This window comes from Brevibacillus sp. B_LB10_24 (assembly GCF_046036945.1).
In the GTDB taxonomy this organism is placed as follows: Bacteria; Bacillota; Bacilli; order Brevibacillales; family Brevibacillaceae; genus Brevibacillus_C.
In genome coordinates this window covers 115,343-173,013 of record NZ_JBJQOQ010000007.1, presented here as the reverse complement: position 1 = coordinate 173,013, position 57,671 = coordinate 115,343, and the positions used below count along the sequence as shown (strand labels likewise).

Sequence of the window (57,671 nt, the reverse complement as noted above, 5' to 3'; positions counted from 1 at the left end):
GATACGGATCAGCAGCCGGCCACTGTGCAAGCAGTCGATTTTCGCGGCGAGCCGGTGATCGTCTCGTACGCTCCGCTCAAGATGGGGAAAGAGAGCTGGGCGATCCTGGCCGAGATGGACATGAGCGAGATCATGAGCGGGCCCAACAAAATTCGCAATGCCATCCTGCTGTTTAACGGCGGCGTGCTGGTCGTCGTGCTGGTGATTGCCGCTTGGACGGCCAGGCAGATCCGCCAACCGATGGGACGCATGGCGGAAGCGACCAAACGGATCGGAACCGGCGATTTCCTCGTCACCTTCGATGCAGCCGATCTGCGCCGCAAGGATGAGATTGGCGAAGTGGTTCGCTCTCTGAAGCAGATGCGGACCCAGCTGACGGAGATCCTGATGCAGGTCCAGGAAGTTGCCGTCTCCGTCTTTGGCTCTACCCGCGATATCAGCGGCAATGCGGCCGATATCTCTGCATCGACAGAGCAGATGGTGCGGATCGTGGAGTCCGTCGTGAAGACAGCCGACCAGCAGGTCGTCAAGATGGGGGAAACCCTGACATTGGCCGAAGACTTGTCGGCGGGAGTGCAGCAGGTCAATCAAAATTCTTCGGATGTCGCCCAGTCGGCGGCGAGCATGAAGCTGGATTCCCAGGCGGGCCGCACGGCGATTCAGGCCGTTGTCCAGGAAATGCAGGAAATTGACGATGCTGTCAAACAGACTGGCGACGTGATCCAAGCGTTGGCGAGCCGCTCTGACGATATCAGCTCGATTACCCAGGTGATCGCCCAGATCGCCTCACAGACCAATCTTTTGGCGCTCAATGCGGCTATCGAAGCGGCGCGTGCCGGTGAACAGGGCAGGGGGTTTGCCGTGGTCGCAGGAGAGGTGCGGAAGCTGTCAGAGCAGACGAATCAGGCTGTCGACCAGATCGCTGCGATGATCTCAGAAGTCCAGCAGGGAATGGTTCGGGCAGTGGAGCAGATGGAGCGGGGATGCTCCAAGGTCGCCGTCGGACTAAACACGGCGCGGCATTCCGGGGAGTTGTTTTCCCGCATTGAGGAGAGTATCGGCCTGGTCACAAACGGGATAGAAGGAGTCAGCATGGCGGTCGAACGAATGAACGCCAGCGCGCTGGAAGTGGTCTCCTTCGCCAAGGAGGTGTCGGCGGCTTCGGCAGAGGCTTCAGCCGGCATGCAGAACATTTCCGCGGCGATCGAAGAACAGAATGCGGCGATGGGCTTGATAGCCCGTTCAACGGAAGAGGTCGTCAGGCTGGCGGAGGCGCTGCGGGATTCCGTATCCCGATTCAGCCTGGAGGAGGGGATAAGCGAATAGGTGAGAGGTGAGGGACCGGATTGCCGGTCCTTTTTTAATTCTCCGAATAGGCGCAAAAAAGCCATTGACAGATCAAAAGGAATCTAGAATAATAATCCCTATAATTCCAACTTGATAACTTGGACTTAGATAAATATCGTAGGGGGAGACACTCATGCAAGTCGAACTCCAGCAGGTGAACAAGCTGTTTCAAAAAGATAATGGTCAATCCTTACAAGTTCTGGAGAATATCAATTTGACGATAAAGCGGGGGGAGTTTCTCTCGTTGATTGGTCCATCCGGCTGTGGAAAATCGACCATTCTGCACATTATTGCGGGTCTGGAGTTTCCCACCGAAGGGAAGCTGCTGGTCAATGGACAGCAGGTCAAGGGGCCAGGGCCGGATCGGATTGTCGTGTTTCAGGAATCCGGATTATTTCCGTGGATGAATGTCTTGGAAAACGTCATGTACGGCCTGTTGTTGAAAAAAATGAAGCGGAAAGAAGCAGAAGAAAAAGCCATGGATGCCCTGCGAATGGTTCATCTCGGCCGGTTTAGCAAGGCGTTTCCGCACGAATTGTCGGGCGGCATGAAACAGCGGGTGGCGATTGCCCGGGCTCTGGTGATGGATCCGGATATCCTGCTGATGGATGAACCCTTTGCGGCCCTGGATGAACAGACCCGCATGGTTCTCCATTACGAGTTGCAGGAAATTTGGCAAAAGACCAAAAAGACGATTATTTTTATTACCCACAATATCCGCGAAGCGGTGATGCTGTCACAGCGGATCGCGCTGATGGGCACCCGGCCGGGGATTTTGAAGAAAGAATTTTTGGTCGAGGCAGCGTTTCCGCGCAACCCGTCGGACAATGTGCTGGTCCATTTGGAAAGGCGAATTCTCGCCAGTCTGGAGCAGGAAATGGAGAAAGTGTTGAAGGAGGAAATGGGGGATGATTACCGTCTTCAGAAGGGTGCTCATGTCGGCGATCCTCTTTATCATCTGGGAAGCGATATCTAAATCAGGCCTGTTTCCCGCGATTATGTGGCCGCCGCTTCTGTTCTCAAGCCACGGGGAAGCAACCGTGCTGGGGACGTTGTTTCAAGGGATCGCCGACGGACGGATTCTGGAAGCTACCGGGAGAACGCTTTCGCGGCTGGCGCTCGGTTTTGTCATTGCGATCACCGTCGGGCTGACGCTTGGCTATCTGATCGCCCGTTTCAAGTGGGTAGATGACACCTTGGGGTTTCTCGTGTCGGCATTGCAATCCGTGCCAAGCATCGTCTGGCTGCCGCTTGCCATCGTGTGGTTTGGCTTGGGCGAAACAGCGATTCTGTTTATCGTCACGATCGGCGCGACCTGGACGATGACGGTATCCGCCAGCACGGGTTTTAAAAATGTGCCGGGACTGTTTTTGCGGGTCGCGAAAACGATGGGATCAAGCGGGTTTCACCTGCTGCGCACCGTGATTTTGCCGGCTTCCGTGCCGCATTTGATCTCCGGTTTGCGCGTAGCTTGGGCGTTTGCCTGGAGGGCGCTGATGGCAGGTGAATTGGTCGGCGCAAGCGGAGGTTTGGGGCACTTGCTCGAGATGGGGCGGGCGCTTCAGTCCATGGACCTCGTCTTGTCGGTCATGATCATCATCGGCGTCATCGGCACGATCATAGACAACCAAGTGTTTATGCGAATGGAACGATCCGTGATGAAAAAGTGGGGGATCTCCGCGCAGCTGTAAAGAGCAATAGATACAAAACAGGGGGAGAAATGGTGATGAAAAAGCATCTCGGCAAAGCACTTATAAGTCTGATCGCGACTGTCAGCTTGCTGGTCGCGGGCTGCGGAGGGGGGAAAGAGACCGCAGGAAAACCGGCAGATACCGTCAAATTGGGGTATTTTCCCAATTTGACCCACATGGCAGCAATTGTCGGATTGGAAAAGGGATTTTTTCAAGAGGAGTTAGGCGACCAAATCACCTTAAAGACGCAGACCTTTCCCAACGGCGGTCTGTTTATGGAGGCGATGTCAACCGGACAGATCGACTTTGGCTATGTCGGACCGGGACCTGCGATGAACAACTACTTGAAAAATCCGGCTCATCAGCTCCTGGCCGGGGCGGTAAACGGCGGTGCCGTCCTGGAAGTGCGGGGCGACGCAGGCATCGACAAGCTCACAGATCTCGACGGCAAACGGGTAGCGATTCCCGTGATCGGCTCCACGCAGGACATCATGCTGCGCAAGGCATTAAAAGACGTCGGCCTGAACGTGAAGGGCAGCGGCGGCACAGTTGAGATGCTGGCACAGGCGCCGGCTGACACCGCTACGCTGTTTTTGCAGAAGAACGTGGACGCCGCAGCGACGCAAGAGCCGTGGGGCGTCAACCTGGAGGAGAAGGCTGGCGCCAAGCTGCTGCTGAACTGGGATCAATTTGCCTGGGGCAAAGAATCGACAAACACTGTGGTAGTGGGGACCAAATCGTTTACCGAGGCCAACCCGGAACTAACCAAAAAATTGCTGAAGGCGCATGTGCGGGCGGTGGAATTTATCCAGCAGCATCCGGACGAGGCCGTGCAGCTGTTAATCAAACACATTAAGGACCTGACCGGGAAGGAATTGAAGGAGTCCGAAATCAAGGCGGCGATGGAGCGCAGCGAAGCCACATACGAGGTAAATGAACAGGTATTAAAAGAGATGGCTGCGATCAGCAAAGAAGCGGGTTACACAACCTCCGACAACATCGACGGATTCGTTCATTTGTCCTTCTTGCAGGAGGCCATCAAGTAAATCAGTCCATCCAGGCTGTAAGCTTATAGAGACAGTGCCAAATGGTACGGGCTCTATAAGCTTTTTTCTTGGGATCCTCCGATTGAAGCCGCGATGGAAGCAAAACACTTCGGCATTTGACAACGGGAGTGTGCTGGAGTATGTTGTTTTCAGAAATATCAAAATAACACTCGGAAGAACAAAGCTGTCTACACTACAGGAATGATCGGCGGTGCCAAGATGAACGATAAAGTCGTCATGCCCGTGTGGTCGATTGGGACGTTTTTGGTTCTGATGAACACGACTATGTTCAATGTTGCGATTCCCAGCATCATTCAGGAACTCCATCTAACAGCGGGACCTGGATCCTGGATTGTTTCGGGGTATTCGATCGTCTTCGCCATGTCAACGATGATATTCAGCCGTTTGTCTGACTATATTCCCATCCGAATGCTCTTATCCATCGGTCTTGGTCTCTTGGGAATTTCATCGATTCTCGGGTATCTTGCCCATCATTTTGACATACTCCTGGCGGCCCGACTGATGCAAGCCAGTGGAGCAGGTTCCGTACCAGGTCTTGGGATGGTTCTTGCCAGCCGTTACGTGCCGTATGAGCGCCGAGGCAGAGCCGTGTCCATGATTGCCTCCGCTGCTGCACTCGCGTTCGGACTGGGTCCGGTAGCGGGAGGGATGATCACAGAATTCTTCGGTTGGAACGGACTCTTTCTCGTCACGTGTCTGGTGTTTCCATTGGCTCCTATTCTGTGGAAGCTGCTTCCCCAAGAATCCGGAAAAGCGGTCCGATTTGATATCCTGGGGGCAGCTTTGACTGCGGTTGCGACGGGGAGCCTGCTAGTTGCTGTGCAGCAGAAGTCCGCATGGTTATTACTCATCAGCATGATTTCGCTCATGTGGAGTATACGTCATTTTCGCAGAGTAAAAGAACCGTTTTTGCAGCCTGTTTTATTTCGCAATTCGGGATATCGAAAATTACTGCTCATAGCATTTTGTGCGTTTGTGCTGAATATGTCGATGCTTTTTCTGATGCCTCTGGCATTGGCAGGGATTTTCCAGAAGGAAGCGGCGGCGATCGGCACTGTGCTTTTCCCCGGCGCGATGCTGTCTGCCCTTTTGTCCAGATTGTTTGGCCATTGGATTGACCGGTATGGAAATACCCTGTTCCTGTTGTGCGGGCACGTCTTGCTGGCAGTTGTCATGGTCGTTTTCAGCTTGTTTATTCACCTGTCTGCCTTCGTGATTTTAGCCGGGTATATGATCTTCGCACCGTCATTTTCCGCCGTTACCTCGGCACTTTCGAATGAAGTATCCCGTATATTGCCAAAGGAACTGATCGGATCCGGCATAGGGCTGACGCAGTTAAGTCAATTTATAGGCGGTTCTTTTGCAGTCGCTGTGTGTGGAATTTTACTTGTTGGGCAAAGCAATCAGCCGCTCATCAGCGTATTTCAGCACATCTTCCTGCTGCTTCTGCCAGTAGTACTGGGTTCGCTGCTCATGTACATCTGGTATTTGAAAAAAGAGGCTGGACGTCAAAAAAGGTTATCCTTATAAAGGACTGTCAGGCTGTTTTCCCTGACAGTTTTTCTTCTGTTCAGTTGTTTTCACAGGATATTGTCCAAAAGATGTATAATGATATAGATATAGTCTCTTCCGGAGGGAAAGGGTCGTGGAGAAAATCGACTGGGATTTGTACCTTCTGCCGTACGGGCAAGCGGTTGAAGAGTTAAAGGTAAAGCTGAAAAACATCCGCAATGAGTGGAAAAAAAGAAATGAGCATTCCCCGATCGAGTTTGTCATGGGCAGAGTCAAGTCCGTGAACAGCATATACAGCAAGGCGGCCCGCATGGGGGTTGCAATAGATGAAAACATCGGCTGGCAATTGCTCGATTTGGCCGGGATCCGCATCATGTGCCAGTTTCTTGACGATATCTCCAAGGTGGTCAAGATGCTGCGGGAGCGCCAGGATATGCGGATTCGGCAGGAGAAGGATTACGTCACACAGCCGAAAGCGAGCGGGTATCGCGGATACCATCTCGTGGTGGAATATCCGCTGATGACGTCGCGCGGTCAGGTCACCATACCGGTAGAAATCCAGATTCGCACCTTGGGCATGAACTTTTGGGCGACGATTGAACACTCGTTGAACTACAAATACGAAGGCATCATCCCGACGAACATCCGTCAGCGGCTCATCGAAGCTGCCAAAGCTTCCAATACATTGGATAATGAAATGAACAACATCCGGGAGGAGATCAAAGAGGCCCAGCTGATTTTCACCCGGAAAAAAGCCTTGCCGGCGGAGGCTGCCGGTCTGGTTGAGCTGGATCTGGATGAAGACGACGAATATGATGATTCTGTCGGCAGGGAAGACAGGAAAGGGGTTGAGGGGCGAGATGACAACGAATTCCATAAACTGGATGGATGAAGTACATAAGCGTAAAGAGGAGCTGATCACTGCCGCACAGGGATTCTTGCAGATTAAAAGCGTGCTTGATCCGGCGACGGCCCGCTCCGGCGCTCCGTTTGGCGAAGGGATCGCCCAAGCGTTGGATTATGCTGTCCAATTGTGTGCCGATGCCGGCATGGAGGTCAAAAACGTGGACGGTTACGCTGCGCATGCCCAGTTCGGACAGGGAGAGGAACTGATCGGCGTGCTGAGCCACGTGGATGTCGTACCCGAGGGAGACGGCTGGTCGACGCCGCCGTACGCGGCCGAGATCGTCGACGGAAAAATCGTCGCTCGCGGCGCCCTTGACGACAAGGGACCGACGGTGGCGGCAATCTTTGCCGCCAGGATCGTCAAAGAGTCGGGACTTGCGCTCGGCAAACGGGTCAGGCTGATCTTTGGCACAGATGAGGAGACCTCCTGGCGGTGTCTGGAGCGCTACTTTAAAACGGAAGAGATGCCGACGATGGGCTTTTCGCCGGATGCCGACTTCCCGTTGATCTACGCGGAAAAGGGCATGACCGATTTGATCTTCCGGCAGACGAAGCAGGCCTTTGAGGCGCAGGGGCTCTCCCGTTCAGCGGGGATCGATGCGACGCTGCTGACATTGGAAGCGGGGCTTCGGGTAAACATGGTGCCCGACCGCGGACAGGCGATTTTGCGGCCTGCGGGCAAAACGGCAGAAGAGCTGGCTGACGCTTACCGACGCTATCTTCAGAACGCAGGGCGGACGGGTGAGGTGACCATTGCGGCCGATCAGGTCGTGCTGACGATGCAAGGGGTCTCGGTACACGGAATGGATCCAGGGAAGGGGATCAACGCCGGAACGGAGCTGATCCGCTTTTTGGGGACGCTTCAGCTTGACGGCAGGGCCTCGCAGTTTGTAAGCTTTTCGGATACATACCTGTACCGGCAGCATGACGGCAAGGCCTTGGGCATTGACTATGACGATGCGGAGATGGGGCCCTTGACGCTCAATACCGGGGTGATCCGCTACGACTCTGTGGACGGCAGCGAGTTTCGCGTCAACATTCGCTATCCGCATTCCCACCCGTATGCAAGCTGGGAACCAAAGCTGCTGGCGCATCTGCAGGAAGCGGCACTAGAGCTGGAGGTCATAGAAAATATGCCGCCGCATCGGGTTGATCCCAAACATCCCCTGGTGACGACGCTGCAGCGCGTCTACACGCAGCAGACGGGTGAGGAAGCAGGGATCATCGCCATCGGCGGAGCTACCTACGCACGGGCCCTCGATGTGGGAGTGGCGTTTGGCCCGCTGTTCCCGGGCCGTGCCGACAGCGCCCATCAGCGGGATGAACACATCATGATCGACGATTTGCTGCGGGCGACCGCCATTTACGCGCAGGCGATCTACGAGCTGGCGAAATAGAGAATACCGGAGGGAAGTGGACAACATGCAAAAGACATTCGCATCACTGGGATTGCGTGCGGAGATCCTGCAGGGAATCAAAGACCTTTACTATAAACAGCCGACAGAAATTCAGGCCGAGACCATACCGCTGATCCTGTCCGGCAAGGACGTGATCGGACAGGCGCAGACAGGTACGGGAAAAACGGCGGCCTTTGTGCTGCCGATCCTTCAGCGACTGGATCAGCAAAAGCGGGACATTCAGGCGCTGATCCTCACCCCGACGCGGGAGCTCTCCATCCAGATCGAAGCGGAGATCGAAAAGCTGGGCAAGCACCTGGACGTCAGGGCGCTCTCGCTGCACGGCGGAACCGACATCGAACGGCAGATCAATAAGCTGGAGCGCTCCGTCCAGGTCGTGGTCGGGACGCCGGGCCGGGTGCTGGATCACTTGAGCCGCGGCACCCTCCACTTCGGCCGGATCTCCACACTGGTGCTGGACGAAGCGGACAAGATGCTGGAAATGGGCTTTCTGGAGGACGTGGACAGAATTATCGCGTCAACGCCGCAGAACAGGCAGATTCTGCTGTTTTCGGCGACGATGCCGGATCAGGTCAAACAGCTTGCCCACCGCTACATGGATCAGCCGCCCCACGTCAAGATCGAACAAAAACAGAAGACCGTGGCAACGATTGAACAGGAATACTACGTCGTCAACCAGACGGAAAAAATGGACGCCCTGCTGGATTTGATCGAGCAGACGAAGCCGTACCTGGCGATTATTTTTGCCAATACCCAGCAGCGCGTCAAGGTGCTGACTGCCCGTCTGCAAGAGCAGGGATACGATGCCGAGGCTCTGTACGGCGACCTGTCGCAAAACAAGCGGGAGCAGCTGATGGAGCGCTTTCGCCAGATCAAGTTCCAGTACCTGGTGGCGACGGACATAGCGGCGCGCGGCCTCGATGTGGAGGGAGTCACCCACGTGTTCAACTACGACATTCCGTCTGACGTGGAAAGCTACATCCACCGGGTCGGCCGCACCGGTCGGGCCGGACAGAGAGGGACAGCCATCTCGCTGGTCTCGCCGCGGCAGAAAAGCATCATGGCCCGCTTCGCCAAAGGGACCAAGGCGGAAATCGAGGAGAAGCTGTTGATTCCGGGACGCCACATGGATCAGGGGCGCAAACAGCGCGCTGCCGAACGGGAAGCTCACTTCGCGCAATTGCGTGAACAGAAGAAGCGGGAAGAGACGACAGCCAAACGGAAAGAAGCAGCTCCCCTGGAGCAGGCGTTAAAGAAAAACAAAAAGGTAAAGCCGGGATACAAAAAAAAGCTGGCGCACGAGATCGAACAGTTCCAGAAGCAGTATGATCAGAAAAAGAAACGGGCAGCCCTCAAAGCAGCCCGCAAGACAACTGGCGGCAGAAGCGGGCGGAAGTCGGGCCGGTAATGCAAGGCGGCTTTTGCCTAAAAGGGGATAGGAGTCATGCAAGCAAAGACAATCAAGGTGGTATCGCTTCGTACAGGCAAGCCGCGGGAGGCGATGTACAGAGGGAAAGAGGTGGCGACCGCTATCTTTAAAGAGCCGGTATCCGGGCCGGTTTTTCTCTCCTCACATAACCTTGCCGGTGACGAGCAGGCCGACAAGGTAAATCACGGCGGATTGGATAAAGCCGTCTGTGTTTACTCGCTGGATCGCTACCCGTACTTTGGAAAGGTGCTGGGACGCCGCTTGGACGGCGGCGCTTTCGGAGAGAATGTGACAGTCAGCGGGTTGGATGAGGAAGGCGTCTGCATCGGCGACGTGTTTCAATGGGGAGAGGCCCTCGTCCAGGTGAGCCAGCCCCGCAAGCCCTGTTTCAAGGTCGCGCTCAAATTGGATCTGCCCGACCTGCCGCTGCAGATGGAACAGACAGGGTACACCGGCTTTTATCTGCGCGTTTTGAAAGAAGGCTGGGTCGCCCCGGACAGCGAGCTGAAACTGCAGCAGCGCCATCCCAAAGCGGTGACAATCGCCTTTGTCAACCACGCCAGGTACCATGACAAGAAAAATGGCGAGGCGATCAGACGGATACTCGAGGTGGATGAGCTGGCGGAGAGCTGGCGTACGGTGTTTGAAAAGCGCTTGAGCCAATGGGAAGAAGAAGAAGCGTGAAGCAGGCGGGCATGGTCTTTGGGGCGGTTCTGCCGCCCCGGCTTGCCTGGGAATGCCTGTTGATAGAACGGCGAGAGGGGGGGAGTGTGGTATGACAGTAAAATGCAAGGTTTTTATCAGTTCGGTCGGCCAGGACAGCTTACACCCGGTGCGCCTCTCCCTGTATGATGCTTTAAACGAGCTGGGCCATGAACCGATCATGTACGAAAAGCCCAGTTTCGGGCCGAGCATACCGGGTGAATCCTCAGTCGACCACTGTTTGCGGCTGGTGAGGGAAAGCCATATGTACCTGCTGTTCATCCACAACAAATCAGGGAGATATCTGCCGGATGCCAAGCGGACCGTCACCCATCTGGAATACATAGAGGCCCTGTCGAACCGCAAATTTACGCAGATTTTTGTGGAAAAGACGGTGCTGCAATTTTACTTTCGCGATGTGCAGAGCCAATTGAACGACTATGTCGCGGATTACGAGCAGCAGCATGGATATCTGCCGGATATTGAGCAGATCTACCAATATGTTCAAAGCATTCAGGAGCAGGGCATACTGAAACCGGTCGGCGACGTCGATCCGTATGTCTGGGCTTTTCTGTACGATATTCTGAGTATTCACAAACATCTGGTGAAGGAATTGCAGTTAGGGGTTGCCACGGAGTGGAAGTCATTCTTCAGCGATATCCTGCGCCAGGGAATCGTCCTGATCCCCGGCCGGGAAAAAGCGGTGGAAAATGAGCGGCTGGCTGCTTCTTACCAGGATTTTTCGGAATTTGTATCGGCTGTCACAGGCATGTTAAAGATTGAACGGGTACGAAATCTGCGGAACTTTTTGGCGGAGATCCGCAGTAATCTAAAAGGAGGAGAGATTGCCCAGACGCTTGGCAGCTACACACATATCGTACAGGGGCGCTTTCGGGACTGTTCGGCTGTCGCGCTGTTCAAACGCCGCGAACAGTTCATGGTCTGCGAAGAAGCGGACGGGAGAACCTCCATCAGCAAGGGAGAGACCTTCGACCTGTCCAATCCGGATTCATATGTAGCGGTTACCTATCAGCTGAACGATCCGAATCCGCTGATTTTCTACAAGGAATCGAAGCAAATGCTGTACTTCACATTAAAAGAGGGAGAATATGTAATTTCCTTCCAATTCCCGTTGGATGGGGGCAGCAGGCTGCAAAAACTCAAAGGTTGTGAGGAGCATATTTTTGATGGTATAATGAGCGCAAATGGAAATACATTGGTCATCCGCTACGTACAATCGGTTCTAAGGGGGCTGCAATGATGTCGAATGTCTATGTTGTCCAAAACGGCAAAGTGGAGCCAGCGAACGGATATATCGCCAAAGACACCCTGCTGCTTTTTACCTCGAAAAAGAGCATCGATGACTTTATCAAGCAAAAACACGATACTTTCAAGGAAAATCAGGCGATCATTTTAAAAGCAATTGAAGAATCGAAACAGTAATAAAAAGCGCTTCTCTGTTAGAGAAGCCTTCTGCTCAGGGACCCTGTGAGAGGGTCCCTTTTACTTATACGCATGGATGAGCTGCCGAAGCGATTGCTTTACATCGCCGCGGAACAAGCCTCCATGATAACAAATGAGCTGCTCAATCTCATAGTCGAGCAACCGCTTGACGGAACGGACAGCCTCCTTTAGATCCCAGGCGTATTGGGGGTTGGCGATATCCAGCTTTCCGTCCTCAATGACCACGGCGTCTCCCGCAATCAGCGTCTTGCTGGCGGGAAGATACAACGAAATATGGCCAAGCGTATGACCCGGCGTATGGACGATGTCGATGCCGCCGCACCAAGGCAGCCGCTCATCACTTGCTGCCGTCCGATCGACGGAAGACGGCTCGATTGACTGCAAGAAGCGAATAAACTGCTGTGCATGCGGCTTTGCCTCTGCGGGCAATACGTCAAACGTCGATTCCGCCTGTTCAAGCCGCAACGCCTTCTTCGCCCCTTCGATGTAAGGAGCCTCCATCTCGTGCGCAATGATTTCGATGCCCGGGTACGCCCGCTTCAATGCAGCCAGCGAACCGATATGGTCCATATCGTGATGGGTCACAATCAATTTTGTCAGAGAATCCAACCTGATCCCGTGCCGACTAGCCGCATCCGCGAGGAGAGGCACAAAATCCGGATAGCCGCAATCGACGAGGATCGTATCGCGCTCATCTTGAAGCAGCACGGGAGTAATGACCTGTTTTTGTCCGCCATATTCAAACTCGATGTCGAGCAGATAAAAATTGTTCATATACGCCTCCTGCATCACTGACTTCACGTTACGTATCGTATCATGCAAATTGAACTGCTGTCTATTATCCAGAACGGGTGTATCTATATCGAACTCGAGTACAAACTCGCGAACGTTCTCCAGGTAAGGGAATAAAGCTGCGAGAAGCAGAAAAAAATGGAGCGAGCGCAAGCCTTGGCAAGCCTACCCAGTCGGAACGGAAAAAAACGGCACGCGCTTTTCGACCAAACGCTACGTTGAGCTGCCCCCAGTCCTTTTTGGTCGACGTGCCGTTTTTTGGAGTGGAGACGGATATCCCCCGCTTCCACGCCGGCGTGCCACGAACGAAGCGAGCCCATTTTTTTCTGCTTCCATGACCAATGTTCACCAACGCAAAAAAAGCGCGAGGCTTTGAGCCCCGCGCTATTCTTATCCCTGCGCCTGAAGACGGCACTTGCTAAAGGGAATACACATGGGAGTCCCATACAACGGGTCCCGAGTAATCTGGCATTCCATCTGAAACACCCTGCGCACCAATTCTTCCGTCATCACTTCTTCCGGCCGTCCTTCCGCATAAACGGTCTGACCGTGAACGGCCACGATGTGGTGAGCGTAACGGCAGGCCAGGTTCAGATCGTGCAGGACCATGACGATCGTTCGCTGTTCGGTCTGGTTCAGTTCATAGAGCAGGTCAAGAATCTCGATTTGATGCGACATGTCCAGATAGGTGGTCGGTTCGTCCAGCAGGATCGTATCCGTCCCCTGTGCCAGCGTCATCGCGATCCAGGCCCGCTGCCGCTGCCCGCCGGAGAGCGAGTCCACCGGATGGTCGGAGAGTGCGGTGAGCCGGGTCGCCTCCAGGGCTTTGGCCACCATCTCCTCGTCCTCCTTGGACCACTGCTTCAGCCAGCTTTGATACGGATAGCGTCCTTGTTTGACCAACTGCAGGACGGTGAGCCCCTCCGGCGCGCTCGGCCCCTGCGGCAGTATGGCCAGCCGTTTGGCCACTTCCTTGGTGGATTGCTTGGCGATCGCTTCTCCGTCCAACAGGATAGCGCCTTCCTTCGGCTTCAACAACCGGGCCAGCGAGCGCAGCAGCGTCGATTTTCCGCAGCCGTTGCTGCCGATAAATACGGTAATCTTGCCGTGGGGGATGTGCAGATCCAACTCCTCGATAATATTCCGTTCTCCGTAGGACAAGGTTAACTGCCGGGTTTCCAAGGCGTGCATGGGGACTGACTCCTTTCACTTACCGATTGCGGTTTTTGTATAAGAGGTAGATGAAAAACGGCGCTCCGACGGCAGATGTAAACACGCCGACAGGGACGTCAATCGGTGAAAACACCGTTCGTGCGATCAAGTCGGCCACCACCAGAATCAGCGCGCCGATACAGGCGGACAACGGCAGAGCCGAGCCGAAAGACGGCCCGACCAACTGCTTGGCGATGTGCGGCGCCAACAGGGCGACGAAGCTGATCTCGCCGCCCACGGCCACCGCCGTTCCGGTCAGCGCGGCACAGATGACGAGCAGGGCAAACCGGTCAAACTGAACGAGACTGCCTACGCTGGCAGCTACATCGTCCCCCAACTGCTGGACGTTGACCCGCCGGGCCATCAGCGCCGCCAAGGCGATCAGGAGAATCGTCCACGGCGAGATGAGCTTGACATCGTTCCAGTCCACTCCGTAAATGCTGCCTGTCAGCCAAAGCGTCGCTTTATTTTGTAACAGAAACGGACTGAACGTGATCAAAACGGTAATCAACGCGTTGGCCGCAATTTTAATGCCTACGCCGATCAGCACCAGCCGCAGCGGAGGGACACCCTTTTTCCAAGCCAGCGCGTACAGGACGAGTGTTGTCAGAGTCGCGCCCAAAAAGGCGATCGGAGGCAGCCATTGGATGCTGGCCGATTCAAAGTACAGCAAAAAGGCGACAGCGGCCGCGGAAGCGCCTCCTGTAATACCGAGAATGTCGGGAGCCGCCAAGGGATTTCCGACGATTCCTTGCAAGATGGCTCCTGCCGAAGCAAGGGCTGCTCCGACCAGGATGGCGACTATGACCCGGGGGAGGCGGAACTGCCCGACGATCAGGGCGTCCTGCTCCGTTCCCATCCCGAAAAACACCTTCAGGACGTTTAGCGGGTGTATTTTCATCTCGCCGATGCCCAGGCTGACGACTGCGGCAGCCAGGATCAGAAGGACGAACAGGACGAGGTACAGCAGGGTCTGTTTATGCAGGAGCAGCGAAAAGGTTCCTTTGTTGCTTTGCAGCGGCAGATATTTCTTCAATTCTTTCCAAGCCCCTTTCGTGCCACGTAGATGAAGAACGGGATGCCGACGAGTGCGGTCATCGCACCGATAGGCACTTCGGCGGGCTTGGCGATAAAGCGGGCGGCGATGTCCGCGGCAAGCAGGATGGCAGCGCCGAGTACACCGCTGTAGACGAATACCCAAGTCATCTCCCGACCGACCAGGTAACGGGCGAGGTGAGGCGTGATCAGCCCGACGAAGCCGATCGGTCCGGCTACAGCGACAGAACTGCCGGTGAGCAGGACGATGGCGGCGCCGGCTGCGAGTTTCACCAGCAGGGTACGCTGCCCCAGCCCTTTTGCCACATCATCGCCCATCAGCAGGGTCTGAATCGGCCTGGCGAGGAGAAAAGCGGCCGCCCAGGCGACGATCATATAAGGGAAGACAGCCTGTAAAAACTCCAGTTTTCTCCCCCCCACAGAGCCTGCTAGCCAGAACAGCACCTCATCCAGCGCTTTTTCGTTGAGGACGAGCATGCCGTGGCGAGCCGATCCGGAGAGCGCGGTGATGGCGGCACCGGCCAGGGTAAGTTTTACCGGGGTCAGGCCGTCTCTGCCGAGTGAGCCGAGCAGGTAGACGACCAGTCCGCTGACGGCTGCCCCCAAGAACGCGAGCCAGGTAAACGAAGTGAGCGAACTGATGCCAAAAAATGCCACGGCAATCACTACGAACAGGGCGGCGCCGGCGTTGAGGCCGAACAGTTCGGCGTCGGCCACCGGATTTCGCGTCAACGCTTGCAGGACGGCCCCGGCAAGCCCCAGACTGACGCCCACGGCCAAGGCGTTAAGCACCCTCGGCACGCGTACTTCCTTTATGACAATATGTTCATTGGAGCCGTTGTACTGTGTGTAAGCATCGATAACCGTCTGCCAGCTCGTGTCAATGATGCCGAAGACGAGGCTGGCGTAGCTTAAATATAGAAGCAGAAGAAGTGCGGCGACCAATCCTGCGGCTCTTAGCGGGTTGTTGTTGAGCAGACTTTTCATCATGATTTCATCCTTACAGATCATTCGACCACGTTGTTCCTACTTACCAAGTTTAGATGCTAAGTCAATTAATTGTCAATGAATTTGAGATTCATTATCATTTAATCGTTGACATTTGTCTGAATCTGATTGTAGGATAATGAGTGTTACTGAATATCATTCTCATTATCATCATGAAAGGGGACTGTGAGATCATGTTCTCACGTACATATCACCTGAAGGCATTTTTTGGCCTGGCAATGGCGCTTTTCCTATTCGTTGCCGGCTGCGGCGGCGGTCAGCAGACGGGGGGCCAGCCGACCGGGCAGACAGCGGAAAAACCTGCCGGCAGCGGAAGCGAAAGCGAGCAGTCATATACGATCAAACACGCGATGGGTGAGACTCCCATCCAAGGCACGCCTCAGCGCGTAGTCGTGCTGACAGCACAGGGAGTGGAAACAGTGGTTGCCCTGGGTGTCAAGCCGGTTGGCGCAGTCGGTTCCTGGACAGACCCGACCACTTTTTACGATATAGTAAAACCTGAGCTGGAAGGCACCCAGCTCCTCGGGACCGAGTCGCAGCCCAATCTGGAAGCGATCGCCGCACTAAAGCCGGACCTGATCCTGGGCATGAAATTCCGCCACGAAAAAGTGTACCAGCAGCTCTCCGCCATCGCTCCAACCGTCTTCGTCGAGGAGCCGCGCGGCGACTGGAAAGAAAACTTCATGCTGTACGCTGAAGCGTTGAACAAAAAGGCAGAGGGAGAAAAAATCCTCGCTGATTGGGACAAACGAATTGCCGAATTCAAGGAAAAAGTAGGCGAAAAGCTGGGTACACAGGTCTCCCTTGTCCGCTTTATGCCGGGAAAAGTGCGGATCTACTACCATGACACGTTTGCCGGCTCGATTTTGAACGAACTGGGCGTAGCGCGTCCAAAGGCGCAAGACCTGGACAAATTTGCTGATGACGTTACCAAGGAACGCATACCGGAGATGGACGGCGACATCATGTTCTACTTCTCCTATGAGACCGGGGACGGGGAAGCGACCAAACTGGAGCAGGAGTGGACCGGCGAATCGCTGTGGAAAAACCTCAACGTGGTAAAAAACAACAAGACATTTAAAGTGGATGACGCAGTCTGGAATACGTCGGGCGGGGTCCTCAGTGCGAACAAAATGGTAGACGAGTTGGAAAAATACCTCTTGGAAATGAAATAGACGAAATCAGAGACGAAAACACCTCTCTCATCCCCGGATGCAAAGAGGTGTTTTTGCTGTCTATTCACCACGGTTCCGATAGGGGATCCGGTAGATCTTTCGCGGTCTGCCCCGGTTTGTAGGCGCTTCTTCGCCGATCAGCTCGGCCAGGCCGTGTGCTGCCAGATCGGTAAGGATGCGGCGGGCATTCCGCTTGGTCATGCCCAGAAATTCGGCTACCTCCGGGGCGCTGAGCGAATGTTTCCCCAGGTGCTTCTGCACGGCCTGGAGCTTGGCATACGTGGTGATGGCCACTCCTGCTTTTTTTAGCAGCCCGCTCATCTCCATGTCGTCCGTGCGGTAGGTAAAGCTGATGCTGTCAGGCTGCTCCAGGGGGCCTTCAATTCTGCCCTCGTCGTCGACTAGGATCGCACAGGACCCCGTCTTCTGGGAGTGGAGCAAGGCGAGCTGGGCATTGCGCTCGGCAGCCAGTGCGGTCACCCCGTACCCGATTCCGATATTCGTCTCCAGATCGGTGAGAAAAGCGATTCGCTCCAGCAGCATCGAGGCGTGGGCATCGGGATTGCCTTCAATGGCTCCGCGCGTGGAAAAGATCAGGTACTTGCCGTTCCCAAGCGAGATAAACGACCCGGAGACCTCCTCCACGTAGTCGAGGATCGTGTCCTGCAGGCGCAAATGAAGCCGGCTGACGTCATAAGCGCTCTTGTTTTCCCCGATCAAGGTTTCCAGTCCGCTGAGTTCGATCAGCATCACGGCAATCTGCGACTTTTTAAAGTGGAGGGTTTCGCCGGCCGTACGGGCCAGATTCAGCATGCTGCGAATGGTCATCCGATTAGGCGTTATCCGGTAGACGGGGATGCCTTCCGCTTTTAACGCTTCATAGACAGAGCTGATACAGGTGGCACAGGCGTCGACCTTTTCATCGCGGTACAAGGCGGAGTGAAAAGCCGCCAGCTCCTGGCTGGGTTTGTAGCCCGGGTAGGACAGCAGGTGGATGTGCCCGTACGGCAAACCGAGCTCGGTACAGGTCTCCTGCAGGTGCTTCGGCAAAAACGTGTCAAAGCTGACGCGATCCAGCCTCCATCGGTCGCGGTAAACGAGCTCGAGCAGCACTTTGGTCAGGCTGGAGCCGTTCAATTGCGGATACAGCATCTTTTGCTTGTGGAGAAGATCCCGTGCGATGGCATAAGGAGCCTGTCCGGAGAAAACCCAGATGTCGATCTGGCCATCCGCTTGCTGAATGATGTTCGGCGTATCTTCAATCTTCTGATAAATCATGGGAATGATCGTCATCTCTTCCTGAAACTCTTTGCCGATCTCCGTGATCAATTCAATGGAGTCTTTTGGACCCACGGCTCCGACTCTCGCAATCATAGCGCATCCTGTCCCTTTCCTCTTGTACCATGTCATCTCGTAACAAGAATTCGTTCAGACACATAAAATTCCTTTTCGTGATGCAGGTTTGAACGTGATGCCAAGTCACATCTGGCGCAATCGAGTCCATCGCCGCAAAGAGAGAAAAGCTGTCCTGCTCGGATGAGCAAGACAGCTTTTTTACGTCCAGCGCAGCCCTTTCGGGTAGTGGTTTTTCAGCTGCCCGCCTGACTGCTTGCCCCAGCCGAGGGAAAAACCGTCTACCGTCGCCAGCGTCCAGCCAGCCTTGCCGTCACAGGCCAGGCTCTCCCCTTTCAGATAGCGGAGCACCTCGGTGGAATCACTGGGGAAATCTGCCGTACGAGCAGCATCAGCAGATTTGCAGGCCAGGGCCAGGGCGTGCGCAGGTTCAAAGCGCTGTTTTTTTACCGTCCCCAAGTGAAGGCCAGGCCGCAGTACTTTTAATCCGCCGAGGTCGATCCGCTCATCGGGGAGCGCATAGAGTTGATCACCAAAGAGGGTGAAGCCAGACAGGCGGTTGTTATTCGCATGATGGCCAGGGAGAGTCTCATCGGCAAAAGCCTGCCACAGTGCCAGCGCCTCCCGGCTGACGGCGGCTGCGGGCTGCGCGGCCTTGCCCTTCTTTTTGTGCTGGATGCGCCCTTCCTCCGGGTGGCCGTGCCCTGGGGCAGCATCTGTCTGTTTTTGCAGCCTTGCGATGAAATGCCCTTCTCCTGTCAGCAGATGGGGCCAGAGCCGCGCCGTGAGCCGCAGCTGCCTGTCTCCGCTTTCAGACCATTCCGGCCGCCCTGGGGCAAAATGTTCCCGGTGGGCGACAGGCTGCAGTTCAAACTCCGGGTGGGCCGCCAGAAATGTTTCGATCGTCTGTTCGTTTTCGAGCGGAGCGAACGTACAGGTGGAATAGACTAGAATTCCTCCCGGCTTCAGCATCTGGGCGGCAGCCTGAAGGATCTGGGTCTGCATCATGTGGCATTCGCTTACTTTTTCAGGCGACCAGTCTGCACACGCCTCCGGAAGCTTGCGAAACATGCCTTCGCCTGAGCAGGGAGCGTCGACCAGGATGCGGTCAAAATACTGGGGAAAGCGGGCGGCTAATCGCTCCGGCGTCTCGCTGACTACGAGCGCATTCGCGACCCCCATCCGTTCGATGTTTTCAGACAGGGCCTTCGCCCGGACCGGATGAATTTCATTGGCGATCAACAGGCCGTCGCCGGCTAGCGCTGCGGCGATCTGGGTGGATTTTCCACCCGGTGCCGCGCACAAGTCAAGCACCCGTTCACCCGGCTGCGCGTCCAGAGCGGCAGCCACCGCCATCGCACTTGGCTCTTGGATGTAGTACAAGCCCGCGGCGTGAAAGGGATGTTTGCCAGGGCGGGCCGTATGCGGATAGGTAAACCCGAAGCCGCACCAGGGAATCGGCCGGAGCGGGACAGGACTGATCTGGCGGAAGAGCTCAGGGTCCACTTTCAGCGAATTTACCCTTAAACCGTGCCAGGGTTGCTCTTGATAACTCTGGAAGAATGGGTCGGATTCACCCTGCAGCAGCTCTTTCATGCGTTGCTGAAACAGGGGCGGCAATGGTATAAGATTCATGGAGACCTCCGTGTCGAATATTTTCCCGCGAGGAATAGAGCGAACAGGAGAACCGCAAAATATGGCGAATTGTACTTGCAGTGAGGTGAACGTAGCTTTGAAAGAATCGCGTGTAGAGAAGCACCGCAGCCAACGGAAGGTAGACAGCGACGTGACGAGATTTTGGGTGTTGGGTTCCCTGTTCGTGCTGCTCGTTCTCGCCTTTGAATTTTTTATTGAGATTCCTGATCAGGCCCAGTGGCTGCAGGAGATGGAGATGGCTCTGTTCAGCGCCAGCTTTACGCTGCTCGCTTTTTATCTGCTGGGACTTACCTTCGTATTTTCCCGCCAGGAGCAGGCGGGCAAGATCAACCATCATGTCATTATCTATTCGTGGCTAGGTGCTATTTTATTTCACTTGTTTTTATTGATCAACAGCAATGTCAATACGCACATCTACAAAGCGGGCATCATTCTGTTTTTAGGTCCGCTGTTTTTGACTGTTTTCCATTTTATCACGTACTTGTCCGCTTTGCGCGATGCGCGGCGGGAGGCCCGGCTGGCGACGGAGGCTTCTTACGAACGGACAGTCTACCAGCTCGTCCTCGAGGGGACCAAGACGTACAATGAGATCAAACGGCTGAAGGAGCAGTACCCTGAAGTGGAGCAAATGCTTCGGGCGAACGATTTTTACATCAAAATGGAGCGGTTTATCCTGGAGATGCAGCAGTACCTGCAAGCAAGCAGGTTTGGCCGAAAAGACGTGGAGCTGTTGGAAGGGCATTACCTTTTTTTGGAAAACTTGCTGATCCAGGCCAAGCAGTACCCGGAAGTCAGGGAATCACGTTCGTTTCGCCACCGGGAAGAAGGGGAGGATTAGTGAACGGAAAGAGACGCCTACAAGGGCGTCTTTATTGTTTTAGCAGATCGTAGAGCAAACCGCCGCCATCTTTCGATTGAAAAAAACCGACACCGTAGTGTGACAGCACCGCAACGGCAATCGTCCAAGCAGCCAGACTGATCAGGATCCAGATCGTCATCTGCTTTTGTGTTGCCCCGAAAGACATTCCCATCACCGCGGTGATATGAGTGCCTACCAGGAGCGGACCAAGTATGGAAAAGCCGGGCAGCCCGTACTTGTTCCACAGATGTTTTGCCCGCTGCTGGCGCTTGGATGGGGCAGTCTCCCCCTTTTTCCTGGCCCGCCACCCTTTCAACCGGTCAATAAACAGGATGGCAAGCAGGAGCGTCACTACATTTCCCATAAAGGCAAGCAATGTAACCAGTGATGTCGATAATCCCGCGACGATGCCCACGGGAATCATCACAACCGCTTCGACCATCGGTACAGCGGAGAGCGCAAACACGAGAAAATACGGCCAAAATACAGTCATGGTCTTCCTCCAAAAAAGAAATTTAGTATTGGTTCAGTTTACGGATGGTCAACCAGTACACGATGTACTGTCCGACGCCCAGCACTCCGATTAGCGAGAGCGCCAGGTACGGAAAATCGGGAAACAAAATACAGAACGAAGTGGAAATCGGCAGGGCGAACGTATAGTAAATGTACACATTGCGGCAGGCGTTGAAGGTGATCCACCTTTCGCCTTCATCCATTTCGCGCAGTTCGGGAGGCAGCAGACTGTTCAGAGACACTTTCTGCCGGGGATGCTTCTTGTTGTGTTGCAGAACCAGGATAACCCACAGCAGGAAGACGGCGGCGAGCAGCAGTGCCGCGAAAAATACCAGCGAACTTTGTGCTCTGGCATCCTCAGCGACGGTAAACACAAACCCGATCAACCCCACAAACATGACCAACGGAATAAAAGGAGAGCGCACCAGACGGGGCAGCATAACCTATTCACCTTCCTCTCTCAGTGAAAATACTTCCTCAACCGGAACCCGAAATGCATGGGCAATTTTCAGCGCCAAGGCAACAGAGGGAGCGTAATCCCCCTTCTCGATGAGGCCGATTGTTTGCCGGGTAACCTGAACGGCATTGGCCAAGTCTTGCTGCGACCACTTCAACCGCGCGCGGTGTTCGCGAACTCTGTTTTCGAGCATGGCCTCACCCCCGAGATAAGAATGGATGTTGATCTGATTGTAAAAGATCATTTGCAAAATGTAAAGGATCATTTTCATAATGTAAAAAATTCATGACATTGCTACAGCTAGAAGCAGGCTGCGCTGTTTACCAAACCTTTTCCATTTCTTAACAGACGCTCCACTTGCCATTAACAAGCAGGTTTTATCCTGAAGTTGTTGCTGAGCATCACTGTCGGGTACACAGGTACTGCTTACGTAAAGGACAGGGGGGATTGGGATGGCGCAAGTCGTCTTACAGCAAGTAGCAAAGACATTTCACAATCAACCGGTAGTGAAAGGGCTTGACCTGGTCGTTCCTGACGGGTCATTTACCGTGTTGGTGGGACCCTCGGGCTGCGGCAAGTCGACTACGCTGCGCATGATTGCCGGTCTGGAGAGCGCATCTCAGGGAGATATTTGGATTGGCGGCCAACGGGTGAATGAGCTTCCCCCGGGAAAACGGAATGTGGCGATGGTGTTTCAAAACTATGCGCTGTATCCGACGATGACCGTGTTTGACAACATCGCCTTTGGCCTGCGCAACCGGGGAATCGCAAAAAGGGAATGTAAAAAAATGGTTGGAGAAATTGCCGCCGTGGTAGGGCTCGGCGAGTATCTGCAGCGGATGCCGTCCCAATTGTCGGGCGGTCAGCGCCAGCGCGTCGCATTGGGGCGGGCGATGGTGAAGCAGCCGAAGGTCTTTTTGATGGACGAACCGCTGTCCAATCTGGATGCCAAGCTGCGAAACCAGATGCGGGTGGAGCTGTCCAGTCTCCACCGTCAGCTTTCCAGCACGTTCATCTATGTGACGCACGATCAGGTGGAAGCGATGACGATGGGCGATCAGATCGTCGTGATGAACGAGGGGAGGATCATGCAGGTCGCTTCGCCGCTTGATTTGTACCACGATCCGGCCAACCTGTTCGTCGCGCAGTTTATCGGCTCGCCAGCAATGAACATCCTGCAGGCGGCAGAAGCGGGGAAACTGCTCGGCTTCCGGCCGGAGAAGGCGGTAATGATGCCGGCAGCCGTGCAGCCTCTAGTCCCGGAATCCTCTCTGGTCTTGCGCGGTACAATCGTCTCCAGGGAAGTGCTCGGTTCCGATGTCCTCTACCACGTGGAGGTGCCAAGCGGCAAGGTGATCGTCAAAAAGGACCCGGAGACGCTCTTGGAGACGGGTGCGGAGGTCCAGATTGCTGTGCCGGTCGAGTGCCTCTACCTGTTTGATCAGTCTACAGGGGAGCGGATTCCTGCTCGGGGCGAGCAGATGCGGAGACGCTTCCTGGTGGGGGGCATGGCATAATGCGGCAGGAGATGACACCGACGGCACCGGCTTCAGGGATCGGGGCGAGGTGGACGCTGAAGCGAATGGCGGATCTGGCCCAAACTCTACGGCCTTACGCCTACGTCGCACCGGCCATGATCTTCTTTGCCGCCTTCTTTTTCTTTCCCATCGCCTATATGATCTACCTCAGCTTTCAGGATTGGTCCCTGCTTTCACTGGATGAGATGGAATGGGCGGGGACGGCCAACTACGCGGCGCTGTTTGCAGAAGCTGATTTTTACCAGGTGCTGTTAAACACCTTGTTGTACACCGCAAGCACCGTTGCGCTCGGCATCGGGGCGGCCCTGCTGCTGGCGCTGTGGCTGAATCGGAAGGCGAAAATCTACGGCCTCGTCCAGGTGGCCGTGTTCAGTCCGCACATCATCTCGCTGGTCTCCGTTGCGATGCTCTGGATGTGGCTGATGGATCCCCAGTACGGGCTGTTAAACGCCATCCTAGAGTTCCTCGGATTGCCGGCCTACACCTGGCTGGCGGATACGAAAAGCGCCCTCGTCTCACTGATCCTCGTCAGCGTCTGGAAGGGGATCGGATACAACACGCTGGTTTTTATCGCCGGTCTGCAAAGCATCCCCAGGGAGATTTACGAAGCGGCTGCGTTGGATCGGTCGGCCGGCTGGAAAACCTTGTGGAAAATCACGATCCCGATGCTGTCGCCTACCCTGTTTTTCCTGCTGGTGATCAACACGATCTCTTCCTTCCAGGTCTTCGACACGATTTACATCATGACCCAGGGCGGGCCGGTCAACAGCACGAACATGCTTGTCTTTTACATTTACGAGCAGGGAATGGATTTCTACAACGGCGGAATCGCCTCTGCTGCGTCCGTCGTTCTGCTGGGCATAGTCGGTGCATTGACGCTGCTTCACTTCCGGTTCATGGAGAAGCGCGTTCACTATCGCTGAAGGAAGGGAGGGGGTAAAAGTGAGGCAACTGGGGTCAATCTCCTGGAAGACAGTCGAATGGGTACTGCTCGTCACCGTGTCGCTGATCTTCGTCTTTCCGTTCCTCTGGATGTTTCTGACCGCGTTCAAGACGATGCCGGAAGTCTACCGGTTTCCGCCTACCTTTTTGCCGGAGACATGGCAGTTTGAAAACTTTCGACTGGCCTGGAAGTCCGGACCGTTCTTGACGTACGCGGCGAACAGCGCGCTTGTGGCAGGAGGCATCCTCGCCCTGCAGCTTTTGACCGGCGTTCCGGCGGCTTACGCGTTTGCCCGCTACCGGTTTCCCGGCCGCAACCTGCTGTTCGCGCTGACGCTCATCGCCTTAATGATACCGCCACAGGTGATCTTTTTGCCGATTTATGTCGAGATGAGCAGCTGGGGATTGGTCGATACCCTTTGGGCACTTATCCTGCCGTACGGCGCCAGCGCCTTTGGTATCTTTTTGCTGCGTCAGTCGTTTCTGCAGGTTCCCGACGAAGTGATTGAGGCAGCCCGGCTCGACAACGCCTCGGAGTGGAAGATCATGTGGCGGGTGATGGTGCCGCTGGCCAAACCGGTGCTGGTCACGTTTGGCCTGTTCAGCTTCATCTACCACTGGAATGATTACTTCTGGCCGCTGATCATGACTAACAGCGACGAGGTCCGCACCCTGCCGATCGGGATTTCCATGCTGAAGGCGTCAGAGGGGGGCAAGCTCTGGAACGTCATCATGGCGGGCAATATGATTCTCGTCCTGCCGATTCTACTGATCTTCTTTATTGCTCAGCGGCAGATTATTCGGGCTTTTGTCTACCAGTCAAAATAATCCGGGGATACCCCGGTTGTAAACGGAGGAGGAGTTGGATCGTGAAAAAATGCAGCATCGGAATCATGGCTTTCCTGTTATGTCTGTCGAGCCTACTGGTCGGTTGCGGGAAACAGGAAGCCAGAAGCGAGCAGGGTTCGGGCAGCGTGCAGGCCGCCCGGCAGGAGGAGAACAAACCGGTCGAGATCGACTTCTGGTATGCGCTTGGCGGCAAGAACGGCGAGATGGTCAAAAAGCTCGTGGAGGAATTTAACAGCACCCATAAAAACATCGTCGTAAAACCGTCTTACCAGGGGGATTACTACGAGAATCACGCCAAGGTGCTGGCTGCCGTATCGGCCGGGAATCAGCCGGACGTGACCATGGTAGAGGTCGGTTCGATCGGCGCGTTTGCCGAAGCGAAAGTGCTGGAGGATCTCGGGCCGTACGCCGCTGAGGCGAAAGACAGATACATCCCCGGGCTGCTGGGCAACTCTTACTGGAAGGATAAACTCTACGCCATTCCGTTTAACCGATCCACGCCGCTCTTGTACGTAAACCGCGACATGCTGAAGGCGGCCGGACTTGATCCGAACGGTCCGAAAACCTGGGAAGAACTGCGGCAGTACGCTGCGAAACTGACCAAAAAAACGGACGGCAAGACCGTCACTTACGGTTTCTCTACGCCGATCGACATCTGGTTCTACGAAGCGCTCGTTTTCCAAAGCGGCGGCCAGATTTTAAGCGAAGACGGCAAGAACCTGATGATTGACAGCGAGGCGGGCAAAGCGCCCCTGGAGTTCTGGACCTCTATGCTGAAAGAAGGCGTCATGAAAGCGCCGCCGGGCGAAAAGTACAACGCCTGGGACGTAGCCAAACAAGACTTCATCAATGGACAGGTGGGCATGATCTTCACCTCGACCGGGGATTTGAAGGGGCTGCAGGACTCCGCTGCATTTGATGTGGGAACGGCCTTTATGCCGGCAAACAAAAGCTACGGCGCGCCTACGGGCGGAGCCAACCTGGTCATCCTCGCCAAATCTTCGGAGGCCGAGAAAAAGGCGGCATGGGAGTTTGTCTCGTGGATGACCGATACCAAGCAGACCATCCCGTGGTCGCTGGAAACCGGCTACATGCCTGTGACCAAGGAAGCGGTAGAGTCTGACGAGATGAAAAAGGCTTACGAGCAGACGCCCAATTTCCAGGTCGCCGTCAAACAGTTGGAGTACGCCAAGCCTCGTCCGATGGTACCGGGCTACAAGGAGCTGCAAGAGATCATCATGACGGAAATCGGGCGGGCCGTACTGGGACAGGCGACGCCGGATGAGGCGATCAGCAAGGCGGCAGAGAAAGCGCAAAAACTGTTGAAAAAGTAATGGAGGGGTGTCCATGAACATCTGTATGGCTCATCGCGGCTGGAGCGGCAAGGCGCCGGAAAATACGATGGCGGCAATCAAGCTTGCGCTTTCGGAACCGTCTGTTCGGGCGATTGAGGTGGATGTACAGTTCTCCGCGGACGGAGTGCCGGTGCTGTTTCACGACTTTACGCTGGAGCGGACGACTGATGGCAAAGGCTTGCTGACCGACCATACCTGCCGGCAATTGAAGGAATTGGACGCCGGCGGCTGGATGGACGCCCGCTTCAGCGGAGAACCCATCCCGACACTGGAAGAGGCGCTGACCGCGGTCAAGGGCAAATGTACGCTCAACATCGAGTTGAAACTGGCTGGCGAGTGGCATTTCGAGCAGGTGAAGAAAGTAGTCCAGTTGGTCGAACATTTCGACATGGCTTCAGAGGTGTACATCACTTCCTTTCAGCACGAGGCAATCAGGTGCGTGCACGCGCTTGCTCCGGGGATCAAAACCGGGCTGATCTTCTGCGGCAAACCCGTGCTGCTCTTTGAACAGCTGCAGGCTGCCGGCGCCTCTGTGATTTCCATGGCCTACCCGTACCTGACGGCCGACTTCGTCCAGCTTGCCATCGCCGATGGTTATACAGTGATCGCCTGGACAGTAGACAACCCGCAGGTGATGCGGACGATCATGGGCTGGCATCACGATATTCAGATTTGCACCAATCACCCCGACCTGATGCCCGAGGTCAAATACACGTAAGTCAAGCGAAGACGCGAAGGCAGCTGCCAATTGAGGTGTTCCGGCAGCTGCCTTCGTTTTGTTTATGTGCCAAAGACTTGGTCAGATGAATGGCTTCTGACTAAACAAAAAAAGATATAGACTGAACGAGAATCATCACGCTAACGGGCAGGAATCGTTAAACGCTGTAGATTGTTTGACTTGTATATGATAATATCGTGTTATATGGCGAATGGAGGGTTACGTGTGCTAATTTAATCCCGATTTTAAAAGCATTGCAAATATTTGCGACTGCTATTTCTGCCCTGTATTGTGCAGAGTAATCGGGATTGGTTTGCCTGCTGACGTGAGTTCGCCTTTCGTAATCATCACTCGTATTTGGAGTGGTTCTTTTCCGACCTTATGAGTTATGATAATTGCGGGCATAGGGCATTTCATATTTCGATTACGGCTGCACAGACGTTTCATTGTCTGTGTTTTTTATTTTGCCGATAAGGAGAGTGCCTTTATGAAAAGAGAAAATTCGAATGATTATCAGGATGTGAAGCGCGAGCTCTTAGCCTGCGCCGCACAAAACGGTTTGCAGCTGAATCCCGATCATTTTGATGTAAACGAATCAGGCTTGGATTTTTTCGTTGCATTTGCAAAGGATGACGATTGTTCCCTCAGAAATCACTCTCGGTTGAATTCTTTCATTCCCTAGCCACCACATTAGCGTCATTGCATACCATTGAACACGGAGAAGCGGTACGGGAAGGCGTACGTTACAAAACGCCGAAGGAGGCACGAGATGCTTTCGCCGCCAATATCGAGGAAATAAAACAAAGCTTTACCATCCCTGCTAAGTTGTATGACAGATGGATGGCATGGTTGTCCACGGACACGTATTGGCCGGAACATTCGGTTTTTAATCATGGGGATTTACACCCCCCACATATTCTCGTTGACGATAGTCAGCGCGTAACCGGATTGATTGACTGGACAGAAGCTGAGATTGCCGATCCAGGCAAGGATTTTGTGATCCTTTATGCCCTCTTTGGTGATAAGGGACTGCGGGATTTGTTAGGACGATATGAAAAAGCAGGGGGAAGAACATGGCCTCGCATGAATGAGCATATCGCGGAGCAATGGGCCGCGTATCCGGCTATGGTAGCCAAGTTCGCACTAACGACAGGGAAAGAAACCGATATGGAAATGGCTAGGGGGATGATTGCGAACTGGAACGTGAATTAAGTCACGGAGGTACCGCAATAGCATCTGTTTAGAACTGAAGAAATCGAAGTTCCCGCGCTTGTTATACATGGCACAGAAGACCCGGTGATTCCCTATGAACACGAAGTTGTTCTTACAAAAACAATTCTCGCGGCAAGTTTACTGACTTTGGAGGGAAGGGGCGGATATGATAGGTTCAATAAAAACAGCGGCAAGTCTAAGACCTTATTTTCAGGTCTTAGGTCGCCGCTGTTTCATGTATGAGGTTCAGTCTAAAGCGCTTCGGTTTCTTCTATACCCTATCTGACCAAATGTCCCCATAACATAGTATTTCGCTCTGCTTCAACCGGACGCTGCTGTTCCTTGCTTTCTCAGTCCGAACAGGGTCATGAAGCTGACAGCCTGCCGCAGTTCCACAGACAGACGGCCGGCGATGTCGGGTGTCACTCCTTCCTTGTAGACATGCTCTTCGGCAAGGAGGCGAAAACCGGTCTCCTCGGCCAGCCGGCATGCCTCCCACGGCATCATCGTGTTTTGAATCGCCGGCTTTCCGTACAGACGCGGAAAGCTGTAGCCGCGCGGTCCGGCAGTCGGGCCGAGAATCCCGAGCAGAAGGACGCCCCCCGGATGCAGCAGACGGTGAAATTCTTCCAGCGCGGCAAGCGGCCGCTCCGTCCACTCTACGACGTTGATTGAGAGGATCCCCGCAAAAGCGCCGTCGGCGAAAGGCAGCCCCGTCACGTCGCCGGTTTGAAAGGAGACGCCATTCACGCCGGCAGCCTGCTGGTTGGCCAGCCGGACCATGTCGTCAGAGATATCCACACCCTGCACGCGGTAGCCGCCGCGGGCCAGCTTCAGGCTGGCGTACCCGTCGCCGCAGCCGGCATCCAGGACCGGGCCGCTGTCTGCCGCGACCAGGCGGGTAAACAGCGGCAGCACCGTTTTGCGGCTCCCTGACTCCCACATCTCCTTGCTGCGCGAATGCCAGTTGGCTGCGTTTCGGTTCCACTCCTGTGTGACCTGGCTGTCCCAATGTGATTTGCCCATGCCCAATTCCCTTCCTTTCGCTGTTGCTCTCTTCCCTGTGTATACTTATCTGCCGGAAACCAGATTCCCTGCTGACGCTGCCAGTTTGTTCACTTGCGGTCCTGGTTGCGAATATGCTGGGTATCATATCAATCTATTGCTGCAACGTTTCAAAGCAGTTATGCGGCAATCCGTGTTCTTGCGGGGACGAGTACTTCCCAATTAATCTCAGAGTAAATCTATTTTGGAGGGAAGAGCAATGGCGACTGATTTTTTTCCGATCAAGGATTGGGATCACGTGGAGTTTTACGTGGGCAATGCCAAACAGGCCATGCATTACTTAACCAAGGCGTTCGGCTTCAAGGCGACAGCCTATTCGGGCCTGGAGACGGGATCGCGCGAGAAGGTGTCCTATGTGCTGAAACAAAATCACCTGACCTTTGTCGTGAGCGGGGCACTTGTGCCGGAACACCCGATCGCCGAGTTTGTCAGGGAGCATGGCGAAGGGGTTAAAGATATTGCTCTTACGGTGGAGGACTGCGACCAGGCTTTTCGGGAAGCGGTTTCACGCGGGGCTGTTCCGGTGATGGAACCGACTGAATTTTCCGATCTGGACGGGACGGTGAAAAAAGCGACGATTCGCACGTACGGCGACACGGTTCACTCGCTGATTGAGCGAAAGCAGTACAAAGGCCTCTTTTTCCCGGGATTTGTCCCATACGATTCCCCCGTCCAGGCTGACGGCACCGGCCTGATCGGGATCGACCACATCGTCGGCAATGTGGAAGTGATGGATGAGTGGGTGGGCTACTATGAAAAGGTGATGGGCTTTACTGCCGTGCAAAATTTCAAGGATGACGACATCTCGACGGAGTACTCCGCCCTGATGTCCAAAGTGATGCAGGGCGGTGGCGGACGGATCAAGTTCCCCATCAATGAGCCGGCGGAAGGCAAGCGCAAATCGCAAATTCAGGAGTTCCTGGAATTTTACCGGGGCCAGGGTGTGCAGCATATCGCTTTGCTCACCACAGATATCGTCAGCACCGTTGCAAAGCTGCGGGAGAACGGCGTCGATTTTCTGCACGTACCGGACACGTACTATGAGGACTTGAAGGACCGCGTTGGCAGCATTGACGAGGACCTGGAGGAGCTCCGCAAACTGCGGATTCTCGTAGACCGCGACGACGAAGGCTACCTGCTGCAGCTATTCAGCAAGCCGATCGTCGACCGCCCCACGCTGTTCATCGAAATCATCCAGCGCAAGGGAGCCCGCGGTTTTGGCAACGGCAATTTCAAGGCGCTGTTTGAAGCGTTGGAGCGTGAACAGGAGCGCCGCGGCAACCTTTGATACAGGCGAGTGGCAAAGTCTGCTTTCCCGATGGAGGGGAGGCGGGCTTTTTGTCGTTGATTTGGAAAAAAAAAGCAGAGAAAATATTGAATGAATATTTTGTTTATAGTAATATTTCAAGTATGTCTATCAAATTTGAATAATCAGATAGATTATCAGTCTTATTACTTTGTTCGCAGCATGTCATTTACATAGGGAAAAAGCCAAAAGGGGGAATTGTACATTGAACAGGAAAATCCTGACATTGCTCGCTCTGCTGCTGTCTCTGGCATTGGCATTGGCCGCTTGCGGAGGCGGAGGGACGGGGAGTTCCCAGCCAGCAGGTGAATCAGGCGGGCAAGGGGCACAGCAGCCGGCCCAAACACCGCAAGCCTCCGGCACCAAGCAAGAGCTGGTCCTCGGTACCGGGAGTACAGGCGGCACCTATTATCCGCTGGGCGGCGAAATGGCCAATGTATGGAACAAAAATATTGATAGCGTGAACATCACGGCTACGGCGACAGGAGCCTCCGTTGAAAACCTGGTCAAAATCGGCACGGGGGAACTGGATCTCGGAATGGCCGTTCACAAGACAGCCCTGGAGGCTTACAACGGAGAAGAAGATTTTAAAGACCATAAAGTGACCAACTTCGGTTTTATCGGCCACATCTACCCTGAAGTGGTGCAAATCCTCGTCAGGGAAAACAGCGGCATCAACTCGATTGCCGATCTGAAGGGAAAACGCATCGCAATCGGCCCGGGCGGAAGCACCACGAACACGATTTCCAAGGTGATTCTCGAAGCGTACGGCATCAAGGAAGGGGACTACACCTCGTTTTCCGAAGGGTTCGGCGCTGCCAAGGACCGTTTGCAGGACGGAACCATTGACGCTTCCTTCGGCATCTTGGGCGCTCCTGCCTCCAGCATCGCCGAACTGCAAGCCGCAACGAAGGATGCGAAGCTTCTGCAGATCACCGGTTCGGAGCTGGCTGCCATTACGCAAAAGACGGGGTATACCGAATACGCCATTCCGGCAGGGACGTATGAATGGATAAAAGAGGATATCCATACGATTTCGGCTTTTGCCATCCTGGTCGGCAGCACGGACAAAATCAGCGACGATCTGGCATATCAGCTGGCGAAGGTGATGATTGAAAAGGCAGACCAAAATACGCACGCACAGGCTGTCAGCATGACAAAGGAAAACGCCTTGAACGGTTCGCAGGGACTGCCCATGCACCCGGGGGCGGAAAAATACTATAAGGAAATCGGCGTATTGCAATAAATCCCGATGACATAGCAAGCATACAAGGCCACACACTCTGTGTCTGGCCTTTTTTCTGAAATGACAGAAGGCGGTGAAATGCTTGGCCAAAAACGCAAAACAAGAAAATCAACTATCTGTAGAAGAAATTTTGGAGAAGTACGACCGTGAGAGCACGTTCCGCAAAAATCTTGGCTTATGGGCTTGGGTCGTAACATTTTTAGGGGTTTCCTTGACTGTCTTCCACATGTACACGGCCTGGTTTGGCATCCTGCAGTCACAGATTCAGGGAGCTGTTCACCTCGGAACGGCGCTGGGCTTGATCTTTCTCTTGTACCCGATCAAAGCGGGGATGCACAGGAAACAGACAGGCGTGCCCTGGTACGACATCATTCTCGCTTTCGTGGCGATATTTGTCTGCTATTATAACGTGTTTGAATTTGATGCTCTGTTGAAAAGAACCTCTTTCGGTTATACAGCGATGGATATCGTCGTCGCATCGCTCGGCGTGCTGCTGGTGCTCGAGGCGACGCGGCGCTGCGTCGGATTGCCGATCGTTGTCGTCGCCATCGCCGCCATCGCCTACGCCCTGTGGGGAAATAAACTTCCGATGTTTTCCCATCGCGGTTTCAGCTGGTCTGTCTTGTCCTCTGATCTCTATTTTAAAACAGACGGCATTTTCGGGATTCCCATCCGCGTCTCATCCACTTTTATCTTCCTCTTTTTATTCTTCGGCGTGATGCTGACGAAAACCGGCATCGGAAAGTATTTTAACGATCTGGCCTTCGCGATGACGGGAAGGTTTACCGGCGGACCCGCCAAAGCGGCGGTCGCAGCCAGCGCCCTGCAGGGAATGATTACGGGCAGCTCCGTAGCCAACACGGTCGGCTCCGGGTCTTTTACCATTCCGATGATGAAAAAAACAGGGTACAAGCCGGAATTCGCTGCGGCGACGGAAGCTTCGGCCTCTACCGGCGGCCAGATAATGCCCCCTGTCATGGGTGCCGCTGCTTTCATCATGGCGGAGTATACCGGTGTCCCGTACAGTCAAATTATGATTTACGCTGCGATCCCTGCCGTACTTTACTTTACCGGCGTCTTTTTGGGCGTTCATTTTGAATCCAAAAAACAAGGCATATTGGGTTTGCCCGCAAGCCAACTGCCCAGGCTGAAGGAATTGCTGATCAAGCAAGGCTACCTTCTGCTGCCGTTGTTGATGATCATCTACACGCTGCTGAGCGGAAAGACACCGATCAGAGCCGCCTTGATCGGAATTGCCGTGGCGTTTGTCGTCAGCTTTTTCTCTAGAGAAACCCGGTTTACAGTAAGAGGCTTCATCGACGCTTTAGAGCAGGGGGCGAGAGCAGCGCTGCCCGTCATCGCCGCATGCGCCTGCGCCGGGATCATTGTCGGAGTCGTGGTGTTGACGGGCCTTGGTTCCAAAATCGCCGGGGGAATTATTATGCTGGCAGGCAATGTGCTGATCCTCACCCTGTTTTTCACGATGATCGCCTGCATCATTTTGGGAATGGGCCTTCCCACTACGGCAAACTACGTGGTGACGGCAACCGTGGCGGCCCCCGCCTTGATCGCCCTTGATGTCCCGGCCATGGCCGCCCACCTGTTTGTCTTTTACTTCGGGATTGTCGCCGATATCACCCCGCCAGTCTGTTTGGCGGCTTACGCGGGGGCGGGCATAGCCAGGGCCAATCCGTTCAAGACAGGGGTAATCGCCACGAAACTGGCCCTGGCGGCATTTCTCATTCCGTATATGTTCGTGTACAATCCGGTGCTCATTTTGGTGGACTATAAGCCTGTGACACTCTTTTTCGGACTGCTGTCCGCCTTGATCGGGATGATCGGGATCAGCAGTTCGGCAATGGGGTATTTCATACGCCGCACGCAAGTCTGGGAGCGCATTATCCTGTTCGTCGGCGGAGCGATGCTGATTGAGCCGCATATCATTTCCGACGTGATCGGGTACTGTCTGGTCGCTATTGTCCTGTTCATTCAATCGCGGCGGCCGCAGGATGCAAAGAAGCTTGTCCCTTCCGATACAAGTGTGAATTTATAAGCGATTCGCTATATTGAAATTGCTTTCTTGTTAATTGAAAGGATCCCCTTTTTCAACAGACGGTGGAAAGAAGCCCACAACTGTCGCCCCAAGAGGATCCTTTCATTTTTTTACGGCAGTTACTTTTGAAATACGGATTTATTTAACGTTACCTCAATTGGTCTTCTTTTAAGGAATTCAATATAACCCTGTTTTTTAAGGCTCTCAAATGTTTTTCGAACAACATATTCCGTTTTTCCGGTTATCTGGATTAACTCTTTTTTGGTGAGTCCCTTTCCTTCAATCCCAAAAATGTCATTTTGACCGATATTGAATAAAATGCTCTCACTAATTTCATCTCTTAGCGCAAGTTGTTGAACCCAGACCACTAATTGTTCCATCTGTTTTTGTTTTTCCGATAAATCTTTTAGGATATCATTTTGGGCAGTGTGAATAATTTCAAAGAATACTTTACAAAAGACGGTTAGTTCACCCTTATTCTGAGGGTTGTTGCACTCTGCGAATGCATCATAATAAAGATGTTTTAATTTATTCGTTGAATTAGAGAGAGTTAATGCTGTCAACCGATCCAGTTCATTTAACAAATACATGCTGCTGATATATCTTGATGTACGACCGTTGCCGTCATAAAAAGGATGAATGTAACCAAAATAATAGTGGGAAATGGCGATTTTATACAACATCGGGGAGTTGTGCTCATTAAGGTAACTGATCATATTCATGAGATGAGTGTTGATTGATTGCTCAGGGTAAACTCCTCTATGAACGACTTTATCAGTTGAGGTCACAACATCGACCGACTGTTTGCGAAAGAGTACACCATCTAGACGATCTTCTTTTTTTAATTCCTGTTCGACTAAATGATTGTAAATCTCTCTCACTTGCTCGACATTCTTTAAGGTGGGATGGGTTTCGGAAAGGAGGCTAAAGTAGGAATTCATTAAGCTAAGGTGACGAACATTTTTTTTAGTGCTTTCTTTCCGGACGACTATTTCCATGACAGTTTCCATCTCGGCTTTTGTACTTCGAACACCTTCAATTTCATTTGTGCTTAAAAGTTCATCGACAAGTTTTGCTCGAATATACTGGTTAACAGCAATTGCAGGCAAGTTGTTAACTATAGACTGAATCATTTTACTTTGTTTGATGATTTGATCGTGAAGTAAGTCAAGTTCGGCATGATTCACGTAAAAACAGGCAAATTCCTCATTGCTTTTATAGGGTCGAATATAAAACGGCAACTTTACTGTTCCATAAGAATGAATACGTTTTTCATACTCTAATAAATATTTGTTTAAATCTTTATAATACAGTTTCGATAGATATTCGTACATATTTTAACACCTCTTAAAGTAAAGTATGGGCTATGAATAACCATTTTATAATACAAATATGGTGCATTTTATAGTTATTAGAGAAATTCTACTACCCTAAAATCTAAATCCCAAGTATTTTTAAAAATATAATGAAGATATCTATGGATTGTTTTATTTTTTTGGGCTTTCTTGCGGGAACCAGTTGGTCTCTTGACCCGGGCAGCTTCACACGGTGATAATAGTGGTAAAATCCTACAATTCGCAAGATTCGTCCAGAAAGAAGGAGTGCTCGTGTACCCCTTGTTTGACCCTTTGATGATCTCCATGGCTGAACGTACGGCTGTGCTGGTGGTAGCCGCCTTTTTGCTGACCAGGGTAAAGGCGTTTCGCAGCACGCTTCACCGGCAGGCGACCCTGAAAGAGAAGGCGCTGATGGTTGCGATCTTTTCCGGCATATCGATCATGGGGACCTACATGGGGGTCCCTTACCAGGACGCGATCGCCAATTCGCGGGTGATCGGGACAGTCGTCGCCGGGCTGTTGGCGGGACCTTGGGTTGGTTTGGGAACAGGATTGATCGCAGGAGCTCATCGCTATAGTCTGGGCGGCTTTACCGATCTGGCCTGCGCCGTCTCGACGATCGTGGAAGGAATTTTGGCGGGGTTGATTTTCCGCTGGCGCAGGCACCGGGAGATGACGTGGAGCATCGGGCTTGGCGTCGGGTTTGTCGCCGAATGGATCCAAATGGGCATTATTCTGCTGCTGGCCCGGCCGTGGGAACAGGCGCTGGAGCTGGTCAAGGCGATCAGCGTGCCGATGTCGGTCGTCAACTCGCTGGGCATCGCCGTCTTCATGATTATTATCGACCTGGTCAAAAACGAAGAAGATCGGATTGGAGCGCTGCAAGCCCAGCGGACGCTGCGGGTGGCGGACAAGACTTTGTCGTTTTTGCGGGAAGGTCTGACGCCCGGCTCCGCAGATAAACTGGCCAGAGAGATCATGCGCACCACCCGTGTGGCTGCGGTGGCGATTACCGATCGGGAGCGCATTTTGGCCCACGTGGGCAAAGGCAGCACACACCACGTACCCGGGCAGGAGATCAGCACCAAAGCGACACGGGAAGTTTTGTCGAATAAAGTGATGAAGCTGGCTTCGAACAAGGCGGAGATCGGCTGCAACGAGCCGCATTGCCAACTGCGCAGCGCGATTCTCGTTCCGCTGATGCTGAAACACGAAGCGGTCGGGGTGTTGAAGCTGTATCAGGATCGAAACAGCAAGCTGTCGGCGGTCGACCTCGAGCTGGTGCGCGGCTTGGGAACCTTGATCTCCACACAGCTGGAGCTGGCGGCTCTGGAGCAGCAGGCCCGGCTGCTCGCCGACGCCGAGATCAAGGCGCTGCAGGCGCAAATCAATCCGCACTTTTTGTTTAACGCCTTGAATACCATCGTCTCGTTCATTCGCTTCCGTCCGGAGAAAGCGCGGGAGCTGCTGCTTCATCTGGGTGAATACTTCCGCCGCAACCTTCATCACAGCGGTGAATTCGTCACCCTGGAAGAGGAACTGGAGCATGTCGAAGCCTATCTGGCCATTGAAAGGGCGCGCTTCGACGAGAAACTCCAGGTGGAGTATGTCATCGAGCCTGGTGCCCGGAAGTGTCTGATCCCTTCGCTGCTGCTGCAGCCGTTGGTCGAAAACGCGGTAAAGCACGGATTGCTGCCCAAGCGGGAGGGCGGACTGGTAACGATTCAGGCCCGTATGAACGGAGCCGGCACGCTGGAGCTGACCGTGGAGGACAACGGGGTAGGCTTCAGCGGCGATCCTTTCTTGCCGCATCTGGCACATGCGGAGGAGAAGCGCCGAATGTCCGGGATCGGGCTTGGAAATGTGCGGGCCCGCATCCAGACGATTTACGGCTCCCCCTACGGAATCGCGATCAAGACCGAAGCGGGCAGGGGGACGACCTGTACGATTACGCTGCCAGCTGGAGTGAAGACTTATGTTAAAAGTATTTCTCGTTGACGATGAAATGCCTGCGCGCGCCGAACTGAGGTACTTGCTGGAACAGTTTTCCGATGTCGCAGTGGTCGGGGAAGCGGCCAGCGGCGTGGAAGCATTGGAGCGCATTCCCGAAGCCTCTCCGGATGCCGTTTTTCTTGACATTCATCTGCACGACCGGGACGGATTGGACGTGGCGGAGGAGATCATGGAGACGTGTGATCCGCCGCCGATCGTCATCTTTGCCAGCGCGTACCAGGTGCATGCCGTTCGGGCATTTGAAACGGAGGCAGTCGATTACATCGTCAAGCCGTTTAGCGAGCAGCGGCTGGAGAAAACGGTGAACCGCCTGCGGAAACTGCTGAACAAACAAGCTTCTGCCGCTGTCGAACAGCGGATCGCTTCCCTGTTGCAAAACGTACTGGGCGAATCTGGGCAGCAGCCCAAGCGCATTCCCGTCGAGCGAAACGGCAAAATTCTGCTGATCTCTCCGGACGAAATATACTTCGCGACAGTCGAGGGACGGTACGCGATGATCTACACGGAATCGGACAACTTTGCCACCTCGTTTACCCTGCAGGAATTGGAGTGCAAGCTGCCAGTGCATCAGTTTTACCGGACGCATCGGGCCTATCTGGTCAACTTGACGAAAACGGCTGAGCTGGTTCCCTGGTTTCACGGCTGTGTGCACCTGATCATGCAGGATCATCGGAGGAGTGAAATTCCCGTAAGCCGCAGTTCCGTCAAGGAAGTAAAGCGGCTGCTGGGGTTTTAATTGTCTTTAATTTTTACCTACTCTTCCGTACAATGGAAGGGATTACCTTTTAAAGGGGGAGAGGAATGAACCAGATCAAGTTCTCAAAGAGCAAGGCCGTACTGCAGTGTGCGATAGCCGCATCGCTGGTGCTGGGAGCGGTGCCTTCGGCGGGAGCGGCGGCGGCAGGTTCGCAAACGAGCAAGCTGTTGTCGCAGGCAGATGCGAAGGTCACCCGGGAGGAAGCGATTGCCATCGCTGAAAAAGTGGTGACGCCGCCGTCCGGCTTCGAAGGTCCGGAAGCGACGTTTCAACGGTCTTGGCGAGGCTTCAATGAAAATCCTTCCTGGGAAGTAAGCTGGAGATCAAACGGGGGAAGTTTTCAGAGCATGTCGGTCCTAATCGACACGATGACTGGTGAACTGCTGGAGATCAACCGGTGGAATCTGTCGAACGAAAACGCCTCTGCCTTTCCGCCTAAAGTAACTTATGAGGAAGCGGTCAAAATTGCCCAGGACCAGGTGGGCAAGCTGTTCGGCTCCAAGGCAGCGTTCCAGTATGAGGATGATGGCGACGAATGGGGCAAAGTGGTACGGGGTCCGGAGGACAGCTATCGCGTCTCTTTCCGGCGGCTGGTAAACGGGGTGCCCGTCATGTCCCAGGGATTGCAGATCCAGATTAACGGGAATGGCGAGCTCGTCTACCTGTACAACCATTCCGGACAAAACATCCAGTACCAGGATCCCTCCGGTGTGATTCCACAGAACGATTTTCATCAAAAGGCAGACGAGCAGATGAAGATGAAGCTGGCCTACATCACGATCAGACCGAATAATCCGAGTTTCGCCCCCGCACCTGGTGAAAAACAGAAAGAAGAAATCCGCCTGGGATATCTTCCGGCCATTTCGAATAACCTCTTTGATGCGAAAACGGGTGAGGCGGTCGATTTTCTGGGACGAACGGTGACGCTGGCAGAGCCGTCCGACCAGCCTTTGGGAGAGAAGCAGGCTGGCACACCGGCCAGGCGAAATGCGCCGGTGACAGAAAAAGAAGTACTGGACATCCTCAAACGGGACTATTCCATTCCTCAGGAGGTAGATGTATCGGACATCAAAAAATCAGAGGGCTGGTGGAATACGGACAAACCCGTCTGGCAGGTTCAGATGGAGTACGGCACAGCCAATTCCAGCGTCGGCTGGACCGGCGCGGTGATCGAAGCGGAGACGGGCAAGGTGCTGGAGTTCAGAGTTTCCACCTACTTGTACGACAAATACCGCAGTGACATGAAGGAAGGGAAGGAGCCCCCAAAGTTTCCGGTGAGTGAAGAAAAAGCGAAGGAGATTGCCCTTGCCTTTGCCAAGAAGCAAAGTGCAGACAAGCTGGACCAACTCTTCTGGTCATCCGAGCCGCGTGAAAGTCGAAGTGCCGATGAGCCTGTCTACAGCTTCCGCTTTGAGCGCAGGGTAAACGGGGTGCCTGCAGCCGATCAATACGTTCAGGTTGGCGTATCCGCCGAAGACGGGTCGATAGTCGAATACGGGCTGCTCTGGAATGAGACGGCGGCATTCCCTGAGGTAGATGGGACGATCGATGCGCTCCAGGCAAAAGAAACGTACCTGAAAGAGGCCGAGTACCAACTGAGGTATATTCTTACAAGCGATCCATACCAAATGCCGTCCGGCAGCCAGCCGCTTGAGGCAAAGCTGGTCTACCAAATGCAGCTGCCCTGGACTGGACTGGCGTACATCGACGCCAAGACAGGCCAGATGAAGGATTGGACGGGAGCGGACGCAAAGCCGAAGCAGACCGAGTCTGATAGCCAACCGTCCGACATAAAAGGACACGATGCGGAAAACGAATTATCTTACATGGTAAAACTAAAGGTGATCAAGCCGCAGGACGGCCTTGTTCTTCCCGACCAGGTTGTCAGCCGCGGCGAGTTTTTGAATATGTTTCTGACGGCAGCCGGCACGTATGGCGATCCCACTTTATACAGAGGCAGCTTTGACGATGCCAAACCCAGCTTTGGCGATGTCGACAAAGATAGTCCTTATTTTGGTGCGGTAGAACTGGCTGTCAGGGATAACCTGCTTGATTCGGCCGAAAAGACCTTTGAACCTGAGCGTCCCATCACTCGCGAAGAAGCGGCCAAGCTGCTCGTTACCGCGCTGGGGTACCAAAAGCTGGCAGAGCGTGACAAGCTCTATCAACTGCCGTTTGCCGACCGGGATGAGATCCGGTACAAAGGATTTGTGGCGATCGCAGGCGACATCGGTTTGATCACCGGAGAAGGGCAACGGTACAACCCGAAAGCGAAACTGACCAGGGCCGAGACGGCTGTCATCCTGTACCGCTATTTGCAAAAGCGGGCAGAATACAGGGTCTCGACCCGATTTTAGGGAATGGAAAAGCAATCAGCGGACTCGCTCGGAAGACGAGCGGGCCCGCTTTTTTGTTCACTCCTTCGCGTTCTTCCAATAGTCGTAGGCGTGGACCACGTTTCCACCGTACGAGGGCTGCTTTCCGAGCTGTTCGGTGACGATCGCAAGCTGGCGCTCCATCTCCGCCTTGCCGTGTTCGTAAAACGAGACGAATTCGCCTTCGTGGCTCTGCTTCATCTCCACGGCAACGATCAGTTCTTTGCCCAATTCATTGGCATAGCCGATCTCTTCCTCGACGAGGTGGACAATGCCGCCGCGCCCCCCTGCGTAATTCCGGAAGGCCATGATCGTGATATGGTCCAGCTGCTGGATCATCCACTTGGAAAAGGACGTGTCCGGATCTCCAGGAACGCTTGTTCCGTCCAGCCAAAAGGCGAGATCGCAGCTTACCTCCAGATCAGCCGCTTGCTTTGCTTCGGCGACAAAGGCTTTGATGTTGTCCATCCACTGGCGCAGGACGGAGTCGGTATCTTCGTACCAGTCGGGCAGAACGTACGGTTCGATGTCCAGATGGATGCCGCGGAACTGCTGGTTTTTTTCCACGCTGTTGTTATAAGCCTGGACGTAGTGGACCAGCTTCATCATACGGTCCCGATTTTGCTCCAGCGCCCAGCCGGGGTGGCCGCCGAGAGCATGGACTTCGATCCCTGCCGCGGCCGCCTTGCCGACAAACTCCGCGTATGCTTCGTACGGCTGCTGCAGATCGAGCCGTACATAGAGCAGATTGATTTTATGGCTTTTGGCAAAGGCAAGGATTTTCTCCGGTTCCGAAATAACCAGCTCGGCCTGCCAGATGTAGGTGCCTCTTTTGAGTTTCTTTTTAACCGGTGCCCGCTTGCTCCAATTGACGTAGTCGTGGACGGCATTGCCCGCGTAGGACGGGTGGCTGCTGCCCAGGCGCTCAGGCAAAAGGGCGAGCTGGCGCTCCATCTCTTCTGCGCCAGCGTCAAAAAACGACGTGTGCTCCTCCCCCGGGATTTCCTTTATGTTGACAGCGATGATCACCGGCTTTGCCAGCTCGTCCGCTTCCCGGAGTTCGTTTTCGACCAGCGCTGCGATGCCGTTGGAACCGTCAATGGCATTCCGGTAGGCCAGCAAGGTAATGTGGTCCAATTTGCTAATCATCCATTTGCTGATCGTCATCTCCGGATCGTCCGGGACAAAAGTATCATCGAGCCATACGGGAAGATCGGCGCTTACTTCCAGCTGCACGTCCTTGCGGGCCGCTGACGTGACGGCCTCGATGTTGCCCATCCACTGTGACAAGACAGAGGGCTTGTCCTCGTTCCACTCCGGCAGCAGATAGGGTTTGATATCCAGATGAACGCCTTTTATCTGCTCATCGCTGCCAGCGGCCCTGTTGTAGTTTTTGACCCAGTCAAGCAGGTGGAGAATGCGCTCCCGATGCTCTTTTAAAGCCCAGAGGGGATGGCCGCCAAGGGCGTGAACCTCGATGCCCGCCGCATTGGCCTCCCGGATGAAGGGCCGATAGTAGCTGTACGTTTTTTGCGGATCGATTCGCAGGTAGATCAAGTTCACCCCGTGTTCTTCGGCAAACGTCAAAATCTCCGCCGTCTTTGTTTCGATCAACTCCGTCTGCCAGATCCATGTGGCCTTCTTCGGGGTCTCCTGCGAGGAAAAGCCGACGAGAAATCCTGCTGTCAAGCAGAAAAGCAACAGGTAGCAACGAAGATCTTTCATACACTCCCCCTAAAGACAATGTAGTGTTGATAAACAAAACCAATCTTGTCCATATTATTACAAGGAAAATCTTGCAACAAGTTCGGAAATGCCTACTTTTCATTCATGCAGACATATTGCCGTTCGTGCCTGTTTTTTTGCTCTTTAGACAATTTGAATTTTCTTTCTAGTCCTTTTGTCATATCGTTATGGGTAAGTTTGTTTTACTCAAAAAGGAAGCAAAGGAGGAAAATGAATGAAGAGAGGCATTTTGTCGGTGCTGATTTGGACAGCCGTCTCGATTCTGGGAGCGCTTGGCTTCGGCGTGCTGGCACTCTCCCGCGGTGAGTCGGTGAACTCGTTCTGGTTGTTGACAGCGGCGATCTGCACTTATGCTGTTGCTTATCGCTTTTACAGCCGCTACATCTCCCGAAAAATCATGGGACTGGACAACAAGCGGGCCACTCCGGCAGAAGTGAACAACGACGGCAAGGACTTCGTTCCGACGAATAAATGGGTGCTGTTCGGACACCATTTTGCGGCAATTGCCGGCGCCGGGCCGCTCGTCGGGCCGACCTTGGCAGCGCAGATGGGCTACCTGCCGGGGACGCTGTGGATCATCGTCGGGGTCGTCCTGGGCGGGGCGGTGCAGGATTTCATCATCCTGTTTGGCTCGATGCGGCGAAACGGAAAAAGCTTGGGGCAGATCGCGAAAGAGGAGATCGGCCCGGTGGGCGGGGTATTGGCGCTATTCGGGATCCTTGCTATCATGATTATTTTAATCGCCGTGCTCGCGCTTGTTGTTGTAAACGCTCTCACCGGCTCGCCGTGGGGGACGTTCACCATCTTCATGACACTGCCTATCGCGCTGTTAATGGGCATCTACATGCGCTTCATCCGTCCGGGACGCGTCCTGGAAGCGTCGCTGATCGGGCTGGTGCTGCTCTTGCTCTCGCTCGTCTGGGGGCAAGCGGTAGCCGCTTCACCGACCTGGGGCCCGGCCTTTACCTTTACCGGAACGCAATTGGCCTGGATGATCATCATCTACGGGTTTGTCGCTTCCGTGCTCCCTGTCTGGCTGCTGCTGGCGCCGCGGGACTACCTTAGTTCATTTTTAAAGATCGGGACGATCGCCATTCTGGCGGTAGGCATCATCTTGACGCTGCCGCCGATGCACATGCCGGCGATTACGCGGTTTGTCGACGGATCCGGACCTGTCTTTACGGGAAAACTGTTCCCTTTCCTGTTTATTACCATCGCGTGCGGCGCGGTATCCGGGTTCCACGCACTGGTATCTTCCGGCACGACACCGAAGATGATCGCCAAGGAATCTCACGCCCCGCTGATCGGCTACGGCGGCATGCTGATGGAGTCGGCCGTGGCGATCATGGCGATGATCGCCGCTTGCGTGCTGACGCCCGGGATGTACTTTGCCATTAACGCGCCGGCGTCCGCCATCGGCGTAGACGCGGCTGCGGCGGCCAAGACGATCTCGGAGTGGGGCTTTGTGATCACACCTGACGCGATTACCGGGATGGCCAATGACGTCGGCGAAAAGACGATCCTGTCGCGGACAGGCGGAGCTCCTTCGCTGGCGATCGGGATGGCGACGATTTTTGCCACTATCTTTGGCGGAAAAGCGATGATGGCCTTCTGGTACCACTTCGCGATCCTGTTTGAAGCCGTTTTCATTCTGACGACGATTGACGCCGGGACCCGCGTTGGCCGCTTCATGGTGCAGGATTTGCTCGGGAACGTGTTCCCCAAGATGAAGCAGGTCGACTGGCTGCCGGGCAACCTGATCGGTTCGGCGATTATTACGGCCGGATGGGGATACTTCCTCTATCAGGGGGTTGTCGATCCGCTGGGCGGGATCAAGACGCTCTGGCCATTGTTCGGGATCGCCAATCAGATGCTGGCCGCTATCGCATTCGCCGTCGGTACGACGATTATCTTCAAGATGGGCAAAGCCCGCTACGCCTGGGTAACGCTGGTGCCGATGGCATGGCTGACTTCCGCTACGCTGGTGGCGGGATGGCAGAAGATCTTCTCGTCGGACATTACGATCGGCTTCTGGTCACACGCAGTGAAGTTCAAGGAAATCCTGGCTTCCGGCAGCCTGCCCGCCGGAGTGAAGTCGATCGAAGACGCGCAGAAGATGATTTTTAACGACCAGGTCGACACGATCGTCTGTGCCATATTCATGGTGGTGACGATCGGCATTATCATCGACGCTCTGCGCGTATGGATCAACGTCCTGCGCGGACGGAAGTACCAGCTGTACGAATCTCCTTACGTCCAATCCAAAGGGGATAACCTCTACGATTCGGGAGGCCATGTGATCGCATGAGACAGAGGATACGATCGATTCGTCTGTTCCTGCGCAAGGTTGAATCGACAATCAAGACGGTGTTCGGAATGCCGGATTACGATCGCTATCTGAAGCACTGGATGGAGAATCACGCGAAGCCGGGCGTCTTTCCCATGACGGAAAAGGAGTACTATCTATACGCACTGCGCAATCGCTACGAAAAGGGCGGCGTCACCCGCTGCTGTTGACGGAAGGGAAGAGGAGGCTCATGCAAAGCCTCCTTTTCTTTTCTTAAAACAAGAACCAGCTTCTTCGAGACGGCTTCGATAGAAGCTTTTTTGAGGTGTGTAGAGCCAGCGCAAGTATGGTACACTAAAGAAAAAAATGGGATGGGTGGCGATGACATTGCAACCGTTTCCGCTAGAGAGGGTAAAACAACTTGCGATCCAGTGTGCGCGGGCGGCGGGCGAGCTCAGTTTGGAACGCTTACAACAACCTTTTCAGGTTGAGTATAAAACCTCGCCGTCCGACCTGGTGACGGCAGTGGATAGGGAAGTAGAGCGCCAAGTCGTGCAGACGATTCTGGAACATTTCCCTGAACACGGGATTCTTGGCGAGGAGAGCACGTTTAAAGGCAGAGTGGAAGACTATGAGACGCTGTGGGTGATCGATCCGATCGACGGCACCACCAATTTCGTCCACCAGCAAATTAACTTCGCCGTCTCGATCGCAGTGTATCAGCAAGGCATCGGACAAGTGGGGGTCGTGTACGATCCGTCGCGCGACGAGCTGTTTTATGCAGTAAAGGACGGCGGCGCCTTTCTGGGTGATCGACAGCTGCGCCTGGAGCGGCAGGTCAAGCTGGAGGAGGCGCTCCTTTGCACCAGTGTGTTTTGGAACAAGCGGGCCGAACAGATGGGGATCGACCAGATCGTCAAAAAGCTGGCGGGAAAAGTCCGCGGCATGCGCCTGTTGGGGAGTGCGGCGCTGGAGATGGCGTACGTGGCGGCTGGACGTCTCGACGGCTACGTCAGTCTGTCGCTCAACCCTTGGGATTTTGGCGCGGGCAGGATTATTGTCGAGGAAGCGGGCGGCATCGTCAACCAGATGACCGGAGAGCCGCTGCCGTTTGACCGAAAAAGCAGTGTCATGGCTTGCAATCCCACTTTTTACGAAGAACTTCGCCACTATTTGCGTGAGGGCGTCGAGATACCGCCTTCACCTGCGGAAGGGTAAACCGCGAAAGATAGCTTCTCCGATCCGAACGGGCCAGCGGGAACGCTGTCTTTTTTTTGTCTGCAAACAACGCCTATTTTCCTAGGGATAAACCATCGTCCAAACGGCAAGCAGGTTGGCTCCATACAGTAATAGTGATATCGGTAGAGGATGATGCAGGGCGATAGGCTGTGCCACTTTGCGCGAAAGGGGGAAGAGAAGTGAGTTTCTTTTTTGATGACAACCCTTTTCTGATCATCATCATTATCATCGTCATATTCTTGCTCTTCTTCGACAACTAGGCGGCAAAACGAAAAAAGTTCCGCCTTGAATGGCGGAACCCAAGGGTTGTTGAGTCGATCAACAACCTTTTTTCTGTTTTGGCTAAAGCACGTATTGGACGATTTCGCTTACTTCCTTGCGCGGCAGTTTTTTCGGCTGCTCCTGCGGGTAGCCGAGAGAGATGACCATATTGATTTGCTTTTCCGGTTCGATCTGCAGAAGTTCGCGCAGCTTGTCCGCAGCCAGAAGCACGGGGCCTGTCATGGGGCAGGTTCCCAATCCCTTGGCATGTGCCGCCAGCATCAGATTCTGGGCAGCGAGACAGCTGCTTTTGATCCCTTCTTCCTCCCAGACGGATTCCGGTACCAGCTGGATCGGTTCAAATATCTTCTCCCGAAACTTGGACTGATAAGGGGTCGCCAGGCAGACGATCAACACAGGCGCGTCGGAAAACGCCGTAGCATAGGGGCCGAAGGAACGGGTAAGCAGCCGCGCTTCTTTGCCGAATCCCCGGCTCTCTGCCTCGGCTGCTTTTTCGTGCAGCGCATCCCAGGTCAGCTGTTCGATTTTTTTGATCGTCTCTTTGTTTTTGATTACAATAAACTCCCACGTTTGGGAATTAGTGTCGCTTGGAGCGTATCGTGCACAATCGAAAATCTCATGAATTTCCTCAATCGGGACGTCTTGCTCGGTAAATTTGCGAACGCTTCGCCGTCCGTGTACGATCTCTTTGAAAGCTTGATAGTCCATATCAAATAAAGCTCCTTTTTCTCAATCTGATCCGGTGAATTCGAATTTGCAAACATATTTATGTTATCGTCAAATACGGAACAAGTCCAGTTTTTTCAGGAAAAGAAAAGAACCTGCTGCCGGCCGCTCCGGCAACAGGCTCTTCATAGGATCGGATATGGCGGCGCGTCGGGCAGTCCCAGGCCGAAACTGCGCTGTCAAAAGTCTAGGCGACATAGCGGTCGAAGTACCGTTCAAGCCGATCCTGGAAGAATGACAGCACCATGCAGATGACCCAGTAGACCAGGGCTGCTTCCGAGTACACGAGCAGCGGCTCAAACGTAGCGGCAGCGATTTCCTGCGCCTTGCGAAACATCTCCGGCACAAGGATCGTTGCGGCTAGCGAGGTGTCTTTCACCAGGCTGATAAACGAATTGGCCAGCGGCGGCACGGAGACCCTGGCCGCTTGCGGGAGGATGATCCAGCGCAGGGCCTGGCGGTAGGAAAAGCCGATGGAGAACGCGGCTTCCCATTGCCCTTTGGAAATGGACAGGATGGCCGCCCGGACGATTTCCGAACCGTAGGCTCCGACGTTCAGGGAGAATCCGATGATCGCGGAAGGGAACGGGTCAATCGTAATCCCGATGCTCGGCAGACCGAAAAAGATGATGAACAGCTGGACGAGCAGCGGCGTTCCGCGGATGATCGACACGTAAAAACGGGCGATTCCACGGAGAATGTTGTTTTTGGACAAACGGGCAATCGCAGTAAATATAGCGAGAACAAGCCCGATCACAAAAGAGATCAAGGCCAGGCTCAATGAAAACGTCAAAGCCGCTTTCACCAGCGGAAAGAAGGAGCTCTGGGCGATATCTGTCAATCGGGCCATTCTTTCGGGGTTTGCAAACATACTAATTAGAGACATCTGTACCAAACCATTTCTCGGAGATTTTTAGATACGTTCCATCTTGCTTGATCTCATCCAGCGCCTTGTTGACGGCTTCCACCAGCTCTTCGTTGCCTTTGCGGAACACAAAGCCGTTATGGGCAGCATCAGGATATTTCGCCACGATCTTGATCGGTGTCTCCGGTTTCTCTTTCAAAAAGACAAGCATGGAGAGACCATCGTTTATCGTCACGTCAACGCGCTTGGTGGCGAGTACGTCTATCGCCTGGTACAACCCGTCTACCGGGACGATCTCGGCGCCGTTTTCCCGGGCGATGTCGGTCAGGTTGCTGGTCATCGTCTGAGCCGCTTTCAGGCCCTTGATATCGGCGAAATCCTTTACGGTCGTATTGTCCTTGTGGACGGCCAGCATCGCCGGAGAGGTGATGTACGGGTCAGAGAAATCGTATTTTTCCTGCCGGTCAGGACGGATGCCCACTTCGTTGGCGATCAAGTCAAAGCGTTCCGAGTCGAGTCCGGCGAACATGGCATCCCACTGCGTTTCCATAAATACCGGTTCGACACCCATCCGCTTGGCAACCTCGGTGGCCAATTCGACGTCAAAACCGGTCAGCTTGCCGGACGGGTCGTGGAAGGTAAACGGCGAGTAGGTACCCTCGGTGCCAATCTTGATTTTGCCTTCTGCCTTGATTTTATCCAGCAGGCTTTCCGCTTTTTGTACCTGTTGATCTGTCGCCTGTTCACCTGCAGGCGGGGCCCCGTTGCCGGTAGTATTTTTCGTGCCGCATCCGGCCAATGCCAGAGCCAGTACGGAAGCGACAACAGTGGCGGCGAATAGTTTTCGCATGTTGAAATCCCCCAGTAACCCGATATGATTTTTATTAGGTAACTGTACAAGTGTTTGATCTTTTTGTCAACTGGAGCAGATGCCAAGTTCCCCTTCTCAATAGGGTGCCCATCTGATAAACTGGGCAAAGCGGGAAGCTGACAAGCCGAGAGTTCGGAACCCCCGCCTCTCGCAAATCAAAACTAGGGGAAGGAAGATAGAAGATGGCGCAAGTAGAGCACAATCACAGCAAGTACAACAACATCCGTTTTGACACCCAGGATGAATCGGCTATTATGGTAGACATACTGGAGACGATCCCGTACGAATACGTGGGAAAACGTACGGAAGTCATGCTGCCGACAAACGAGTTCACCTCGGTCTGCCCGTGGTCGGGACTGCCCGATTTTGCCGATCTCAAAATTTACATCGTACCGAATGAAAAACTGATCGAAATGAAGTCGTTAAAATACTACCTCACCTCCTACCGGAATGTGGGGATCTATCAGGAACACGCGACCAATCGCATCTTAAACGATCTGGTTGCCTGCTGCGACCCGCTGTACATGCGGATCGAGGCCAATTGGAACGCACGCGGCGGATTGGGCACAGAAGTGGTCGTGGAGTATACGAAAGAGTAATCAAGGAGCGAACGACATTGAACGATTGGCGCATGTACACCGATGCGGCAGGGGAGGAGCGGACCCATGTCGCCTGGCACGAGGTGCTGTGGGAGATAGCAGCCCTGAACGGAACGACCCATACACTGGTGCACGCCGCCTACGGTGATCACGTCGACCTTGTCGCGGCCGGAGGCGACGACGGATTCGTATTGGTACAGTGGAAGGAGTACGAGCCGTCTTTGCGGCATTTTGTACTGCAGACGCAGACTCCTGCTGCGGCTGGAGGCACGCTGACCGTGGAAGGCGAACTGACGCTGCTCCCCGACGTTTGGCGTGTCCCGCTGGAACAAGCCGTTCCCGTCTGCGGAGACATCCTGCGGACGTGTGACAAAGGGGAGCCGGAAGGTCTCGTCTGGTTTGAAATCGAACAACAGCCGATGTCGTAGACGAAGATAACAATGCTGACGATCCCGGCAGTGGTCACAATGGGGTCGGATCTTCTGCAGCAGCATCCATAGCAAGCCCGTTGCCGGACCTAGAACTGCCGGTTGAAAGAAAAGCTGTTTCTCCAGCCTTGGAGACAGCTTTTTTACCTTTTTCAGAAAAATCGAAATTGGGGTATTGAAAAGTCAAAAGCTTCTGTTATATAATAACAATCAACTGATACAATTGTTTTAAAACAGATCGTCAACCCATTTGAAAAGAATCTGACTGGAGGGAAACGGAGATGAATTGCTATCGGTGTGAAGGAAACGGGGAAAATTGCTGTCCGGAGTGTCTAGGAGCGGGCAGCGACGAATTCGGCCAGGCATGCCGCAGCTGCTTAGGCCGGGGCGACGTCTGCTGCAGTACGTGCGGGGGGCGTGGTACAGTCGAATAACCAGGGGGATTTCCTTTTTTTTGCACCTGCTGTATTACAATAGATGAAAATTCGTTTCGTTGTATCATATCAGAATTCTGTGTTTCTTGCCCTTTTCGGGGGTATGAACATATCACATCATTTTCATGGAGAGGACTGATACTGAATGAAAAACAGGGAAGAGGAACAAATGTTGGAGCAGGGCTGGCAAGAGGAGCGCTGGCGGGGAGTGGAGCGGCCGTATTCGGCAGCAGACGTGCTGCGGCTGCGCGGTTCCGTGCGAATCGAGCATACGCTCGCAGATAGGGGAGCCCGGCGGCTGTGGAATTTGCTCCATGAGGAACCGTATATCCATGCACTGGGCGCCTTGACCGGCAACCAGGCGGTTCAGCAGGTGAAAGCAGGGCTCAAGGCGATCTACCTGAGCGGCTGGCAGGTAGCGGCGGACGCCAATCTGTCCGGGCAGATGTACCCCGACCAAAGCCTGTACCCGGTCAACAGCGTGCCAAATGTCGTGAAGCGGATCAACCAGGCGCTGCAGCGCGCCGATCAGATCCAGCACGCGGAGGGAGAAGGGGAGGTCAACTGGTTTGCTCCGATCGTCGCCGATGCCGAAGCCGGGTTTGGCGGACCGCTCAACGTGTTCGAGCTGATGAAGGCGATGATCGAAGCAGGTGCTGCCGGCGTGCACTTTGAAGACCAGCTGGCTTCGGAGAAAAAATGCGGCCACATGGGCGGGAAGGTGCTGATCCCCACCCAGTCTGCCGTGCGCAATCTGGTCGCGGCCCGGCTGGCTGCCGACGTGATGGGCGTTCCGACCGTGCTGATTGCCCGTACAGACGCCAATGGCGCCCATCTGATCACCAGCGACATCGACGGGCGGGATCGCGAATTCCTGACGGGCGAGCGGACGGTAGAAGGCTTTTACCGGATGCGGGGCGGCCTTGACGCGGCGATCGCCAGGGGGCTCGCCTACGCCCCGTATGCCGATCTCATCTGGTGTGAAACCTCTGAGCCCAACCTCGAGGAAGCCCGACGCTTTGCCGAAGCCATCCATGAAAAATATCCCGGGAAGCTGCTCGCTTACAACTGCTCGCCTTCCTTTAACTGGAAGAAAAAACTGGATGAACAGACCATTGCCAACTTCCAGCGGGAGCTGGGGAAGATGGGCTACAAATTCCAGTTCGTCACCCTGGCAGGGTTCCACGCGCTGAATCACAGCATGTTTACGCTGGCGCACGGCTACAAGGACCGCGGGATGGCCGCTTACTCGGAACTGCAGCAGGCTGAATTCGCCAGTGAAGCCTGCGGCTATACAGCCACCCGGCATCAGCGCGAAGTAGGAACAGGCTACTTTGACCAGGTGGCACAGGTGATATCCGGAGGGACTTCCTCGACGACCGCGCTCACGGGTTCCACAGAAGAGGAGCAGTTTTCCGTCCTGCAGGAAAAATAAATGCGGCTTTCTCCGTTTGGATTATTTACAAAATAAATACCATTCTGCTAAAATAGGCATACGTAATATGTATAGTGTTATACTGGGATTCGGGAGTTTTGCGGCTCACTCGCGAAACAGACCGGATTGCCGCTTCGTATGATACTTTGGCAGGGAGAGGTTACCCGTTTTGTACGATCAGGACACGATTTACATTATCGGCGACGCGCAGTCTCCGAGCAACAATCCGATTACACAGCAGTTCGCCTCCTTCTTTGTCGCTTTGGTCGTCGATCCTACCAATGACAAGATCGTCGACGCCGGTTGTTCCGCGACAATCCAGCTTACTTCCGATTTCGTCAAGTCGATCTTTGTCGGACGCTCCATTCTGGCGACGGAAGAATTGGAGACACTGATCCGCATGCGCTACTTCGGCTCGTCGCAGAAGGCGCTGATCGTCGCATTAAAGGACGCACAAAAAAAATATAAGCTTGCACTGAAGACGAGAAAGGAGTTTCTCGCTTCGCCTGCGAATTAGCTGCTTTATTTATTCGTATGGAAGACATACACGTAAATAAAACCCAGCAAATGATATCATTGCAACTTGGTGTCATTTTCTGGGTTCTTTTTTATATCGTTTGTTCAGGCAATTGCAAAGAGTTGGGCAAGAGAATCCATGCGATTGAAACCGCATACATAAAGGGGTGAGTCATGTGTTGTCATTTATTCTGCGCCGCTTTGTTGCAATGATTGTTACTCTTTGGCTCATTATCACCGTTACGTTTTTTCTGATGCACTACGTCCCTGGTTCGCCGTTTGACCGCGACGGGCAGGCGATGAATGAAACCGTCCAAAAGAATCTGATGGCCCTCTACCATCTGGATAAGCCATTGCTCGTACAGTACGGCAGCTACTTGAAATCTCTGGCTGAGTTTGACCTTGGGCCGTCGATCAAGCGGCCGCAGGACACGGTCAACAACATATTGTCGCGGGGCTTTCCCGTCTCCTTCCAACTGGGCATCGTCTCCCTGCTCTTTGCCATTGTCGGCGGCATCGCGCTTGGCGTCGTGGCGGCTCTGCACCATAACAGACTGATAGACTACGCAGCGACCGTGTTTGCCGTCATCGGTATCGCCGTACCCAATTTTGTCGTTGCGACGCTGTTGATCAAGTACTTCGCAGTAAAGTGGGGACTCTTGCCTACGGCGACGTGGGGCACGTGGAAGCACGTCATCCTTCCGGCAGCGGCATTGAGTGCCGGCCCCCTGGCGATCATCACCCGGATGACCCGGTCCAACATGCTGGAGGTGCTGAATCAGGACTACATCGAAACGGCACGGGCGAAGGGGCTGTCACCCGCGTCCATCGTCGTCAAGCACGCGCTGCGGAACGCGATACTGCCCGTGGTCACGCTCCTGGGGGCGATGGTGGCCAACGTGCTTACCGGCAGCTTCGTCATCGAAAAAATCTTCGCCATCCCCGGCATGGGCAAGTACTTCGTGGACAGCATCAACAACCGCGATTACGCCGTGATTATGGGAACCACCGTTTTTTACAGCGCACTTTTAATTTTTATGATGTTCCTCGTCGATATCGTCTACGGAATCATCGATCCGCGAATCAAGTTCCACGCCAAGGAGGGATAGCCGCATGAGCAGTGTGCCAAACGAACTATTTATCCCGATGAAAAAAGAAGGGCTAAACAGCGAAGAGATCGTCAGGCCCAGGCTCTCCTTTTGGCAGGAAGCCTGGATCCGGCTGCGCAAAAACAAGCTGGCGATGGCGGGACTGATCATCATTCTCCTGATGATGGTCATGGCGATCCTCGGCTCGGTCATCTCTCCTTACAACTACTCTGATCAATCGCTCATCAACAGCAATCAGCCGCCCTCAGGGGAGCATTGGTTCGGAACCGACGAGCTGGGCCGGGACGTGTTTTCGCGGATCTGGTATGGGGCCCGCATCTCGCTCTTCATCGGCGTGACGGCGGCGCTGATCGACTTCGGGATCGGGGTCGTCTACGGCGGTTTCTCCGGCTACCTCGGCGGCCGGGCCGACAATATCATGATGCGGATTGTCGACATCCTCTACGGGGTTCCCTACCTGTTGGTCGTCATTCTGCTGATGGTGGTGATGGGGCCGGGGCTCTTGACGATCATCGTAGCGCTCAGCGCGACAGGCTGGCTCGGCATGGCGCGAATCGTACGGGGCCAGGTGCTGCAGTTGAAGAACTCCGAGTACGTCCTGGCGGCGCGGATCATGGGGGCGAAGGCGGGCTACATCATCAGGCGCCACCTGCTGCCCAACACGCTCAGCATCATCATCGTGCAGATTACGTTTACCGTTCCCACCGCGATTTTTGCCGAGGCCTTCCTGAGCTTTCTGGGCCTTGGCGTTCAGGCGCCGCTGGCCAGTTGGGGGGTCATGGCCAATGACGGACTGCCGACGATCCTCTCTGGACACTGGTGGCGGCTGTTTTTCCCGGCTTTCTTTATCTCGATTACGATGCTGGCCTTCAACGTGCTAGGTGACGGACTGCAAGACGCATTTGATCCGAAGCAAAGGAGGTAGCGAAGGATGCAGAAACTGCTCGAAGTAGAAGATTTGCACGTGACCTTCCAAACCCACGGCGGCGAGGTAAAGGCGGTGCGGGGCGTGAGCCTTTCCTTAGGCGAGGGGGAGACGCTGGCGATCGTCGGCGAGTCCGGCTGCGGCAAGAGCGTGACGGCGAAGAGCATCATGCGGCTCGTACCGGAACACATCGGCAAGATCAAATCGGGAATTATCCGTCTGAAGGGACGGGAGTTGACCTCTCTCACCGAACCGGAGATGCGCAAGATCAGGGGAAAAGAGATTTCGATGATCTTTCAGGACGCCATGACCGCGCTCAATCCGACGATCACAATCGGCGAGCAGATCATGGAAGGCATCATCCGGCATCAGGGCATATCCCGCAGAGAGGCGCGGGCACAGGCGATCGAGATCCTCACGCTCGTAGGCATCGCCAACCCGGAGAGCCGGTTGAAGCAGTACCTGCACCAATTTAGCGGCGGGATGAGGCAGCGCATCATGATTGCGATTGCCCTGGTCTGCAAACCGGCGATTCTGATCGCCGACGAGCCGACGACCGCGCTGGATGTGACCATACAGGCGCAAATCGTCGATTTGTTTAAACAGATTCAAAAAAAGACGGGCGTATCGATCATCATCATCACGCATGATCTCGGCGTGGTCGCCAAAATCGCCGACCGGGTAAATGTGATGTACGCCGGCAAAGTGGTGGAGTCCGGTCCGGTTCGCGAGATTTTTTACAATCCCCAGCATCCGTACACGAAGGGGCTGCTCGCCTCGATGCCCCGACTGGACAGCGACCGCAACACGCCGCTGACGCCGATCCCGGGGACGCCGCCCGACCTGTTTTCACCGCCTGCGGGCTGTGCTTTCGCCGCCCGCTGCGACTGGGCGCTAGAGGTTTGCCGCCATCATCAGCCGGCGGCAAGCGCGATTGACGATCAGCATACGGTGGCCTGCTGGCTGCAAGATCCGCGAGCCAAGACTGTCAAGTACACGCTCAGGGCAGCCACCGGATTATAGAGCTGAGATGTTGGTGAAAGAGGGTGGTGAGGGAAAGAGCAGGCTGAGTACTTACTACCATTATTCAAGGGGGAATATTCATGAAAAAGATGGCGTCTGTCTTGTTTAGCAGTGCTTTAGCCGTATCGATGCTGTTGGCGGGCTGTACTTCTTCCAGCCAACCGCAGCAGCAAGAACAGGGAACGGGTCAGCCGGGGGCGGAACAGCCGAAGGAAGAGAAGAAGGGACCCAAGATTTTCGTCTATAACAACGGGGATGAACCCACTTCGCTTGATCCGCCGATCGGTTTTGATGACTATTCTTACAACATTTTGACCAACTCGATGGAGGGCTTAACCCGTCTCGGGCAGGACCACAATCCGGTTCCGGGTATGGCCAAGGATTGGACGATTTCCGATGACCAGAAGACATACACGTTCAACCTGCGCGACGATGCCAAGTGGTCCAACGGCGATCCGGTAACGGCACAAGATTTTGAGTACGCCTGGAAGCGCTTGGTCGACCCGGCCGTCTCTTCGCCTGCCGCTTCATTGGCCTACGTCATCGAAGGCGCCGAAGAGTTCAACTCCGGAAAGGGAAAAATCGAGGACGTCAAGGTAACGGCTAAAGACGACAAAACGCTCGTCGTGCAACTGAAGCAGCCTGCTTCCTGGCTGATCCAGATGGCAGCCAACCCAGCGTTTTTCCCGGTGCACAAAGCCACCGTGGAGAGCAACCCGAATTGGGCGGGAGATGCCGCAACGATTCTGTCCAACGGTCCGTTTAAAATCACTTCCTGGGCCTATGACAGCGAGCTGAAAATGGAGAAAAACGAGAACTACTGGGATGCGGCCAACGTGAAGCTGGACGGTATCGTCTGGAAAATGGTGAAAGACGCCAACACGGAGTACCAGATGTACCAAAACGGCGAATTGAGCGCGACATCCGAAGTTCCCGCCGACGTAAGCGAGCAGTTGTTTTCGGAAGGCAAGGTAAAGGTGGAAGACCGAGGCGGCATTTACTACTACCGTTACAATGTCAAGATGAAGCCGTTTACCAACGCCAGCGTACGCAAAGCGTTCAGCATGGCGATAGACAGGCAAAAACTGGTTGATTACGTGACGAAGACACATGAAAAGCCGGCACTCGGCTTTGTCTCTTATGGGTATTCCGATCCTGCAGGAGGCGACTTCCGCACTACGGGCGGCGATCTGATCAAGTTTGACCCGGCGGAAGCGAAAAAACTGCTGGAAAAAGGGATGAGTGAAGAAGGCTGGACTACTTTGCCTGAAGTGACGATCACGTACAACGACGGCACCAACCATCAGCGGGTCGCACAGGCGCTGCAGGAGATGATCAAGGAAAACCTGGGCGTTGAAGTGAAGCTGCACAACATGGAGTGGAAGGTGCTGCAGGCTGATCAGAAGGCAGGCAAACTGATGATGTCCCGCTCCTCCTTCCTGCCTGACTTCGGCGATCCGATCAACGCGCTCGACGGCTACCAGACCGGCAACGGGATGAACCGCACGGGCTGGAGCAACGCACAGTACGACAAGCTGATCAAGGATGCTTACAACGAACCGGATGTCGCCAAGCGCTTCCAGATGATGCACGAGGCGGAAAAGATTCTGATGGATGAATCGCCGTTCATGCCGCTGTACTTCTATACGAAAGCGTACCTGCAGCAGGACAGCGTAACAGGCGTGGTCAGACATCCGCTCGGCTACATGGATCTGAAGTGGGCTGACATGAATTGACGTTTGGGGGTGGGGTATTTGCCCGCGGAAAGAAAAAAGCTGGTAGAGGTAAAACGGCTGCGCAAACACTTTACAATCGGCAAAGGACTTCTTTTGCAGGCGGCGAATGACATCTCTTTTGACATTTACCAGGGGGAGACATTCGGGCTTGTCGGGGAATCGGGCTGCGGAAAATCTACGACAGGACGCACAATTATCGGCCTTTATCAGCCAACCTCGGGCGAAGTGCTCTACGACGGCCACGATGTGCATATGGACAAATCAAGGGAAGGCAAATCCTTGACGCGTAGGATGCAGATGATCTTCCAGGACCCGTATGCCTCGTTAAACCCGCGGATGACCGTGGCCGACATCATCGCCGAAGGGCTGTATCTGAACGACATGTACAAGGGCAGACAGCGGCTGCAGCGGGTCTACGACATGCTGGAGCTGGTCGGATTGCGCAAGGAGCACGCCAACCGCTTTCCCCACGAATTTAGCGGCGGCCAGCGGCAGCGGATCGGGATCGCCCGCGCTCTGGCTGTCGACCCCGAATTTATCATTGCTGACGAACCGATCTCGGCGCTCGACGTATCGGTGCAGGCACAGGTCGTAAACCTGATGAAACAGCTGCAGCGGGAGCAGAACCTGACCTATTTGTTCATTGCCCACGATCTGGCGATGGTAAAACACATCAGCGACCGGATCGGCGTGATGTATCTGGGCAACCTGGTAGAGCTGACCACCAGTGAGCGGCTCTACCAAGACCCAAAACACCCGTATACCCAGGCGCTGCTGTCGGCCATACCGGTTCCCGACCCCGATCTTGAACGGGAGCGCGAGCGGATCATCATCCAGGGCGATGTGCCGAGCCCTGTCAATCCGCCGAGCGGCTGCGTGTTTCGGACGCGGTGCCCGGTCGCCAAGCCGGTCTGTTCCGAACAAAAGCCGGAGTGGCAGGAGGTGGCTCCGCAGCATTTTGCCGCCTGCCATCTGTATCAATAAGCCGGATGGATGAAACATTTTTCGCAAGGGAAGAGTCTAAAAGAAAAACAGACGAAACCTGCGAAAGGGGCCGACAAAATGAA

The 57,671-nt window shown here is 54.3% G+C and carries 54 protein-coding genes (2 of these 54 running past the window's edge); 39 read left to right on the top strand and 15 right to left on the bottom strand.

Going from position 1 to position 57,671, the window contains the following annotated elements:
- The 11 genes from ACI7RC_RS09410 to ACI7RC_RS09360 all read left to right on the top strand — a co-directional run.
- Positions 1–1,326: the 3' portion of a methyl-accepting chemotaxis protein gene (locus ACI7RC_RS09410; RefSeq protein WP_408107977.1), read on the top strand. Its footprint begins 768 nt before the window's first position; the window shows 1,326 of its 2,094 coding nt (coding positions 769–2,094); its start codon lies off the left edge, out of view; its stop codon occupies positions 1,324–1,326.
- Between the two features lie 154 nt (positions 1,327–1,480).
- The gene (locus ACI7RC_RS09405; RefSeq protein WP_408107976.1) at positions 1,481–2,323 is read left to right on the top strand and encodes an ABC transporter ATP-binding protein; all 843 of its coding nucleotides are present in this window, start codon (positions 1,481–1,483) and stop codon (positions 2,321–2,323) included.
- Complete coding sequence (locus ACI7RC_RS09400; protein ID WP_408107975.1) at positions 2,256–3,038, top strand: ABC transporter permease; 783 nt, start codon at positions 2,256–2,258, stop codon at positions 3,036–3,038. The genes ACI7RC_RS09405 and ACI7RC_RS09400 overlap by 68 nt, the downstream gene beginning before the upstream one ends.
- A gap of 35 nt (positions 3,039–3,073) precedes the next feature.
- On the top strand, positions 3,074–4,084 hold the full coding sequence (locus ACI7RC_RS09395) for an aliphatic sulfonate ABC transporter substrate-binding protein (RefSeq protein WP_408108002.1): 1,011 nt from the start codon (positions 3,074–3,076) through the stop codon (positions 4,082–4,084).
- 219 nt (positions 4,085–4,303) lie between these two features.
- Positions 4,304–5,635 carry an MFS transporter gene (locus ACI7RC_RS09390; protein WP_408107974.1) on the top strand — a complete coding sequence of 444 codons (1,332 nt, stop codon included), beginning with the start codon at positions 4,304–4,306 and terminating at the stop codon, positions 5,633–5,635.
- Positions 5,636–5,750: 115 nt separating this feature from the next.
- Positions 5,751–6,509 (top strand): GTP pyrophosphokinase, encoded by a 759-nt coding sequence (locus tag ACI7RC_RS09385; RefSeq protein WP_408107973.1) that lies wholly within the window; start codon positions 5,751–5,753, stop codon positions 6,507–6,509.
- Complete coding sequence (pepV, locus tag ACI7RC_RS09380; protein ID WP_408107972.1) at positions 6,478–7,920, top strand: dipeptidase PepV; 1,443 nt, start codon at positions 6,478–6,480, stop codon at positions 7,918–7,920. The genes ACI7RC_RS09385 and pepV overlap by 32 nt, the downstream gene beginning before the upstream one ends.
- Positions 7,921–7,945: 25 nt before the next feature.
- Positions 7,946–9,349 (top strand): DEAD/DEAH box helicase, encoded by a 1,404-nt coding sequence (locus tag ACI7RC_RS09375; protein ID WP_408107971.1) that lies wholly within the window; start codon positions 7,946–7,948, stop codon positions 9,347–9,349.
- A 36-nt stretch (positions 9,350–9,385) separates the two neighbouring features.
- A complete protein-coding gene (locus tag ACI7RC_RS09370) occupies positions 9,386–10,054 on the top strand; it encodes an MOSC domain-containing protein (protein WP_408107970.1) in 669 nt (222 codons plus the stop codon).
- Positions 10,055–10,145: 91 nt separating this feature from the next.
- Positions 10,146–11,333, top strand: a complete 1,188-nt coding sequence (locus ACI7RC_RS09365; RefSeq protein ID WP_408107969.1) for a DUF4062 domain-containing protein — start codon at positions 10,146–10,148, stop codon at positions 11,331–11,333.
- Positions 11,333–11,515, top strand: a complete 183-nt coding sequence (locus tag ACI7RC_RS09360; RefSeq protein ID WP_408107968.1) for a hypothetical protein — start codon at positions 11,333–11,335, stop codon at positions 11,513–11,515. The genes ACI7RC_RS09365 and ACI7RC_RS09360 overlap by 1 nt, the downstream gene beginning before the upstream one ends.
- A 60-nt stretch (positions 11,516–11,575) precedes the next feature.
- Here ACI7RC_RS09360 and ACI7RC_RS09355 read toward each other — a convergent pair whose 3' ends face one another.
- From ACI7RC_RS09355 to ACI7RC_RS09340, 4 genes are all read right to left on the bottom strand, one after another.
- On the bottom strand, positions 11,576–12,310 hold the full coding sequence (locus ACI7RC_RS09355; RefSeq protein WP_408107967.1) for an MBL fold metallo-hydrolase: 735 nt from the start codon (positions 12,308–12,310) through the stop codon (positions 11,576–11,578).
- A 408-nt stretch (positions 12,311–12,718) separates the two neighbouring features.
- On the bottom strand, positions 12,719–13,519 hold the full coding sequence (locus ACI7RC_RS09350; protein WP_408107966.1) for an ABC transporter ATP-binding protein: 801 nt from the start codon (positions 13,517–13,519) through the stop codon (positions 12,719–12,721).
- A 19-nt stretch (positions 13,520–13,538) separates the two neighbouring features.
- On the bottom strand, positions 13,539–14,576 hold the full coding sequence (locus ACI7RC_RS09345; RefSeq protein WP_408107965.1) for a FecCD family ABC transporter permease: 1,038 nt from the start codon (positions 14,574–14,576) through the stop codon (positions 13,539–13,541).
- Complete coding sequence (locus ACI7RC_RS09340) at positions 14,573–15,583, bottom strand: FecCD family ABC transporter permease (protein ID WP_408108001.1); 1,011 nt, start codon at positions 15,581–15,583, stop codon at positions 14,573–14,575. Before ACI7RC_RS09340 ends, ACI7RC_RS09345 begins: the two co-directional genes overlap by 4 nt.
- A 194-nt stretch (positions 15,584–15,777) precedes the next feature.
- On the opposite strand from ACI7RC_RS09340, the gene ACI7RC_RS09335 reads away from it, so the two are divergent.
- On the top strand, positions 15,778–16,779 hold the full coding sequence (locus ACI7RC_RS09335; RefSeq protein ID WP_408107964.1) for an ABC transporter substrate-binding protein: 1,002 nt from the start codon (positions 15,778–15,780) through the stop codon (positions 16,777–16,779).
- 60 nt (positions 16,780–16,839) lie between these two features.
- On the opposite strand, the gene ACI7RC_RS09330 is transcribed toward ACI7RC_RS09335, so the two are convergent.
- A complete protein-coding gene (locus tag ACI7RC_RS09330) occupies positions 16,840–18,153 on the bottom strand; it encodes a helix-turn-helix domain-containing protein (protein WP_408107963.1) in 1,314 nt (437 codons plus the stop codon).
- A gap of 180 nt (positions 18,154–18,333) precedes the next feature.
- Complete coding sequence (locus ACI7RC_RS09325) at positions 18,334–19,767, bottom strand: RsmF rRNA methyltransferase first C-terminal domain-containing protein (protein WP_408107962.1); 1,434 nt, start codon at positions 19,765–19,767, stop codon at positions 18,334–18,336.
- Positions 19,768–19,864: 97 nt separating this feature from the next.
- Here ACI7RC_RS09325 and ACI7RC_RS09320 point away from each other — a divergent pair, with 97 nt between their 5' ends.
- Entirely contained in the window at positions 19,865–20,626 is a 762-nt protein-coding gene (locus ACI7RC_RS09320) for a hypothetical protein (RefSeq protein WP_408108000.1), read from the top strand.
- A 31-nt stretch (positions 20,627–20,657) separates the two neighbouring features.
- Here ACI7RC_RS09320 and ACI7RC_RS09315 read toward each other — a convergent pair whose 3' ends face one another.
- From ACI7RC_RS09315 to ACI7RC_RS09305, 3 genes are read right to left on the bottom strand one after another with little or no spacing between them, the layout of a single operon-like run.
- Positions 20,658–21,140, bottom strand: a complete 483-nt coding sequence (locus ACI7RC_RS09315) for a small multi-drug export protein (RefSeq protein WP_408107961.1) — start codon at positions 21,138–21,140, stop codon at positions 20,658–20,660.
- 22 nt (positions 21,141–21,162) lie between these two features.
- The gene (locus ACI7RC_RS09310; RefSeq protein WP_408107960.1) at positions 21,163–21,600 is read right to left on the bottom strand and encodes a hypothetical protein; all 438 of its coding nucleotides are present in this window, start codon (positions 21,598–21,600) and stop codon (positions 21,163–21,165) included.
- 3 nt (positions 21,601–21,603) lie between these two features.
- Complete coding sequence (locus ACI7RC_RS09305; RefSeq protein ID WP_408107959.1) at positions 21,604–21,810, bottom strand: helix-turn-helix transcriptional regulator; 207 nt, start codon at positions 21,808–21,810, stop codon at positions 21,604–21,606.
- A gap of 259 nt (positions 21,811–22,069) precedes the next feature.
- Between ACI7RC_RS09305 and ACI7RC_RS09300 the strand changes: the two genes are divergently transcribed.
- The 7 genes from ACI7RC_RS09300 (at position 22,070) to ACI7RC_RS27815 (ending at position 28,474) form a co-directional block, all read left to right on the top strand.
- Positions 22,070–23,134, top strand: a complete 1,065-nt coding sequence (locus ACI7RC_RS09300) for an ABC transporter ATP-binding protein (RefSeq protein ID WP_408107958.1) — start codon at positions 22,070–22,072, stop codon at positions 23,132–23,134.
- 65 nt (positions 23,135–23,199) lie between these two features.
- Positions 23,200–24,078, top strand: a complete 879-nt coding sequence (locus ACI7RC_RS09295; protein ID WP_408107999.1) for a carbohydrate ABC transporter permease — start codon at positions 23,200–23,202, stop codon at positions 24,076–24,078.
- Between the two features lie 19 nt (positions 24,079–24,097).
- Positions 24,098–24,925, top strand: a complete 828-nt coding sequence (locus tag ACI7RC_RS09290; protein WP_408107957.1) for a carbohydrate ABC transporter permease — start codon at positions 24,098–24,100, stop codon at positions 24,923–24,925.
- Positions 24,926–24,990: 65 nt separating this feature from the next.
- On the top strand, positions 24,991–26,280 hold the full coding sequence (locus ACI7RC_RS09285) for an ABC transporter substrate-binding protein (protein WP_408107998.1): 1,290 nt from the start codon (positions 24,991–24,993) through the stop codon (positions 26,278–26,280).
- Positions 26,281–26,293: 13 nt separating this feature from the next.
- Positions 26,294–27,019 (top strand): glycerophosphodiester phosphodiesterase, encoded by a 726-nt coding sequence (locus ACI7RC_RS09280; RefSeq protein WP_408107956.1) that lies wholly within the window; start codon positions 26,294–26,296, stop codon positions 27,017–27,019.
- A gap of 636 nt (positions 27,020–27,655) precedes the next feature.
- Entirely contained in the window at positions 27,656–28,231 is a 576-nt protein-coding gene (locus ACI7RC_RS09275; RefSeq protein WP_408107955.1) for a macrolide 2'-phosphotransferase, read from the top strand.
- Between the two features lie 24 nt (positions 28,232–28,255).
- Positions 28,256–28,474 (top strand): alpha/beta fold hydrolase, encoded by a 219-nt coding sequence (locus tag ACI7RC_RS27815; RefSeq protein WP_486303979.1) that lies wholly within the window; start codon positions 28,256–28,258, stop codon positions 28,472–28,474.
- Between the two features lie 78 nt (positions 28,475–28,552).
- On the opposite strand, the gene ACI7RC_RS09265 is transcribed toward ACI7RC_RS27815, so the two are convergent.
- Positions 28,553–29,257 carry a class I SAM-dependent methyltransferase gene (locus ACI7RC_RS09265; RefSeq protein ID WP_408107954.1) on the bottom strand — a complete coding sequence of 235 codons (705 nt, stop codon included), beginning with the start codon at positions 29,255–29,257 and terminating at the stop codon, positions 28,553–28,555.
- 238 nt (positions 29,258–29,495) lie between these two features.
- Here ACI7RC_RS09265 and hppD point away from each other — a divergent pair, with 238 nt between their 5' ends.
- The 3 genes from hppD (at position 29,496) to ACI7RC_RS09250 (ending at position 33,901) form a co-directional block, all read left to right on the top strand.
- Positions 29,496–30,584 carry a 4-hydroxyphenylpyruvate dioxygenase gene (gene hppD / locus ACI7RC_RS09260; protein WP_408107953.1) on the top strand — a complete coding sequence of 363 codons (1,089 nt, stop codon included), beginning with the start codon at positions 29,496–29,498 and terminating at the stop codon, positions 30,582–30,584.
- Between the two features lie 223 nt (positions 30,585–30,807).
- Positions 30,808–31,848 carry a TAXI family TRAP transporter solute-binding subunit gene (locus ACI7RC_RS09255; RefSeq protein ID WP_408107952.1) on the top strand — a complete coding sequence of 347 codons (1,041 nt, stop codon included), beginning with the start codon at positions 30,808–30,810 and terminating at the stop codon, positions 31,846–31,848.
- A gap of 82 nt (positions 31,849–31,930) precedes the next feature.
- Positions 31,931–33,901, top strand: coding sequence for a TRAP transporter permease (locus ACI7RC_RS09250; protein WP_408107951.1), 1,971 nt, complete (start codon positions 31,931–31,933; stop codon positions 33,899–33,901).
- Positions 33,902–34,020: 119 nt separating this feature from the next.
- Here ACI7RC_RS09250 and ACI7RC_RS09245 read toward each other — a convergent pair whose 3' ends face one another.
- On the bottom strand, positions 34,021–35,235 hold the full coding sequence (locus ACI7RC_RS09245) for a Fic family protein (protein ID WP_408107950.1): 1,215 nt from the start codon (positions 35,233–35,235) through the stop codon (positions 34,021–34,023).
- A 297-nt stretch (positions 35,236–35,532) separates the two neighbouring features.
- Between ACI7RC_RS09245 and ACI7RC_RS09240 the strand changes: the two genes are divergently transcribed.
- The 3 genes from ACI7RC_RS09240 (at position 35,533) to ACI7RC_RS09230 (ending at position 40,365) form a co-directional block, all read left to right on the top strand.
- Positions 35,533–37,236, top strand: coding sequence for a LytS/YhcK type 5TM receptor domain-containing protein (locus ACI7RC_RS09240; protein WP_408107997.1), 1,704 nt, complete (start codon positions 35,533–35,535; stop codon positions 37,234–37,236).
- A complete protein-coding gene (locus ACI7RC_RS09235; protein ID WP_408107949.1) occupies positions 37,214–37,987 on the top strand; it encodes a LytR/AlgR family response regulator transcription factor in 774 nt (257 codons plus the stop codon). Before ACI7RC_RS09240 ends, ACI7RC_RS09235 begins: the two co-directional genes overlap by 23 nt.
- A 65-nt stretch (positions 37,988–38,052) precedes the next feature.
- A complete protein-coding gene (locus tag ACI7RC_RS09230) occupies positions 38,053–40,365 on the top strand; it encodes a YcdB/YcdC domain-containing protein (protein ID WP_408107948.1) in 2,313 nt (770 codons plus the stop codon).
- A 57-nt stretch (positions 40,366–40,422) separates the two neighbouring features.
- Here ACI7RC_RS09230 and ACI7RC_RS09225 read toward each other — a convergent pair whose 3' ends face one another.
- Positions 40,423–42,108 carry a hypothetical protein gene (locus ACI7RC_RS09225; protein WP_408107947.1) on the bottom strand — a complete coding sequence of 562 codons (1,686 nt, stop codon included), beginning with the start codon at positions 42,106–42,108 and terminating at the stop codon, positions 40,423–40,425.
- A gap of 235 nt (positions 42,109–42,343) precedes the next feature.
- Between ACI7RC_RS09225 and ACI7RC_RS09220 the strand changes: the two genes are divergently transcribed.
- From ACI7RC_RS09220 to ACI7RC_RS09210, 3 genes are all read left to right on the top strand, one after another.
- Complete coding sequence (locus ACI7RC_RS09220) at positions 42,344–44,437, top strand: carbon starvation CstA family protein (RefSeq protein ID WP_408107946.1); 2,094 nt, start codon at positions 42,344–42,346, stop codon at positions 44,435–44,437.
- A complete protein-coding gene (locus tag ACI7RC_RS09215) occupies positions 44,434–44,646 on the top strand; it encodes a CstA-like transporter-associated (seleno)protein (protein ID WP_408107945.1) in 213 nt (70 codons plus the stop codon). Before ACI7RC_RS09220 ends, ACI7RC_RS09215 begins: the two co-directional genes overlap by 4 nt.
- A gap of 151 nt (positions 44,647–44,797) precedes the next feature.
- On the top strand, positions 44,798–45,634 hold the full coding sequence (locus tag ACI7RC_RS09210; RefSeq protein WP_408107944.1) for an inositol monophosphatase family protein: 837 nt from the start codon (positions 44,798–44,800) through the stop codon (positions 45,632–45,634).
- 363 nt (positions 45,635–45,997) lie between these two features.
- On the opposite strand, the gene ACI7RC_RS09205 is transcribed toward ACI7RC_RS09210, so the two are convergent.
- From ACI7RC_RS09205 to ACI7RC_RS09195, 3 genes are all read right to left on the bottom strand, one after another.
- Positions 45,998–46,645 carry a nitroreductase family protein gene (locus ACI7RC_RS09205; protein ID WP_408107943.1) on the bottom strand — a complete coding sequence of 216 codons (648 nt, stop codon included), beginning with the start codon at positions 46,643–46,645 and terminating at the stop codon, positions 45,998–46,000.
- Positions 46,646–46,850: 205 nt separating this feature from the next.
- Positions 46,851–47,549: an amino acid ABC transporter permease gene (locus tag ACI7RC_RS09200; RefSeq protein WP_408107942.1), complete on the bottom strand. Its 699-nt coding sequence runs from the start codon at positions 47,547–47,549 to the stop codon at positions 46,851–46,853.
- Positions 47,536–48,378 (bottom strand): amino acid ABC transporter substrate-binding protein, encoded by an 843-nt coding sequence (locus tag ACI7RC_RS09195; protein WP_408107941.1) that lies wholly within the window; start codon positions 48,376–48,378, stop codon positions 47,536–47,538. The genes ACI7RC_RS09200 and ACI7RC_RS09195 overlap by 14 nt, the downstream gene beginning before the upstream one ends.
- A gap of 203 nt (positions 48,379–48,581) precedes the next feature.
- Between ACI7RC_RS09195 and queF the strand changes: the two genes are divergently transcribed.
- The 10 genes from queF to ACI7RC_RS09145 form a co-directional block, all read left to right on the top strand.
- A complete protein-coding gene (gene queF / locus ACI7RC_RS09190) occupies positions 48,582–48,998 on the top strand; it encodes a preQ(1) synthase (protein ID WP_408107940.1) in 417 nt (138 codons plus the stop codon).
- Between the two features lie 32 nt (positions 48,999–49,030).
- Positions 49,031–49,426: a hypothetical protein gene (locus ACI7RC_RS09185; protein WP_408107996.1), complete on the top strand. Its 396-nt coding sequence runs from the start codon at positions 49,031–49,033 to the stop codon at positions 49,424–49,426.
- A gap of 579 nt (positions 49,427–50,005) precedes the next feature.
- Positions 50,006–51,295 carry an isocitrate lyase gene (gene aceA, locus ACI7RC_RS09180; protein ID WP_408107939.1) on the top strand — a complete coding sequence of 430 codons (1,290 nt, stop codon included), beginning with the start codon at positions 50,006–50,008 and terminating at the stop codon, positions 51,293–51,295.
- Between the two features lie 169 nt (positions 51,296–51,464).
- A complete protein-coding gene (locus ACI7RC_RS09175; protein WP_408107938.1) occupies positions 51,465–51,812 on the top strand; it encodes a DUF3870 domain-containing protein in 348 nt (115 codons plus the stop codon).
- A gap of 175 nt (positions 51,813–51,987) precedes the next feature.
- Complete coding sequence (locus tag ACI7RC_RS09170) at positions 51,988–52,920, top strand: ABC transporter permease (RefSeq protein ID WP_408107937.1); 933 nt, start codon at positions 51,988–51,990, stop codon at positions 52,918–52,920.
- 37 nt (positions 52,921–52,957) lie between these two features.
- Entirely contained in the window at positions 52,958–53,845 is an 888-nt protein-coding gene (locus ACI7RC_RS09165; RefSeq protein ID WP_408107995.1) for an ABC transporter permease, read from the top strand.
- 6 nt (positions 53,846–53,851) lie between these two features.
- The gene (locus tag ACI7RC_RS09160) at positions 53,852–54,868 is read left to right on the top strand and encodes an ABC transporter ATP-binding protein (protein WP_408107936.1); all 1,017 of its coding nucleotides are present in this window, start codon (positions 53,852–53,854) and stop codon (positions 54,866–54,868) included.
- Positions 54,869–54,948: 80 nt separating this feature from the next.
- Positions 54,949–56,604, top strand: a complete 1,656-nt coding sequence (locus ACI7RC_RS09155) for a peptide ABC transporter substrate-binding protein (RefSeq protein WP_408107935.1) — start codon at positions 54,949–54,951, stop codon at positions 56,602–56,604.
- A gap of 18 nt (positions 56,605–56,622) precedes the next feature.
- A complete protein-coding gene (locus ACI7RC_RS09150) occupies positions 56,623–57,588 on the top strand; it encodes an ABC transporter ATP-binding protein (RefSeq protein ID WP_408107934.1) in 966 nt (321 codons plus the stop codon).
- Between the two features lie 78 nt (positions 57,589–57,666).
- A protein-coding gene (locus ACI7RC_RS09145; protein WP_408107933.1) for a protease complex subunit PrcB family protein crosses the window boundary here: on the top strand, positions 57,667–57,671 show its 5' portion. Its footprint extends 781 nt past the window's final position; the window shows 5 of its 786 coding nt (coding positions 1–5); it begins with the start codon at positions 57,667–57,669; the stop codon falls past the right edge of the window.

Coding starts and splice junctions, on each gene's coding strand:
- ACI7RC_RS09395 (WP_408108002.1), top strand. CDS start 3,074: ATGAAAAAGCATCTCGGCAAAGCACTTATAAGTCTGATCGCGACTGTC.
- ACI7RC_RS09370 (WP_408107970.1), top strand. CDS start 9,386: ATGCAAGCAAAGACAATCAAGGTGGTATCGCTTCGTACAGGCAAGCCG.
- ACI7RC_RS09310 (WP_408107960.1), bottom strand. CDS start 21,600: ATGCTGCCCCGTCTGGTGCGCTCTCCTTTTATTCCGTTGGTCATGTTT.
- ACI7RC_RS09295 (WP_408107999.1), top strand. CDS start 23,200: ATGGCGGATCTGGCCCAAACTCTACGGCCTTACGCCTACGTCGCACCG.
- ACI7RC_RS09365 (WP_408107969.1), top strand. CDS start 10,146: ATGACAGTAAAATGCAAGGTTTTTATCAGTTCGGTCGGCCAGGACAGC.
- hppD (WP_408107953.1), top strand. CDS start 29,496: ATGGCGACTGATTTTTTTCCGATCAAGGATTGGGATCACGTGGAGTTT.
- ACI7RC_RS09315 (WP_408107961.1), bottom strand. CDS start 21,140: ATGACTGTATTTTGGCCGTATTTTCTCGTGTTTGCGCTCTCCGCTGTA.
- ACI7RC_RS09235 (WP_408107949.1), top strand. CDS start 37,214: ATGTTAAAAGTATTTCTCGTTGACGATGAAATGCCTGCGCGCGCCGAA.
- ACI7RC_RS09330 (WP_408107963.1), bottom strand. CDS start 18,153: ATGATTGCGAGAGTCGGAGCCGTGGGTCCAAAAGACTCCATTGAATTG.
- ACI7RC_RS09280 (WP_408107956.1), top strand. CDS start 26,294: ATGAACATCTGTATGGCTCATCGCGGCTGGAGCGGCAAGGCGCCGGAA.
- pepV (WP_408107972.1), top strand. CDS start 6,478: ATGACAACGAATTCCATAAACTGGATGGATGAAGTACATAAGCGTAAA.
- ACI7RC_RS09210 (WP_408107944.1), top strand. CDS start 44,798: ATGACATTGCAACCGTTTCCGCTAGAGAGGGTAAAACAACTTGCGATC.
- ACI7RC_RS09230 (WP_408107948.1), top strand. CDS start 38,053: ATGAACCAGATCAAGTTCTCAAAGAGCAAGGCCGTACTGCAGTGTGCG.
- ACI7RC_RS09360 (WP_408107968.1), top strand. CDS start 11,333: ATGTCGAATGTCTATGTTGTCCAAAACGGCAAAGTGGAGCCAGCGAAC.
- ACI7RC_RS09375 (WP_408107971.1), top strand. CDS start 7,946: ATGCAAAAGACATTCGCATCACTGGGATTGCGTGCGGAGATCCTGCAG.
- ACI7RC_RS09340 (WP_408108001.1), bottom strand. CDS start 15,583: ATGAAAAGTCTGCTCAACAACAACCCGCTAAGAGCCGCAGGATTGGTC.
- ACI7RC_RS09225 (WP_408107947.1), bottom strand. CDS start 42,108: ATGAAAGATCTTCGTTGCTACCTGTTGCTTTTCTGCTTGACAGCAGGA.
- ACI7RC_RS09240 (WP_408107997.1), top strand. CDS start 35,533: ATGATCTCCATGGCTGAACGTACGGCTGTGCTGGTGGTAGCCGCCTTT.
- ACI7RC_RS09355 (WP_408107967.1), bottom strand. CDS start 12,310: ATGAACAATTTTTATCTGCTCGACATCGAGTTTGAATATGGCGGACAA.
- ACI7RC_RS09200 (WP_408107942.1), bottom strand. CDS start 47,549: ATGTCTCTAATTAGTATGTTTGCAAACCCCGAAAGAATGGCCCGATTG.
- ACI7RC_RS09390 (WP_408107974.1), top strand. CDS start 4,304: ATGAACGATAAAGTCGTCATGCCCGTGTGGTCGATTGGGACGTTTTTG.
- ACI7RC_RS09205 (WP_408107943.1), bottom strand. CDS start 46,645: ATGGACTATCAAGCTTTCAAAGAGATCGTACACGGACGGCGAAGCGTT.
- ACI7RC_RS09220 (WP_408107946.1), top strand. CDS start 42,344: ATGAAGAGAGGCATTTTGTCGGTGCTGATTTGGACAGCCGTCTCGATT.
- ACI7RC_RS09165 (WP_408107995.1), top strand. CDS start 52,958: ATGAAAAAAGAAGGGCTAAACAGCGAAGAGATCGTCAGGCCCAGGCTC.
- ACI7RC_RS09245 (WP_408107950.1), bottom strand. CDS start 35,235: ATGTACGAATATCTATCGAAACTGTATTATAAAGATTTAAACAAATAT.
- ACI7RC_RS09350 (WP_408107966.1), bottom strand. CDS start 13,519: ATGCACGCCTTGGAAACCCGGCAGTTAACCTTGTCCTACGGAGAACGG.
- ACI7RC_RS09405 (WP_408107976.1), top strand. CDS start 1,481: ATGCAAGTCGAACTCCAGCAGGTGAACAAGCTGTTTCAAAAAGATAAT.
- aceA (WP_408107939.1), top strand. CDS start 50,006: ATGAAAAACAGGGAAGAGGAACAAATGTTGGAGCAGGGCTGGCAAGAG.
- ACI7RC_RS09155 (WP_408107935.1), top strand. CDS start 54,949: ATGAAAAAGATGGCGTCTGTCTTGTTTAGCAGTGCTTTAGCCGTATCG.
- ACI7RC_RS09195 (WP_408107941.1), bottom strand. CDS start 48,378: ATGCGAAAACTATTCGCCGCCACTGTTGTCGCTTCCGTACTGGCTCTG.
- ACI7RC_RS09160 (WP_408107936.1), top strand. CDS start 53,852: ATGCAGAAACTGCTCGAAGTAGAAGATTTGCACGTGACCTTCCAAACC.
- ACI7RC_RS09325 (WP_408107962.1), bottom strand. CDS start 19,767: ATGAATCTTATACCATTGCCGCCCCTGTTTCAGCAACGCATGAAAGAG.
- ACI7RC_RS09335 (WP_408107964.1), top strand. CDS start 15,778: ATGTTCTCACGTACATATCACCTGAAGGCATTTTTTGGCCTGGCAATG.
- ACI7RC_RS09285 (WP_408107998.1), top strand. CDS start 24,991: ATGGCTTTCCTGTTATGTCTGTCGAGCCTACTGGTCGGTTGCGGGAAA.
- ACI7RC_RS09215 (WP_408107945.1), top strand. CDS start 44,434: ATGAGACAGAGGATACGATCGATTCGTCTGTTCCTGCGCAAGGTTGAA.
- ACI7RC_RS09300 (WP_408107958.1), top strand. CDS start 22,070: ATGGCGCAAGTCGTCTTACAGCAAGTAGCAAAGACATTTCACAATCAA.
- ACI7RC_RS09305 (WP_408107959.1), bottom strand. CDS start 21,810: ATGCTCGAAAACAGAGTTCGCGAACACCGCGCGCGGTTGAAGTGGTCG.
- ACI7RC_RS09185 (WP_408107996.1), top strand. CDS start 49,031: ATGTACACCGATGCGGCAGGGGAGGAGCGGACCCATGTCGCCTGGCAC.
- queF (WP_408107940.1), top strand. CDS start 48,582: ATGGCGCAAGTAGAGCACAATCACAGCAAGTACAACAACATCCGTTTT.
- ACI7RC_RS09265 (WP_408107954.1), bottom strand. CDS start 29,257: ATGGGCAAATCACATTGGGACAGCCAGGTCACACAGGAGTGGAACCGA.
- ACI7RC_RS09400 (WP_408107975.1), top strand. CDS start 2,256: ATGATTACCGTCTTCAGAAGGGTGCTCATGTCGGCGATCCTCTTTATC.